Annotated in this window: 38 protein-coding genes, 1 tRNA gene and 2 pseudogenes; 22 read left to right on the top strand and 19 right to left on the bottom strand. The window is 36.5% G+C overall.

Annotated elements, in window-relative coordinates; translation table 11 throughout:
- Window positions 1-131 precede the first annotated feature (131 nt).
- The 3 genes and pseudogenes from HX005_RS14000 to HX005_RS13990 all read left to right on the top strand — a co-directional run bounded on the left by HX005_RS14000 (window position 132) and on the right by HX005_RS13990 (window position 1,767).
- Window positions 132-1,063 (top strand): annotated as a pseudogene (locus HX005_RS14000) (IS5 family transposase).
- A gap of 37 nt (window positions 1,064-1,100) precedes the next feature.
- Window positions 1,101-1,361 carry a hypothetical protein gene (locus tag HX005_RS13995; RefSeq protein ID WP_286377809.1) on the top strand — a complete coding sequence of 87 codons (261 nt, stop codon included), beginning with the start codon at window positions 1,101-1,103 and terminating at the stop codon, window positions 1,359-1,361.
- Window positions 1,362-1,473: 112 nt separating this feature from the next.
- Complete coding sequence (locus HX005_RS13990; RefSeq protein ID WP_286377808.1) at window positions 1,474-1,767, top strand: hypothetical protein; 294 nt, start codon at window positions 1,474-1,476, stop codon at window positions 1,765-1,767.
- Window positions 1,768-1,785: 18 nt separating this feature from the next.
- Here HX005_RS13990 and HX005_RS13985 read toward each other — a convergent pair whose 3' ends face one another.
- The 6 genes and pseudogenes from HX005_RS13985 to HX005_RS13960 form a co-directional block, all read right to left on the bottom strand.
- Window positions 1,786-2,457 (bottom strand): hypothetical protein, encoded by a 672-nt coding sequence (locus tag HX005_RS13985; protein ID WP_286377807.1) that lies wholly within the window; start codon window positions 2,455-2,457, stop codon window positions 1,786-1,788.
- A gap of 28 nt (window positions 2,458-2,485) precedes the next feature.
- Window positions 2,486-3,502, bottom strand: a pseudogene (locus HX005_RS13980) (tyrosine-type recombinase/integrase).
- Window positions 3,503-3,722: 220 nt separating this feature from the next.
- A tRNA-Val gene (locus tag HX005_RS13975) sits at window positions 3,723-3,799 on the bottom strand.
- A gap of 44 nt (window positions 3,800-3,843) precedes the next feature.
- A complete protein-coding gene (locus HX005_RS13970; protein ID WP_286377806.1) occupies window positions 3,844-5,859 on the bottom strand; it encodes a transglutaminase TgpA family protein in 2,016 nt (671 codons plus the stop codon).
- Window positions 5,860-5,870: 11 nt separating this feature from the next.
- Complete coding sequence (locus HX005_RS13965; RefSeq protein WP_286377805.1) at window positions 5,871-6,842, bottom strand: DUF58 domain-containing protein; 972 nt, start codon at window positions 6,840-6,842, stop codon at window positions 5,871-5,873.
- Between the two features lie 13 nt (window positions 6,843-6,855).
- Window positions 6,856-7,815, bottom strand: a complete 960-nt coding sequence (locus HX005_RS13960) for an AAA family ATPase (RefSeq protein WP_502872748.1) — start codon at window positions 7,813-7,815, stop codon at window positions 6,856-6,858.
- Between the two features lie 341 nt (window positions 7,816-8,156).
- On the opposite strand from HX005_RS13960, the gene HX005_RS13955 reads away from it, so the two are divergent.
- From HX005_RS13955 to yiaA, 3 genes are all read left to right on the top strand, one after another.
- Entirely contained in the window at window positions 8,157-8,669 is a 513-nt protein-coding gene (locus HX005_RS13955; protein WP_286377804.1) for a YMGG-like glycine zipper-containing protein, read from the top strand.
- A gap of 183 nt (window positions 8,670-8,852) precedes the next feature.
- Window positions 8,853-9,851 carry an LLM class flavin-dependent oxidoreductase gene (locus tag HX005_RS13950; protein WP_286377803.1) on the top strand — a complete coding sequence of 333 codons (999 nt, stop codon included), beginning with the start codon at window positions 8,853-8,855 and terminating at the stop codon, window positions 9,849-9,851.
- A gap of 154 nt (window positions 9,852-10,005) precedes the next feature.
- On the top strand, window positions 10,006-10,491 hold the full coding sequence (yiaA, locus tag HX005_RS13945) for an inner membrane protein YiaA (protein ID WP_286377802.1): 486 nt from the start codon (window positions 10,006-10,008) through the stop codon (window positions 10,489-10,491).
- 98 nt (window positions 10,492-10,589) lie between these two features.
- Here the strand turns inward: yiaA and pgaD are convergent, their stop codons facing one another.
- The 5 genes from pgaD to ppsR all read right to left on the bottom strand — a co-directional run bounded on the left by pgaD (window position 10,590) and on the right by ppsR (window position 18,319).
- Complete coding sequence (pgaD, locus tag HX005_RS13940; protein WP_286377801.1) at window positions 10,590-11,069, bottom strand: poly-beta-1,6-N-acetyl-D-glucosamine biosynthesis protein PgaD; 480 nt, start codon at window positions 11,067-11,069, stop codon at window positions 10,590-10,592.
- Window positions 11,066-12,310, bottom strand: coding sequence for a poly-beta-1,6-N-acetyl-D-glucosamine synthase (pgaC, locus tag HX005_RS13935; protein ID WP_286377800.1), 1,245 nt, complete (start codon window positions 12,308-12,310; stop codon window positions 11,066-11,068). Before pgaC ends, pgaD begins: the two co-directional genes overlap by 4 nt.
- Window positions 12,307-14,163: a poly-beta-1,6-N-acetyl-D-glucosamine N-deacetylase PgaB gene (gene pgaB / locus HX005_RS13930; RefSeq protein ID WP_286377799.1), complete on the bottom strand. Its 1,857-nt coding sequence runs from the start codon at window positions 14,161-14,163 to the stop codon at window positions 12,307-12,309. Before pgaB ends, pgaC begins: the two co-directional genes overlap by 4 nt.
- Window positions 14,163-16,628, bottom strand: a complete 2,466-nt coding sequence (gene pgaA, locus HX005_RS13925; protein WP_286377798.1) for a poly-beta-1,6 N-acetyl-D-glucosamine export porin PgaA — start codon at window positions 16,626-16,628, stop codon at window positions 14,163-14,165. The genes pgaB and pgaA overlap by 1 nt, the downstream gene beginning before the upstream one ends.
- A gap of 854 nt (window positions 16,629-17,482) precedes the next feature.
- The gene (gene ppsR / locus HX005_RS13920) at window positions 17,483-18,319 is read right to left on the bottom strand and encodes a posphoenolpyruvate synthetase regulatory kinase/phosphorylase PpsR (protein WP_107007373.1); all 837 of its coding nucleotides are present in this window, start codon (window positions 18,317-18,319) and stop codon (window positions 17,483-17,485) included.
- 154 nt (window positions 18,320-18,473) lie between these two features.
- Here ppsR and ppsA point away from each other — a divergent pair, with 154 nt between their 5' ends.
- From ppsA to dnaB, 13 genes are all read left to right on the top strand, one after another.
- Window positions 18,474-20,852: a phosphoenolpyruvate synthase gene (gene ppsA, locus HX005_RS13915; protein WP_286377797.1), complete on the top strand. Its 2,379-nt coding sequence runs from the start codon at window positions 18,474-18,476 to the stop codon at window positions 20,850-20,852.
- Window positions 20,853-20,938: 86 nt separating this feature from the next.
- Entirely contained in the window at window positions 20,939-21,712 is a 774-nt protein-coding gene (locus HX005_RS13910; RefSeq protein ID WP_286377796.1) for an RDD family protein, read from the top strand.
- A gap of 305 nt (window positions 21,713-22,017) precedes the next feature.
- On the top strand, window positions 22,018-23,073 hold the full coding sequence (cyoA, locus tag HX005_RS13905; protein ID WP_107007376.1) for a ubiquinol oxidase subunit II: 1,056 nt from the start codon (window positions 22,018-22,020) through the stop codon (window positions 23,071-23,073).
- Window positions 23,074-23,076: 3 nt separating this feature from the next.
- Window positions 23,077-25,071, top strand: a complete 1,995-nt coding sequence (gene cyoB, locus HX005_RS13900) for a cytochrome o ubiquinol oxidase subunit I (protein WP_107007377.1) — start codon at window positions 23,077-23,079, stop codon at window positions 25,069-25,071.
- 4 nt (window positions 25,072-25,075) lie between these two features.
- Window positions 25,076-25,693, top strand: a complete 618-nt coding sequence (gene cyoC / locus HX005_RS13895) for a cytochrome o ubiquinol oxidase subunit III (protein ID WP_286377795.1) — start codon at window positions 25,076-25,078, stop codon at window positions 25,691-25,693.
- Window positions 25,693-26,022 (top strand): cytochrome o ubiquinol oxidase subunit IV, encoded by a 330-nt coding sequence (cyoD, locus tag HX005_RS13890; RefSeq protein ID WP_286377794.1) that lies wholly within the window; start codon window positions 25,693-25,695, stop codon window positions 26,020-26,022. The genes cyoC and cyoD overlap by 1 nt, the downstream gene beginning before the upstream one ends.
- A gap of 6 nt (window positions 26,023-26,028) precedes the next feature.
- Entirely contained in the window at window positions 26,029-26,907 is an 879-nt protein-coding gene (gene cyoE, locus HX005_RS13885; RefSeq protein ID WP_107007380.1) for a heme o synthase, read from the top strand.
- Window positions 26,908-27,184: 277 nt separating this feature from the next.
- The gene (locus HX005_RS13880; RefSeq protein ID WP_286377793.1) at window positions 27,185-28,108 is read left to right on the top strand and encodes a hypothetical protein; all 924 of its coding nucleotides are present in this window, start codon (window positions 27,185-27,187) and stop codon (window positions 28,106-28,108) included.
- A 120-nt stretch (window positions 28,109-28,228) separates the two neighbouring features.
- A complete protein-coding gene (locus tag HX005_RS13875; RefSeq protein WP_286377792.1) occupies window positions 28,229-28,831 on the top strand; it encodes an HAD family hydrolase in 603 nt (200 codons plus the stop codon).
- Between the two features lie 239 nt (window positions 28,832-29,070).
- The gene (rpsF, locus tag HX005_RS13870; protein ID WP_035267614.1) at window positions 29,071-29,457 is read left to right on the top strand and encodes a 30S ribosomal protein S6; all 387 of its coding nucleotides are present in this window, start codon (window positions 29,071-29,073) and stop codon (window positions 29,455-29,457) included.
- A gap of 11 nt (window positions 29,458-29,468) precedes the next feature.
- The gene (gene rpsR, locus HX005_RS13865) at window positions 29,469-29,696 is read left to right on the top strand and encodes a 30S ribosomal protein S18 (RefSeq protein WP_004719336.1); all 228 of its coding nucleotides are present in this window, start codon (window positions 29,469-29,471) and stop codon (window positions 29,694-29,696) included.
- A gap of 9 nt (window positions 29,697-29,705) precedes the next feature.
- The gene (gene rplI / locus HX005_RS13860) at window positions 29,706-30,152 is read left to right on the top strand and encodes a 50S ribosomal protein L9 (protein WP_107007383.1); all 447 of its coding nucleotides are present in this window, start codon (window positions 29,706-29,708) and stop codon (window positions 30,150-30,152) included.
- Between the two features lie 181 nt (window positions 30,153-30,333).
- A complete protein-coding gene (gene dnaB / locus HX005_RS13855) occupies window positions 30,334-31,782 on the top strand; it encodes a replicative DNA helicase (RefSeq protein ID WP_286377791.1) in 1,449 nt (482 codons plus the stop codon).
- A 35-nt stretch (window positions 31,783-31,817) separates the two neighbouring features.
- On the opposite strand, the gene HX005_RS13850 is transcribed toward dnaB, so the two are convergent.
- Window positions 31,818-32,414 carry a hypothetical protein gene (locus HX005_RS13850; protein ID WP_353621998.1) on the bottom strand — a complete coding sequence of 199 codons (597 nt, stop codon included), beginning with the start codon at window positions 32,412-32,414 and terminating at the stop codon, window positions 31,818-31,820.
- Between the two features lie 198 nt (window positions 32,415-32,612).
- Window positions 32,613-33,026, bottom strand: a complete 414-nt coding sequence (locus HX005_RS13845; protein ID WP_286377790.1) for a DUF4259 domain-containing protein — start codon at window positions 33,024-33,026, stop codon at window positions 32,613-32,615.
- 394 nt (window positions 33,027-33,420) lie between these two features.
- Between HX005_RS13845 and alr the strand changes: the two genes are divergently transcribed.
- A complete protein-coding gene (alr, locus tag HX005_RS13840; RefSeq protein ID WP_286377789.1) occupies window positions 33,421-34,494 on the top strand; it encodes an alanine racemase in 1,074 nt (357 codons plus the stop codon).
- Between the two features lie 53 nt (window positions 34,495-34,547).
- Here alr and HX005_RS13835 read toward each other — a convergent pair whose 3' ends face one another.
- From HX005_RS13835 to HX005_RS13815, 5 genes are all read right to left on the bottom strand, one after another.
- Complete coding sequence (locus HX005_RS13835) at window positions 34,548-34,967, bottom strand: BLUF domain-containing protein (RefSeq protein ID WP_286377788.1); 420 nt, start codon at window positions 34,965-34,967, stop codon at window positions 34,548-34,550.
- A 207-nt stretch (window positions 34,968-35,174) separates the two neighbouring features.
- Window positions 35,175-35,909, bottom strand: a complete 735-nt coding sequence (locus HX005_RS13830; protein ID WP_107007389.1) for a proteasome-type protease — start codon at window positions 35,907-35,909, stop codon at window positions 35,175-35,177.
- A 73-nt stretch (window positions 35,910-35,982) separates the two neighbouring features.
- Complete coding sequence (locus HX005_RS13825; protein WP_286377787.1) at window positions 35,983-36,762, bottom strand: transglutaminase family protein; 780 nt, start codon at window positions 36,760-36,762, stop codon at window positions 35,983-35,985.
- Entirely contained in the window at window positions 36,759-37,367 is a 609-nt protein-coding gene (locus tag HX005_RS13820; RefSeq protein WP_286377786.1) for an alpha-E domain-containing protein, read from the bottom strand. Before HX005_RS13820 ends, HX005_RS13825 begins: the two co-directional genes overlap by 4 nt.
- A gap of 34 nt (window positions 37,368-37,401) precedes the next feature.
- Window positions 37,402-38,973, bottom strand: coding sequence for a circularly permuted type 2 ATP-grasp protein (locus HX005_RS13815; protein ID WP_286377785.1), 1,572 nt, complete (start codon window positions 38,971-38,973; stop codon window positions 37,402-37,404).
- Window positions 38,974-39,248: 275 nt separating this feature from the next.
- On the opposite strand from HX005_RS13815, the gene HX005_RS13810 reads away from it, so the two are divergent.
- Window positions 39,249-40,244, top strand: coding sequence for a helix-turn-helix transcriptional regulator (locus HX005_RS13810; RefSeq protein ID WP_286377784.1), 996 nt, complete (start codon window positions 39,249-39,251; stop codon window positions 40,242-40,244).
- Window positions 40,245-40,667: 423 nt separating this feature from the next.
- Here HX005_RS13810 and HX005_RS13805 read toward each other — a convergent pair whose 3' ends face one another.
- Window positions 40,668-41,585 (bottom strand): ADP-ribosylglycohydrolase family protein, encoded by a 918-nt coding sequence (locus HX005_RS13805; protein ID WP_286377783.1) that lies wholly within the window; start codon window positions 41,583-41,585, stop codon window positions 40,668-40,670.
- A 192-nt stretch (window positions 41,586-41,777) separates the two neighbouring features.
- Between HX005_RS13805 and HX005_RS13800 the strand changes: the two genes are divergently transcribed.
- On the top strand, window positions 41,778-42,314 hold the full coding sequence (locus tag HX005_RS13800) for a hypothetical protein (protein ID WP_286377782.1): 537 nt from the start codon (window positions 41,778-41,780) through the stop codon (window positions 42,312-42,314).
- Window positions 42,315-42,591: the final 277 nt, after the last annotated feature.

The raw sequence follows: 42,591 nt of genomic DNA, 5'->3' as shown, positions 1-42,591 counted from the left end.
GCCCCACCCATTGCGCATGCATGACGATGCGCATAAGCGTAATCAACATAAATATCTAAATCTTGGCAGTTTGAAGCGGCTTTGTTGCACAAACCTACTGTTAAAGGCTTATTCAACATTATAATTCTCAAATGAATAAGCTCACACCTAAAATCTATCGTACAACCAATTGGTCTTCTTATAACAGAGCATTAATAAATCGAGGAAATATTTCTATTTGGTTTGATCCCAAAACTCAATGGTACGCTCAACCAAAAGGCAAACATGGTCGAAATCAAACCTATTCTGATATTGCTATCCAATGCTGTCTGATGATTAAATCTCTATTCCGTCTGTCTTTACGTATGGTCACAGGCTTTGTTCAAAGTCTCATTCATCTTTATAGATTAGATTGGACAGCCCCAGATTATTCCACTATTTGTAGAAGACAAAAGCATATTGATATTGCTATTAACTATCAAAAAAGCAGTAATGGTCTCCATCTACTCGTTGATTCTACTGGCTTAAAGTTTTTAGGGGAAGGCGAATGGAAACGTAAAAAAATCAGCCTGAATATCGTCGCCAATGGCGTAAATTACATATTGGTATCGATGCTGAAACCCTTAAAATACGAGCTATTCAGCTCACAACCAACAATGTGAGTGATTCACAGGTGCTTGGCGATTTACTGAATCAGATTCCACAAGAAGAACAGATTGACTCCGTCTATACTGATGGGGCTTATGACACCAAGCAATGCCGTCAGGTCATCGCAGAGCGACAAGCGCATGCGGTGATTCCACCAAGAAAAAATGCGAAACCTTGGAAAGATACAAAGACCAGCTCGCTAGAGCGAAATAAATTACTTCGAACAGTTAAACGTTTAGGTAGGACACTATGGAAAAAATGGTCAGGCTATCATCAGCGAAGTTTGGTTGAAACCAAGATGCATTGCATCAAATTATTAGGGGATAAACTCAGTTCGATAAACTTCCAAAGCCAAGTCAATGAGATGCATGCACGTGTAGCAGTATTAAATAAATTTACGGAGTTGGGGCGACCTCACACCCTAGTTGTCACTTAAATTTGGATAACTTGGGGAAAGTTTAGCTTTTGAATGTTTGTGCAACAAAGCCGTTTTAACCTCTTATGCACAACGCAAAGAGATCCTAAGCCAAGCTGATATTTTTGGTGAGGCGCAGTCGGCACCAGACACAGCGGTAGATCGTGCAATTACACGAATTGAAAAATGCACGACTCAAGATGAAATAAATCAGGTTTGGGCCGAACTCGAAAGCAATCCTTATAACAAATTTAGACCTGAAGAGAAATTGTTAATTGAGCAAGCTGCCGAACGTCGTGAAGCAGAAATCACAGCTTAAAGCAGTTTGGCCACATTAAAAATATATTAATGGAGGAATCGCCAGTCAAAGAAAAATCGGATCGTATAGCTGACCCTCTGTGATCCAATCTGATTGGGATTAAGATTATATGATGAATAAATATATTGTTGTCATTGAAGCAAGTAAACCACCACAGTTGTTTCTAGGTGATGATTTCGCTGGTGGAACAATCGTTGCATTAAAAGCTGAAGAATCACCTCACCGTGTAACAGCAGCTTGGCTTGCAAAACGTTTTAATTATTCTCGCAAAACAATTATTGAAAAAGTTGGTGCGTTTAATAAAGGTGATGAGAATAAACACCTTTATGATCCAAAAGAAGTTTTACCTATTTTAGAGAATTTAAATATTATCGCTGCCAAACGTGGTGCTAGACGTAAGAATTAAAAAGGGCTTATTGCCCTTTTATTTATTTTCATTTAAGACCTTATTAAGATAACTTACACATGAGTATGCACAAAGTTCTTTATAATCCTGAATTGCTTTTGAGACCATCGGATCATTAGTTAAAGAGGCAAAGCATATTACTTCATCAATTAATATCTGATGAATATTCAATATTTTCGCAAAAGATTGATGGACTTTTAATAACTGATTTTTAAATTCCTCAATTTCTTTAAAATGATCTTCATTTATCACATTCTCATTTAAACTTTTTAAACAGATTTGATATTCATGCAGTAAAGTAGAAGAATTAAAAATGTTATTAAGTAAATCCTGAACATTAGTATCAAAATCTGGATTATTACTTGTTATCTTTTCTAGTTCTTTTACATCAGATTGATTTAGGATAATTTGATTTCTTAAATTCCTAATATATACGTGAAATTTAGAATAATTTAAAAAAAGTATATTCCCCGAGTCTCTAATTAATACTTGGTATTTTTCCACAAGTGAATACTTTTGCTGCTCCCTCCAATCATTAAAAAGATATAATGCAATAAATGCAGCGAAAAAAGTCGCTGTAGCTGTTAAATAGTCCGAACTTATATCAAAGTAAAAATTAGCTAATTTCGACAAACCCAAACAACTCAAAAATATACCTATAAATATCACAACTATAAATTTTATATTCATAAAAAAGCCCCATTGAATGGGGCATAGTTTAAGCAGCATTCAACATTTTTGCTATCTCGGAAGCTGTTGGATTGTAATAAGTATTCACCAATACACTGAGGGTTTTATGCCCTGTTACTTTTGCCAATATCTCAACAGGCAGTTTTTGATTATTTACCATCCGTGTGATTGCTTCATGCCGTGTATCATGAAACGTCAACTCACCATCTAAGCCAATACGTTTTAAATTTCTCTGCTATAAAAGTCTAAATGAATTAGAACTGTGAGGAATTAAACCACCTTTTCGATTTGGCAATAAATCTAAAAGCTTTCTAGCCTTATGTGAAAGTGGTACATCACGTGAAGTGCCATACTTGGTATCAGGCAAATGTACATAATCACCATGATCATGCTCTTTATGAATACCTAAAATTTCACCTTTACGCATTGCTGTTTCAAGTGCGAATAAAAACGACCAAGCAACAAAATGTCCTGGTGTATTGGGTACCATATTTTCATGATAATTATCCAAACCTTTTAGGATCTGCTCAATCTGTGTTTGGCTAATACGGTTTTGTCGTGATTGCGGTTTAATAGGCTTCTTAACTAAGTTAAATGGATTCGATGGAATTAGAAATGCTTCACGTACAGCAAAGGTAAATACGACGGATCCTAAACTCATTTCTCTATGTACAGTTGCAGGTTGTACCATCTTCAAACGTCTATCACGATTTTCTGTAATAAGTTTTGGTGTGATTTCATGAATAGATTTATCAACCAGATCGCCATAGTAACGATCAAGCCACTTTAGATGATTACGTGTATATTCTTTGCTTTTTTTAAATTGACCGCACTTTTCATAATAGAGGTGGAAAAGCTCACGTAAGGTACATTTAGGTTTATTTAAATTTTCTAGCTCTTTTTCGTACTCAAGTTGCAATTCCATTAGGCGTTTATATGCCCATTGAGTGCATTCTTCTGGAGTATCACGAGTAGCTGCATCACGGAGATGTTTGTATTTGACTTGGATGCGCCAAGCATTGCCACGTTTGACAGGTTTTTGCATAATTACTAACTCTAAATATTTGGGGCCGTAATTTGGGCACCAAAATCTTTAAAGACACATACGTTCTTCAAATTTGGCGCCAAAAAGCGAAATATAAAGCAGTTTTTAATGCAAGTTTTGAGTATTTTGATTACTCAAAGCTGACCTATTTGACATAAAAAACAGGGCAAAATCACTACAATTTTGCCCTTATATTATTGATATATATCAATAAAATATTTGGTAGGTTTAACCAGATTCGAACTGGTGACCTCTACGATGTCAACGTAGCGCTCTAACCAACTGAGCTATAAACCTAATGTGGTGAGAATATTATTCATTTTTCTGTCATCTGACAAGCTTTAATTGTTCTTCTTTAACTCATTCGTACACTCTTTAAGCAAAGCTTTGAAAGTTTTTATATCATGCTGATTTTCATCACCTAAATAAACCATTTTTTGGAAAATTTGATTTAACTGCTCAAAATGGTGGTGTTGTGCTGAATGTTCTGACAGACGCATCATCCATTGCTGAAAGGTTTCAGACTCGGCTTTTTGTAAGGCAGGATTTAATTGGCGATTAAACTGAACAATACTACGTTCAAGTGCAGTCAACTGCCGAGAGGCACAGAATTTGGTCACGGTCCAATACAACAATAACAAAGCTAAAATGCCAAAGACCAATACCAAGCCATAACTATAACTTGATGTTAAACCAAGCTTTTGCATCCAGCCATTTTGCTTTTCAGCATCATAGCCCACGATCTTACTTTGCCATTGATAACTTGCATAATCACTCCACACGCGTAAAGTCCGCAAAACTGAAGAATGTTGAAAACGTAAATTGGAATAATTGCCATCTCCAAAAATACTGCGGTCATCTGTCATGAGATTTTGCATCCCACTGTCAATTCGCATCGGTGCAATCATCGCTGTTGGGTCTATACGTTGCCACTGTCCATGTACATACACCTCTGCCCATGCATGTGCATCCAATTGGCGTACCTCCCAACTTTGTCGATCAGGCGCCAACTCACCGCCCTGATAACCAGTCACCACTCGTGCAGGAATTCCGACATAACGCATTAACAAGACAAAACTTGATGCATAATGTTCACAAAAACCTTGTCGGGATTGAAATAAAAATTCATCAACACGGTTATTACCGAGTCTGCCAGGTGCAAGCGTATAAACAAATTTTTCCTGTTTATACCAATTCAAAATATTCTGAATATATTGTTCAGGTTGCGCATGGCTTTGCTGATACATTTTCTGTGCGAAAAGCTGTGCTTTAGGATCACTTGTCCTTGGGTAGCTTAGGCTATTTTTCAGGATTTGTGCGTTAAACTGCCCCGCTTGCATCTCTGTAGCCTGTGTACCCACCCATTGCAGTTGAATCGGCTGGGTACGTTGCAACAAGCGTTTTGGAGTAATGGAATCGTCCTGATTCAACTGAAAACGTGGTTCCAAAGGAATAGATTTTTCCAGTCCCGTGATCCATTGTTGCGCAGGATCATTTGCCAAATATTGATAATGAAAACTTTTTTGTTGTGCTGACGGCTGTGGCGCATTTTTAGTTTGTTTATTAATAAAACCACTCGTCCACCGTGTTCCATCATACTGATCCAAAACCAAAGCCCGCCAATATAAATCACTACGTTTTGGCAACTGTTGCATATCGCCAATAATTCGAAATGCCAAAGCGCCAGATTGTGATAATTCGGCAATATCGCCCGGTGACATACTGTCACTCAGTCCTGTAGTGGCTTGGTTATTGGGAATGGGGATTTGCCATAACGGTGGTAGGCGTGGAAAAAACATGAATAATAGAATAAAAAATGGCAAAGCCAAGCCAATAAACTTGAGAATGTGCCATGAATCTGTTTTCAACGACTGTAATATCGGCTGTGTACTGATAAAACTTGCCGTCTGTACCCGATACAAGCCCACCAAGCAACTGATTAAACAGCATAAAACCAATAACGCCATCCAAAAAGCCTGTGTGTGCAAAAATAAACTCGCACTGACAAATAAGGCAAAGTTAAACAGGATGATAAAGTCACGTTTGCTTTGCGTTTCCAAAGCCTTGGCAAATAAAAATGTCGATAAAACGGCTGTGCCTGCTTCTACGCCCAAAAAAGTCCTTGAATTGACATAAATGATCAGCATTGCCAGCAAGGCAAATAAAATTTTCGGCGCTTTGGACAGTATTTTAGGAAGATGAATGACTTGGTGTCGATTAAACTTGTAATAATAAAATGCCAGACCCAAAATATTCAGCAAGAATAAAATCGCTAGTGGTATGGGCATATACGCCATTTGTGCGATTAAAATTAAACTTAAGACCAATAAAATCGAAATTTGAATGGATTTATTCATGATCAATCCTCCTAAGCCTGCGCCAATAAGGTTTTGATATGAATATAATGCTGTTCACCCACGCCATTTTCAGTTTGTGCATGCGGTAAAATAAGACTATACGGCGTTTGACTGTGTTCGCACTGATCCACCAATTCCATCATTAAACTGAGTTTTTCTTCATGGTCTGCGCTTGGCATTTTGCTATATTCAATTTGCATGACGTGTGTATCCACCAAGTCTTCAAATTGCTTGACAAAAAGCCCCTGTCCTCGTGCTGCCTGTTTCCATGAAATACTTTGTAATGAATCACCTGTTTTAAAGTTTCGCAGCTCTTTAAATTCGTCCAAATCAGGTTCACCTGTATTGGAATAGTGCTGTAAATTTTGTGTAAACGCTTTGGCTTCAGGCGCAATCCAATAGGGCTCGGTCAAATAGATATAAGTCCATGCTCGTACCAGACCGAGTGGATAAGTTGAATAAATCTGAATTGGTGGAATTTCAAATTTTCCACGGTGTTTGGGAATAAAAACCAGATCAAAACTTTGTTGTTTTTCCTCAAATAAAAAACTTTGAACGGATTCATCTTTTTTGGATGGAGCTGTTTCATCCTGTTTATTTTTTTGAGATATATGATGTTGTAGATTACTGATTTTAATATTTAAATATTTTGCAGTTGCATGTTGTTGCTGCATAATAATTTTGACAGTAAAAGCTTCATTGACCTTGCCCACTTCATCGACAATCACTTGTAAGGTGACGCCATGTAATTGCTTAAAACTTAAATAAAAACTGATACATAAAATCGCACTGATTAAGAAACAAAAACCTAAAATCAAGTTATTGGCATAATTAATGCCCGCAATGAAGGTGATCAGAATCAGTACCAAATACAAAAAACCTTGTTGATACAGAAAGACCAAGACTTCATTTTGTTTCAGCGTACGAATACCTGTATAGCGAAAACGCAGATGCAACCAACGGACAAATCTTTTTCCTAACATCGTCAGATTTCCATTAGCCTTTCACAGATACTTTTTGCAGCAATGCCTGTGTTTCGGTTTCTCCTAAACCAATTCGATGCGATGCCACTGCTACAAAAACCGCCTGTACATCATCCACAATCACAAATTGACGCTTTTCAATCAATGCATAGGCTTGTGCGGCTTTTTTCAGTGCCAATAATCCTCGTGTAGATAATCCATGCCGACCTTTTCGGGTTTCTTCAGCCAAATCAAGCATATAATCAAAGACCAAATCATTTACTGTCATTTGATTGACTATACTTTGTAATTGCAAAATCTCTTGCTGTTGAAAAATAGACTGTAATTCTCCAATCAAATCATGGCGTGACGCTTGTTGTAATAATTGTTTTTCCGCCATCCGTGATGGATAACCGAGTGACAATCGCATCATAAAACGATCTAGCTGTGACTCAGGTAAACTGTATGTACCACTTTGAAAGAGCGGGTTTTGTGTCGCAATCACCCAAAATGGTTTGGGCAATTCATAACGTATACCATCGACCGTGACATTGCCCTCTTCCATTGCTTCCAACAACGCACTTTGGGTTTTGGGACTGCAACGGTTAATTTCATCAGCCAACAGGATTTGAGTGAAAATTGGACCAAATTTAAACTCAAACTGGTGTTCTTTTTGATTAAACATATTGATCCCAATGACGTCACTGGCAAGCATGTCATTGGTAAATTGAATACGTTGAAAGTTCAGACCTGCAAGTCGTGACAGACTACTTGCCAAAGTCGTTTTTCCCAGTCCAGGCAAATCTTCAAACAATAAGTGCCCACCCGCCAACAGACTGCATAAAGCAAGTTTGGTTTGTTGTGGTTTATCTAAAATAATTTGATTAATCTGGCTTAAAAATGCATCTATTTTTGGGTAGTAGTTTGTTGAATCATTGGATATGTGTACATGTTTTTGTTCTGTATGTTTTTGCTGCGTTGTTCCCCAAATCACCTTTTATTCCCCAATAAAAATTTTTAATTTGTATAAGTATAAACATACACGTTTTTATACAATACTCAAAGTTATAAAAAAATATTGAATAACAATATTATAGAGTAAGGCATTCCCAATTTTAGCTTATTTCCTGATGATAAAGATATGCTCACAAAATCAAATCATGATCATGACTCACCTTATTTCTAGGATAATTATGAAGAAATATCAGATAAAAATTACAAATGATTTACCAATAACAGCAACTTCAATACAACTAAATTCACAATCAAATCGTAGTTTTCTCGTAAATTAAGTCTAAGTTAAGAAATCAAGAAGCTTCGAGAAGGAGTTTGAACATGAAATTACAAGCAATAATCGGTGTAACAGTACTTGCAGCAACACTGATGACAACTGCACACGCAGATAATTCAACACGTGTTGCCCTTTCTTCTGGTTTAGGCAGTGTTGTTGGTGCTGCAATTGGTAATCAGATGGGAGGAAGCACAGGCGCAATGATCGGTTCTGCCTTAGGTGGTGCTGGTGGTGCTGCGGCTTCAAGTGACCGTCGTGATCGTACAGGTGCAGCAATTGGTGGTGCTTTAGGTGGCGCAGGTGGTTATACAGTGGGTCGAAATGTTGCAGGCTCAACAGGCGGCTATGTAGGAGCTGGCTTAGGTGCAGCAGGTGGTTCAGCACTTGGACGTAAAGTAAGTGAAGACCGCCGTTATGATGATCGTGATGACCGTCGCTACAATGACCGCTATGATCGTCGTTATGATGGTGGCTACCGAGGTAGTAACTATCGCTATAATGATCGCCATGACAATGGTCGTCACTTAGGTCATTATAAACGCAAACATCGTGACTAATTTTTCTCTATAAGCTCGTTAAGAACAAACTCTTTTTCACCTAGATCGTTAGAACGCAAGCTAACCTTCTAGGTTTTTTTGTATGCTCATTTTGTAATTTATTTTAGTATATCGAAATAACACGATATACAAATATCTGTTTATATCGTATTATTTCGATATAGACCAACTTGAGTTATAGTCATGCGATCACTGCAAAATACCAAATTTTCGATTTTAGAATTAGCGCCAGTTCGTGAAGATAAAGATGTTAAATTTTCACTGCAACACGCGCTAGAACTTGCTCAACATGCTGAAAAATTAGGATATGATCGTTTATGGCTCGCTGAACATCATAATATGGATGGTATTGCTAGCTCTGCAACTGCTGTCATGTTGGGTTATATTTTAGCAAATACAAACAATATAAAAGTGGGTTCAGGTGGCATTATGTTGCCAAACCATGCACCTTTGGTTGTTGCTGAACAATTTGGTACTTTAGCCACGCTTTATCCTGAACGTATTGAACTAGGTTTAGGACGTGCACCTGGTACAGACCAAATGACCATGCGTGCTTTACGTCGCGGTCGCCAAGAAACAGAAGATCAATTTCCAAATGATGTGGTTGAAATTTTACAATATTTTGATGATGTTCAACCAAACCAAAGAATTATTGCAACCCCAGGACAAGGGACTCATGTGCCTGTATGGTTGCTAGGCTCAAGTTTATTTAGCGCACAACTTGCTGCACGTTTAGGACTTCCCTATTCATTTGCCTCACATTTTGCACCTCGCATGTTAGGGCAAGCGATTCGTTTATATCGTGAAAATTTCCAACCTTCACAATATTTAGAACAACCTTACGTATCTATGGGTGTGCCAACCGTTGTTGCGCAAAGTGATGCTGAAGCTGAATATTTGGCAACCAGTGTGTATCAACGTATCCAAAATTTACTTACAGGTCGTAGTATGAAACTTAAAGCACCTGTCGATACAATGGAAGGTTGCTGGACAGCTGCTGAAAAAATGGCGGTACAAAATTTCTTAGCGATTGCACAAATTGGTTCACAAAGCACAGTTAAACAAGGTTTAGAGCAGCTTTTAGAACAATATGATGTCGATGAGTTTATTTTTACTTGTGATATCTATGACACACAAAAACGTTTAGAAAACTTTGACTTACTGATGCAATTAAAAAAATAATTTAAACCTAAAAGATGCCAAGAGATTTTTTCGTTTGGCATCTTTTTATTTAAAGAGCTCATATTTACTAAACTCCTATAATTTAACATCTATTGCCATCCCTTATTTATCTGTCATCATGCAGAATAGAAATAAAATGATAAGGAAAATAACAATGGATCAATACATCAACAAACCTACTCCTGCATTTATTGCAGCAAGTTGGGTTGCCTTATTGGCAGGTGCTTCTGCTTATGCAATTGGTTTATTTAATGCCAATATGTTATTGAATGAAAAAGGTTATTATTTAATTCTCATTTTATATGGTCTATTTTCTGCTGTCTCGTTACAAAAAATTATTCGTGACAAACTCGAAGGTATGCATGTTACCCCAATCTACTTTGCGTTATGTTGGGCATCCGTCATTATTTGTATTGCGCTACTTGCAGTGGGTTTATGGAATGCAAGTCTACAATTGAGTGAAAAAGGTTTTTATATTATGGCTTTTTTACTCAGTTTATTTGGTGCTGTTGCCGTACAGAAAAATATTCGAGACTTAGAATATATCCGCCTTAAATCTGCTCCAGAACTTACCACAAAAATTTTGGAAGAAAATCATAAGGCACTCGAATTACCACAAGAAACGTATAAAGGTGACTAAAAAAGATACCATTTTAAGGCAAAATATGCTGTTTCTTACGATATGTTCATCCATAAAAAGAGGTAAAAAATGCCTCTTTTTATATCAATATTGATGATTTATGCTTTTTTAAGTTCATAATTGTATAAAATACCCTCTTCATCATAGTGTAATACAATACTTTTTGACTTTTGAATACGTGACAATTCATCTGTAGTAATTAAAAAATCTTGAGCCAGTATAGATTGACTCACATTCAACACTTTTGGATTGTCTCGTTTACGATAACGTAGCCAGTTATAACTCGCCCATAACAACAATGAAGCACAACAGACCACAACAATTAAAGCTAACCATGCAAAGTTATACATTTGCACCTTGATTTGTTCAGCAAAAATATAGCTTTGGATCAATCTGCCCTGATACACCCACAAAATCAAACTCAGCAAAGGTAATATAAATAATGTCCACACGAGCCAACCTAATGCTTGAATCGTGTAATTTGTGGCTTTATTTTTGACATATTGAGGCTGATCAATATATTGAGGAATATCCAATTGAGCTGGATCAGTCACAATATTGGAATGGATTTTATTCATTCATTTTCTCCACGAAATCCACGATCTGGACTGACCCATCTCGCTCTTTTTTTCTGTGTAAATAATGCTTTAGGAACTGCCACAATGGTCGTTGCAGCACCTAAAATCCAAAAAAAAAATGGGTACCAAATCACCCAAAAATAATTTCTTAAAAATCGATAATCGTCATAACGTTTGTCTATATACAAACTGATGAAAAACTGGATTAGACATGTGATCGCTAAAATGACGCCATACCATTGTGGTAGTAATGATTTAACGTACCACCCTGATGGTAAAGCAACAAATAATCCTACAAAAAACAAAACAACGATCAACAAAATGACATACGCCCAAATCATACTGAGCATTGACTCTAGAGCTACAGGCCACATTTTAAGAGCGCTCACTTTAAAAAGTTGAGGCACATAAGTCCAAAGTACCTCTACGCCACCTTGTGCCCAACGTAAACGCTGCTTCCACAACCCTGTCAAGGTTTCAGGCATATAGATATAGCACAGTGCATTCGGTACATAATGGATATCCCACTTTGCAAGCTGAAGTTTCCATGAAATATCAATATCTTCGGTAATTTTATCATCTGACCAAAAACCAACTTGCTCTAAGGCTGTTTTACGAAAACCTGCAATTACCCCTGAAACTGTAAAAATACGTCCATACGTTCTTTGTGCACGTTTAATTAAACCAATAATAGAAGAAAACTCGCCAACCTGTAATTTTCCTAAAATACTTGAACGGTTTAAAATACGTGGATTGCCTGTTACCGCTCCAACCCGATTAAATCGCGTTAAGTGATGCATCATCCAAATTGCAGCATGTGGATGCAATAAAGCATCACCATCAATACAAATCAGATATTCAAACTGACTCACCATCATGCCTGAACGTAAGGCAAATGCTTTACCTTGGTTTTCAGCCAAATGCACGACACGCAACATTGGATATTGTTGTGCCAACTCATCTAAGATCTCGGCAGTACGGTCAGAACTGCCATCATTCACAGCAATAACTTCAAATTTTGAATATTGAGTTTGCAACGCATAACGAATCGTTTCTTTAACTTGTGCTTCTTCGTTAAAACACGGAATAATAATACTGCATCCTTGAGCAGAAACTTCAGGCAATTGCCCTTGTTTATATTCACGTTTAAAGAAAAACCAAAGTCCGCCTATCATCCATGTCCATGCCATCACCAACGGATATAAAAAGGCAAAGAGAAATAAAAACTCTACGCCTGTCATGGTGATTTCCCCTGTGTTTGATAAATAAATGGATTACGATAAGTCAATGGGCTTTGATTTAAACTCAATGGTGTGTATAAAAATTCTTGTACTTGTTCAGCATTATTGAAGTTGTATTGTTCAATCGCTAATTTTTGAATGCCAATTCGTTGCAAAGCAAGAAAATCAGCTTGTATTTTTTGCCAATCTGCTGCCGTTTTTGCAGATTTCACTGTTAAAGTGACTAAAATTTTAGCTTTCTCTGATGCAGTTAAAGCATCAAGCTGTTGAAGCATTTTTTTAAAATCTTGAGCATGATCTAAACTGTTCATTTCAAAATTAAATATATTTGCAGTCGATTGAAATTGATTTAAAAACTGCTGAATTGTTCCATCTGCAAGCTCATCTAACTGAACTTGTAGTGTCAAATTAAACGGATTACTGATATTGCTATAGGTTAAGGCGTATTGAGAAATATCCATCAAAGTTTGTGCAACACGTTTTTGCTGAATGACACAATCTTGTTGAATATTCATCTGAAAAGCACAGTGCAACTTTTGCTCTGTAGTTAAAATAATACCATCCAAGTTACTATTATTTTTAAATAATTGCTCTGAAAGCTGAACAGCCAATTGTGGTTTTTGCTCTTGTAAAGCGTAGGGTAAACGTGCATAAACACGATTAAAAATTCGTGTTTTTGCCTGCCATAAGGTTCGATTCATGACATCTTTAGACATGCTTAATGCTGTATTTGGGAAATAGGCATGGTCGTAAATTCCATCCTGATTTTGATCGCCTACGACATTTAAAATCAATGCATTACTCTTTAACGCACTCGTTAAATCTAAAATTTTTCCGAGTTGCTGATCTGCCAATTGATAATTTGATGAAAATTCAGCTAAATCAAAGGACAAAGCACGGATGGGTTCATAACGAATAAAATCTCGATATTGTATTGCATCCATCATTTGCTCAAAAAGATCTTCTGCACTTGGATTATTAACAGCTAAACCACGTTGAAATGTGCCATCTTTGACTTGGTTTACGGCATCTGCACCTAAACTAAAAGACAGTGCAAAACCCGCCTTTTGTGCTAAATGCTCAGTTTCGACATTCGTTGCACCATAAGGCCAAACCATTGCAATTGGGACTTCACCGACCTCTTTAGTTAAAATAGCTTTCGATTGTTTTAGATCTTGAATAATACGTTGCTCATACTCATCTTGCGTTTCATAACGTTTTAATGCCGCCAGATATTGTCGTGTAATTGCAGCAGGCTGTTGATTTTTCTGTGGGTTTGCTAAAACACCTTGATGCAGATTATGTGAATGACTCGCAAACTCAGCCCATCCTGATTGATGCATTTCTCGAACTTGCGCCCAAGTCATCTGATTGCCTTGCCCATATGCTTCATAAATCGCTTTGGTATTACCATTCATCCAACTCGTGACCAAAGCAAATACAACTGGAATTTTATATTGCTTAGCCAAAGGAAAAACACGACTATAATGACTCAATGCCCCATCATCGAAACTGATTAAGATTGCATTTTTCGGCAAAGGCTGCCCTTGTTGTCGAGCCTGTAAAATTTGTTTTAAACTGACAGGATGCCAATCTGAGCGTTTTAACCATTCAAAAAATTGAACTAAATTTTGGGTACTGATAGCATACGGATCACGATCACCATTTTTTAACACATCATCCCGCACATCATGAAAAGTTAAACTCACAAAATGCTGCTGATCAAAAAAAATATTTTGCTGGGTGACTTGAGCAGATTTTACGTGTTGATCATTTGCAAATGCAGGACTAATCACACCAATCAAAACAAAATTGATAAAAACGCGTTTTGAAAACTGTTTAAAACTCATCATTAGAAACGTCCCTCAAAACTTAAGTTTCCATATAATTGTTTTTCATATTCACCGTCATAGGCATGAATGCCGTAACCTAGCCCATAACCCAAAGACCATGTTCTTGATAATTTCCACATGTGTTGATATTGCACATCCATTACAGGTTTAGGGTCAAAACTTTGTTGTTGATACATGCCCATGGTAAAATTAAAACGCTGTGTCAAAGCTTGCTCATAGTTACGCCATGTCAACCAGTCGTGGTTCAAACTGACAGCTAAACTTGAACTTTGTTTGGGGCTAAAATAGGACACCTGATTGGTTTGATTTTTTCCATAGTAGCCACTCACACCCGCTGTGGTGGTGTGGTGAGGGCTTAAAAAAACACGTTGTGAGTAATCTGCTGTCAATTCTTGTCTTAAATTACCATCATTAATATCTGTCAACTGATAAGCAGCACCTGCTTGACGAGACTCATTTTCCTTCCATCGAATTCCTACGCCATAAGACTGACCTTCGTGATTTAAGTCTATCGCTTGTAATGGAATATCAGCCTGACTATTGGCTGAAAGTGAATATTGCCAATGATCATTCAATTGATGCATCCATGCAGCTTCAATACCTTGACGATCACCTTGATGGTTTTGTGAAGCAATGACAGTCAATGACTTTCTCTGATCTTGCCATTCTAGACCAAGCCCATAGCGTTGTTGTTCTAAAGTACCTTGACGAAACTTGCCCCAAATATCCCGATGTTCAGCCAAAACACGATAGTTATCGGCAAACCAAGGAGAATATAAGCTTGTGGTCATTTCACGATCTTGAGAACCTTTTAAACCTTGTATAAGCTCATTTTGATCTGAACGACTGCGAGAAAAACGACTAGTGTGCTGAATCGTGGCATGGTCACGATCTTCTAGCTCTTTACGACTTTTAATAACACTACTGTCTTCAGCATAGTCTTGCATGAGCTGATTGGTTTGCTGACGCCATGTTTGTACATCACCTAAAGCTTGTGCATTTTGCATGGTATTAATTTTTGTTTGCTTAGAAACAGGCTGTAATCCATTTAAACGCGCTAAAGTTTGCGCTGCTTGTTCAGGTTTATCACGCCAACGTTGAATTCTAGCAAGCTGATTTAGCCCGTCTTCTGTATTCGAAGTTTTTTCCACCAAACCTTCAAAATAAGGTTCAGCAATATCTAAACGATTACTATATGCCCAGTTTAAACCACGCAAACCAATATATTGTGTACGATCAGCATGAACCGATTTATCTACACCTTTAGCTTGACTGTATTGAAATGTAGGCAATAAATGATCTATGTCTTTAATAAGTTGATTTGCCTGATCATATTTTTCTTGTTCAAGCAATGAATAATAAAATGCACTATAGACATTCATATCCGAATAGTTTTTTTCAGTCATTAATGTGCGATATAACTGTTCGGCTTGTGCTGCTTGACGTTCAGCTAAATAAGCATCAGCGATTGCTTGTCGAACATATGCAGGCATGGTCGTTATCGCAGGCAATGGCACACGCTGTAAGAGATCAAGTACAGTTTTTGATTTACCTCTGACACTTAAAGCATATATATAGTCATAATAAAAACGATTAAAAAAAGGTGCTGTAAATGTATATTCATTGGCAAGATGCTCAGCATCTAATAACACTGCATCCAACATCTCATAACTTTTTGTATCAGACTCGCCACGACGTGATAAATACTGTGAACGCTTAATCGCATTTTCAATCTGCTGAGCAAAATTTCCCAATATAATCTGCTGATTTAAGTTTGGATCCCAGTCCGTTTTGGGATATTTTTCAATCACTTCTATGGCTTGCTGATAACTCCCCAAAGCCATTAATGTATTGACATATTCTTTTTGAATATTTTTATCTTTAGGTTGTTTTTCATAAGCATATTGCACCGCATGTAAAGCTTCAGCCGTTTGTCCAAGTATTCGATAACTATATGAAACCTGCATGAGTTGCTCAGCAGATAGCTGTTTTAAACTCATTTTTTGCAAAACTGCCAATGCTTGTTTTTTCTGTTGATTTTCACTCAATAAAATGGCTTTTAAAATATTGACGTGTAGCTGATTTTTCTGTTGAAACGGTTCAAATTGTTGCAGTAAAAGCAATGCTTGGTTAAATAACTTTTGATCGCGTAAAAGTTTGACCACACTCAATTGTGCATACTCTGGAAATTGATTCACCTGAATCCGCTGCGTCAGCTTTAATAAAGTCGCAGCATCCAATGGATGTACTGTATTTACTGACAATAAATAATCAGCTAAAACCTTTTGATCCTGTGGATATTTTTGCAACAATTGTTCAAGTGCAATGATGCCTTTCTGAGTCTGACCATTTTTAATATACAACACCGCCTGTTCTCTTAAAGTATCAGGTGTTGCTGCATATGACGTTTGTAATCCTAAATATAAAAATAAGCCCGCTGGCAAAAAATAATATGAATATTGCATAACTCATTCTTAAATTAAAGTGTGATATAAATCTCATTCCAATGATTTTAATCAATAGAAAATCACACACTGTTAACTTATGTGCATACATTAATCTTGTTATTTTCAAATTATTTTATTAGATATCAAAAAATTAATTTTATCCAAAATACCTATTTTTCAATCAAGTTAATTTTTTTTGTAAAATTAGCACACTTTTTTGTATAGTAAATTTTAAAAAACAATCAATAAATATTTCATAATATAGCGAATAATGAGGCATTTATTTACATTTAAATCATATCAAAAACTACAAAAATGATCATAAGATTTTAATTGTATGATAATAAAATTCACAGAAATTTTACAATAAAAACAAAATATTAATATATCCAATCAAAAAAAATACGATATTTTTCTCACTTTTTAGAAACTTTGTTAAACCATACATTTTAAATAATTTTTAAGTTTGAACGGCTATTACAAAAAATAATAACCAAGTAAAATCATAAGATTAATTTACTTTCAATGTTATTTGTTCAGAAAAAAACACAATTTTCCTGAGGGAATTGCATTATTTTCAATCACTTCGTTTATATATTTTTTTAAAAAAAGTACTTTAGATTTATATCTTTTTCTGCAAAGACATCTAAAAATAGGATGTATTTGAATCTAATCGACTTATAATTTGCTTATTATTAATACAATATTCATATGAATAAATGAGGTATTTTTTATAACTCAATGACAAATTTAATCAACAAAAAACTTGCCATTGAGCTTCATTCAAACCGCTTATTGATTTAAATATCTATTTAAAACTTGGTTTCAATAAGCAACTTTCAGTACTCTTTTTATTCAAAATTTTAAACTGATTATCCAATTCGACGCTTCAATCCTGTCATTTGTAAAACACGTGTTGAGATTTCTTCAATTGACATCTCAGACACATTGAGATACTTGATCCCTTCTGAAATATAAATCCCTTCAACTGCACGTAGCTCCATCTGACACTGAGAAAAACTGGCATAGCGACTATTTGCCTTACGTTCAGTACGAATTGCCACTAAACGATCCGCATCAATCATTAAACCAAAGAGCTTATGCTTATGCTCTCTAAGCACCGCAGGCAAACGATTATCGTCTAAATCTTCTTCTGTTAAAGGATAGTTTGCAACGCGAATTCCAAACTGTAATGACAGGTAAATAGATGTCGGTGTTTTGCCAGAACGTGATACCCCAATCAGGATCAAATCTGCTTTGTCATAGTGTCTTGTACGTGCACCATCATCATTGTCTAAAGCAAAATGAACCGCATCAATACGTGCCTTATATGACTCAGAATCAGTCACTGCATGGGTCTGTCCGACTAAAGTTGTAGGCTGAGTGCCTAAAACATCTGACAACTTACTAATAAGCCCTTCAAAAACATCAAGATTTACAGCATTTGCTGTATTAATAATATCACGAACATAAGGATCAACTAAGGTATCAAATACCAATGGCTGCTGACCATCTTTTTCAGCACTTTTATTAATCTCCTCCACCACACTCATTGCGGCTTCTTCAGAGGTAATATAGGGAATGATATGGATATCAAACTTTACATGCGGAAATTGCGCTAATAACGAGTGCCCAAGGGTTTCAGCAGTAATGGCAGTACCATCCGAAATAAAAAATACGCTACGCTTTATTTGGTTACTTTCTGACATTAAAATTCTCCTCAAACATTTGTCTTAGCGATGTATAATCTTTATAGTAAACCCATCTTACATGACTATCACTTAGTTGAATCAAAATGCTAAGTTTTTTGTTATAATTTGATGCCAAGATAGTGATTAATACTGCATAAGTGGAGCAACAACTTTGGAAGCACGCGTAATCGGTCTAGAAAAACTAGGGAAACACGACGTTGAGATCGTGGGTGGTAAAAACTCTTCTCTTGGAGAAATGATTAGCCATTTAGCAAATGCTGGCGTATCAGTTCCAGGTGGATTTGCAACAACTGCTGCTGCATATCGCGAATTCCTTGAACAAAGTGGTTTAAATGCCAAAATTTCTGCAGAATTGAAGCAACTCAATGTTGATGATGTCAACGCACTTGCTGAAACAGGTGCAAAAATCCGTCAATGGATCGTAGATACTCCACTTACTCCTAGCCTTGAGCAAGAAGTTCGCACTGCTTTTGCTGAACTTTCTAAAGGCAATCCAGATATTGCTGTTGCTGTTCGTTCATCTGCAACTGCTGAAGATTTACCAGATGCTTCATTTGCAGGACAACAAGAAACTTTCTTAAATATTCGCGGTATCGACAATATTCTTATTGCGATTAAAGAAGTATTCGCATCACTTTATAATGACCGTGCGATTGCTTACCGTGTACACCAAAACTTTGACCATGACATCGTTGCCCTTTCTGCGGGTATTCAACGTATGGTTCGCTCTGAAACTGGTGCTGCGGGTGTTATGTTTACACTTGATACAGAATCTGGTTTCCGTGAAGCAGTATTTATTACAGCTTCTTATGGTTTGGGTGAAATGGTCGTTCAAGGTGCTGTAAACCCTGACGAATTCTATGTTTCTAAACCATTACTTCGCAATGGCAAACATGCTGTGATTCGTCGTAATCTTGGTTCTAAACACCAAAAAATGATTTATGGTGAAGAAGGTTCAGCGGGTAAATCTGTTGTTGTGGTTGATGTTGAAAAAGCTGATCGCCAACAATTTGCATTGAATGACTTAGAACTTCAAGAACTTGCTAAACAAGCACTCATCATTGAAGAACATTATCAAGCACCGATGGATATCGAGTGGGCGAAAGATGGTGATGATGGTCAAATTTATATCGTTCAGGCTCGCCCTGAAACAGTAAAAAGCCGTGAAAATGTCGGCACAATGGAACGCTACCTGCTTAAGCAAAAAGGCACAGTTCTTTGTGAAGGTCGTTCAATTGGTCAACGTATCGGTTCTGGTAAAGTTCGTATTGTTACGTCGATTAAAGAAATGGACAAAGTACAAGACGGTGATGTACTTGTATCTGACATGACTGACCCAGATTGGGAACCAGTCATGAAACGTGCTGCTGCAATTGTCACGAATCGTGGTGGTCGTACTTGTCACGCAGCGATTATTGCACGTGAATTAGGCGTACCTGCGATTGTAGGTTGTGGTAATGCAACTGAAGTACTGACCGATGGTCAAGAAGTTACAGTTTCTTGTGCTGAAGGTGATACAGGTTTCATCTATGAAGGTGCGTTAGATTTCGAAATCCAACGTAATTCTATCGAATCAATGCCAGCACTTCCGTTCAAAATCATGATGAACGTAGGTAACCCTGACCGTGCATTTGACTTTGCTCAAATTCCAAATGAAGGTATTGGTCTTGCACGTTTAGAATTCATCATCAACCGTATGATTGGTGTGCATCCTAAAGCATTATTGAATATTGATAGCTTACCACGTGAAACTCGTGCTGCTGTGATGACGCGTACTGCAGGTTATTCTTCTCCTATCGAATTCTATGTCGAAAAATTGGTTGAAGGTATCTCTACACTTGCTTCTGCATTTGCGGATAAACCCGTTATTGTTCGTATGTCTGATTTCAAATCAAACGAATATGCAAACTTAATTGGCGGTAAACTTTACGAGCCAGAAGAAGAAAACCCAATGCTGGGTTTCCGTGGCGCAAGTCGTTATGTTTCTGACAACTTCCGTGACTGTTTCGAGCTTGAATGCCGCGCTTTGAAAAAAGCACGTGATGAAATGGGCTTAACCAATATTCAAATCATGATTCCTTTTGTACGTACAGTATCTGAAGCGAAACGTGTAATTGAATTACTTGCTGCAAATGGTTTAAAACGTGGTGAAAATGGTCTTAAAGTGATCATGATGTGTGAATTACCAACCAATGCATTATTAGCTGAACAATTCCTTGAGCACTTTGATGGTTTCTCTATCGGTTCAAATGACTTAACTCAGTTAACGCTTGGTTTAGACCGTGACTCTGGTATTGTTTCTCACCTATTTGACGAACGTGATGCTGCGGTTAAAACATTGTTAGCTATGGCAATCCATGCTTGTCGTAAAGCAGGTAAATATGTAGGTATCTGTGGTCAAGGTCCTTCAGATCATCCTGATCTTGCACAATGGTTAATGGATCAAGGCATTGAGTCTGTTTCTTTAAACCCAGACTCTGTTTTAGATACTTGGTTCTTCCTTGCTGAAGAAAAGACTAAACAAGTTTAATAAAACATGTTAAAAAAGACCCTTTCGTAGGGTCTTTTTTTCATCTACGATTTTTATATTTAGATTTATTTTGAGAATTGAGCTTTATGCAAATTTACTTGGCGAGAAATAACCAACAAGCTGGTCCATATACTGTCGAACAACTCAATCAAATGCTTGCAAGCCAACAAGTACTCTTGACTGATTTGGCTTGGCACCAAGGTATGACTGAATGGAAAGCACTTGGTGAATTAACACAAGGTAAACTTGTCTATGAACCTACGGGCTATGTCAGCTCTACCCCAACATACAACCCAAATCCTTTTCAAGAAAACTCAAAAGTTTCGCTCAACAAACAACAACAAAGCCAGACTGAGCTTGCGCCAATTTCATCACGTGTGTTAGCAAAAATCATTGATATGCTGTTGTGGCTTCCTGCTGCCTATATTCCAATGACCTATTTAAAACCAGAGCAACTTCAACAACTGGTTGACATCCAAGCAAAAATGCAATCTAAAGTTTCTGCTGCTGAAGCAACCAAACTACAAGAGCAATTTATCATGATGTTTCCTATGGAAGCATGGCAAATGATGGGGCTATATATTGTCATCATGCTCGCAATACAGGGATTTCTTGTTTTCAAATCTGGGCAAAGTATAGGCAAAAAATTAGCAAAAATTAAAATTGTAGATATGAATAATGGGCAACAAGTCTCAGGAAATCGCTCATTTTTAATTCGCTCAGTGCTTTTTACACTCTTTACAATTATTTCACTTCCTTTATTCCCTCTGTTTTCACTGATTGATTACATTTTTGCAATTAACCAAAACCGTCAAACATTACATGATAAGTTGGCTAAGACCAAAGTCATCAAGCAATAATTTTTATGTTTTTTACAAAGGGTGCTTTCGCATCCTTTTTTTACAATATAACTTTGATTTATAAACATAAAGTTGAAAATTCACATATAAATCCGAGTAAAAAAATTGGTTTTTATTACAGTTATTTAAAGCCTGTTTACATATAGCTAAGTTTGCCGATATGAGGCATAATGCCCTACAACGTCTGGGTGTCAGATCATTGAGAATGTTTACTATTTGTAATTAATAGTCATTTTCAATCATGCGACACTTTAATCGCTATCCCATATTTAATAGGGAATGGGACTCTTCACCGAGGTTGTAAAATGAGACAAACGATTTTAGCTGTATTGTCTTTATCTACGCTAGCTGCACTCTTAACTGGGTGTGGTGGTGATATGGTACTTCTAAACTCTAAAGGTCCAGTTGCACAAGGTCAGTCAGACCTCATGATGACTGCGATTTACTTAATGCTTTTGGTCGTAATTCCTTCGATCATCATGGCATTATGGTTTGGTTGGAAATATCGCGCGTCGAATAAAGATGCAGACTATAAACCTACATGGGCACACTCAACTGCAATTGAAATTGTAGTATGGGGCGTTCCTGTCATTATTATTGGTATTCTTGCGTATTTAACATGGTGGGGCTCACATAAATATGACCCATACCGTCCGCTTGAATCAGAGAAAGCACATTTAGATATTCAGGTTATTGCTGAACAGTTTAAATGGGTATTTATCTATCCTGAGCAACAAATTGCAACTGTTAACGAAGTTCGTTTTCCTGAAAAAACACCTGTTAGCTTTAAAATTACTTCTAACTTTACAATGAACTCTTTCTTCATTCCTAAGTTAGCGGGTCAAATTTACGCAATGGCGGGTATGCAAACTCAACTCCATGTATTAGCAGATGAAACTGGTGAATACCGTGGCTTCTCTTCTAACTATAGTGGTTATGGCTTTACACAAATGCGCTTTAAAGCACATAGTGTGACTGAAGCGGATTTCAACAATTGGGTTGCAGCAGTTAAAGCAGGTAACGGAACTTCAGTAAACCCTGAAGCTCAACAAAAAACTGTTTTAGATGCAGCAGAATTTGCAACGCTTAAAGATGGTGACCGTTCTAAGCACCAAATTGAAGCAATGCTTAAAAATGCGCATACTCCAGAAGAAAAAGCAAAAGCAGAAGAAGCTGAACGTAAAGGTCCATTCCCTACTAAGCCTCATCCTGTAACTTACTATTCTTCAGTTGAGCCTAATTTGTTCGAAAGCATTATCAACAAATACATGAGTAACTATCATGGTGCAGATCACTCTTCACCTGCTAGTCATGCTGAAACTGTTGGTGCTGAACATGCAACTGCTTCAGTAGAGGAATAAGACATGTCGGTATTATTCGGTAAACTCAACTGGGACTCGATCCCATATCAAGAGCCTATCGTTCTAATTACCATGATTATCATGGCAATTGGTGCTGCTGCGCTTCTTGGTGGTATTACCTATTTTAAAAAATGGGGCTACCTGTGGAATGTATGGTTTACATCTGTAGACCATAAAAAAATTGGTATCATGTATATCATTGTATCTGTTGTCATGTTAATTCGTGGTTTCGCAGATGCAATCATGATGCGTCTTCAACTGTTCCTTGCAAAAGGTGGCGGTGAAGGTTACTTACATCCTGACCATTACGATCAAATCTTCACCGCACACGGCGTGATCATGATTTTCTTCGTAGCAATGGGTCTGGTTGTTGGTATGATGAACATCGCTGTACCACTTCAAATTGGTGCACGTGACGTTGCTTTCCCATTATTAAACTCTCTTAGCTTCTGGTTATTTGCTGGTGCTGCTGGTTTGATGATGGCATCACTTGTATTAGGTGAATTTGCTGCAACAGGTTGGATGGCTTACCCTCCTCTTTCTGGTATTCAGTATTCTCCTGGTGTTGGTGTTGACTACTATATTTGGGCACTACAGATTTCAGGTCTAGGTACACTTTTAACTGGTGTTAACTTCTTTGTTACCATTATTAAAATGCGTGCGCCTGGCATGGGTCTTATGGATATGCCGATCTTTACATGGACTGCACTTTGTACAGCCGTATTGATCATTGCATCATTCCCTGTGTTAACTGCAACAATTGCAATGTTGACACTTGACCGTTACTTCGATTTCCACTTCTTCACAAATGAGCTAGGCGGTAGCCCAATGCTTTACGTGAACTTGATTTGGACTTGGGGTCACCCAGAAGTATATATTCTGATTTTACCTGCTTTTGGTTTATATTCAGAAATCGTTTCAACTTTCTCTCGCAAAACATTGTTTGGTTACAAATCAATGGTATATGCGACTATCGCGATCACAGTACTTGCGTTCGTGGTATGGTTACACCACTTCTTTACAATGGGTGCTGGTGCCAACGTTAACGCGTTCTTCGGTATCATGACCATGATTATTGCGATCCCTACAGGTGTGAAAATCTTCTCTTGGTTATTCACCATGTATAAAGGTCGTATTACATTTACATCACCAATGTACTGGACACTTGGCTTCCTTGTGACTTTCGGTATCGGTGGTTTAACTGGTGTATTAATGGCTGTTCCACCAGCTGACTTCTTAGTACACAACTCATTATTCTTGATTGCTCACTTCCATAACGTAATTATTGGTGGTGTGGTATTCGGTATGTTCGCAGGGATCACTTTCTACTGGCCAAAAATGTTTGGTTGGAAGTTAAATGAAACTTGGGGCAAAGCTTCTTTCTGGTTCTGGTTCTTCGGTTTCTATTTTGCATTCATGCCACTTTATATCCTTGGTTTCATGGGTATGACTCGTCGTTTGAACACATATGACAACCCTGAATGGGACCCATACCTTGCAATTGCGTTCTTCGGTTCAGTACTTGTTGCTATTGGTATCTTCTGTTTCGTTATGCAAGTTGTTGTAGGATTCTTACAACGCGAAAACAACATGGATCATACAGGTGACCCATGGGATGGTCGTGTTCTTGAATGGTCTACTTCATCTCCTGCGCCATTCTATAACTTTGCTCACCTTCCAAAAATCAATGGTATTGATACTTTCTGGAGCGACAAAGAAAATGGTGTAGCATATGCGCGTCCAACGAAATATGAAGACATTCATATGCCTACAGACCGTGCGGCTGGTTTCGTTATTGCAATGCTATTAACTGTTATGGGCTTAGCGCTTGTATGGCATGTTTGGTGGCTTGTAATTGTAACTTTCGTTGGTGCGATCATCAGCTTCATCGTAAGTTCATTTACGAAGAAAGTAGATTACTATGTACCTGCTGCGGAAGTAGAACGTATCGAAAACGAGCGTTATGCTTTACTTGAAAAACACTTGAAGAAGGACTAAGGATATGGCTGAAGTACTTCATCACGACAACCACGGACATGATGAACATCATCACGATGATACTGACATCACCGTCTTTGGTTTTTGGACATACTTGATGAGTGACTTGATTTTATTCGGTACACTCTTCATCGCGTTCGCTGTATTAAGCAGTCATATTCCACCTGGAACACCAAGCGCAAAAGATCTTTTTGGTGAGTCTTTAGGTTTCGTTTTAACTGAAACTTTTGCTCTCTTAATTTCTTCTGTAACTTTTGGTTTTGCAGTACTTGCTTCTTACAAAAAGAATGTTAGCCAAGTTTTACTTTGGTTAGCAATCACTTGGATCTTTGGTGCATCATTCATTGGTATGGAACTTTATGAGTTTAATCATTTAGTTCATGCTGGTCACGGACCAAGCACAAGTGCGTTTTTATCTTCGTTCTTTACTCTAGTTGGTACGCATGGTATTCACGTAACTTCTGGTTTAGTTTGGATGATCGTGTTAATGATTCAAATCAAGAAAAATGGTTTGACAACTATTAACACTCGTCGTCTTGCTTGCCTAAGCTTGTTCTGGCACTTCCTTGACATCGTTTGGATCTGTGTATTCAGCGTCGTTTACTTAATGGGAGTTATCTAATGAGTCATGATCATAATTCTGCAGGTGCTTCGCATGGTAATGTGAAACAATATACAATTGGTTTTATTGTTTCTGTATTACTAACCATCGTTCCATTTTATATGGCTATGCACCCTGCTGACTTTGGTCGCGGTGCAATTGTTGCAACAATTGCCATTACTGCGATTGCTCAGGTTCTTGTTCAATTAGTCTTCTTCTTGCACATGAACTCTTCATCAGAGCAACGCTGGAACGTGATTGCATTTGTATATACGATTCTATGTATTGCAGTTCTTCTTATCGGTTCTGTATGGGTCATGAACTACTTACATTCAAACATGATGCTCTAGGGTGTCATGTTGAAGAAATATTTATTCCTGACTAAGCCAGGAATTCTCTTCGGTAACTTCGTTACCACTTTGGGCGGCTTCTTCCTAGCCGCTCAAGGTTCTGTAGATTTCCTCTTACTTCTCATCACACTATTAGGTACAACTCTAGTTGTTGCCTCTGGCTGTGTTGTGAATAATGTCATTGACCAAGACATTGACCAAAAAATGCAACGTACGATGAATCGTGCATTAGTCAAAAAAACGATTAGCCCAACAGTTGCTCTGATCTTTTCAGCAGTACTGGGTCTATTGGGTTTTGGCTTGTTGTGGTTTTTTGTCAACGCCTATGCATTTGGCTTTGCTCTATTAGGCTTTGTCGTTTATGTCGTGTTCTATAGTCTTTGGACAAAACGTACCACCATTCAACAAACAGTGATTGGTAGTATCTCAGGTGCAAGTCCTCCTGTGATCGGTTATACGGCTGTTGCTCATGAATTTGATGTTGCTGCGTTATTAATTTTTTTAGCGTATGCATTTTGGCAAATGCCACATTCATGGGGAATTGCAATTTATCGCTTCGACGACTATAAGAATGCAGGTATACCCATCCTACCCGTAGCACGTTCCATCTATCGCACAAAAGTTGAAAGTTTGATTTATGTGATCTTATTTGCAGCAGTGTTAAATGGTTTGTATTGCTTTGGCTATACCAATATTTTCTTCTTAATTACTTTTAATGCGCTCTGTGCGTATTGGGTATATTTATCAATTATTGGCTTTAAAGCAGAAAATGACCAAGCTTGGGCAAAACGCTATTTCTTATATTCTGTCATTTTAATTACAGCATTAAGTTTTAGTTTCAGCTTTAGTTACGTGTCCCCTGCGCCACATTTACCCCTTTTTTAAAAGATAGAGTTCTCTCTATCTTTTCTTAATCGTGGTATAGCATCATACTTTTCACTCTACCCATACACTTGCTATGATATTTGTCATCATTACAAATCTATAACTTGTGTATGAATCTTAAATTATCTTTTCAATCTATTATCTTCTTTCAAATCTTGGTATTAAATGTTTGACTCATATATTCATGGGGTGATCATTGAAAGTATCCAAAAAATTTAAAATATCTATTATTTTTGATTAAAATAAAAATCTCATTTTCAGCACTTATAGGCTATTTATGTACGATAAAAAAATTATTAAAATTCTCAATAAAATATACAGTTATAGCAATAATTATAACTACGATCATAACAATAAAACTTATACTTTTCATATTCCAGAAAAATTATCAGAAAATGAAAAAATGTTACTCAATCAATCAGGTTTGGAATTCAATAAAATTGAATACTTTGAACATGACAGCACGATTAAAAAACTAAAAATGCTCAGTCAACTTCCTGAGATGGAAGATAAAGTAAATGCTTTGTTCATCAAAGCCATAGGGCAAGGTTTTCATCGTGGCTTACAACCTATAATCAGCTATGCTTTCGCTAAAAATGTGCCTGAACATGATTTTACGCCAATCGAAAAAGGAGACCGTGAACTGTCAGAAGCAACATGGCCTTGTAAAGTTTGCGGTTTACCTCGTTCTTCATGGGAAAATTCGTCTTGCAATCTTTTTCATTTTTATATTGGTTACTGTCGTTTAGGTGCTTATCATGAAATCCTCACCGACTTAGAAGAAATTCAACATTTTCCTAAAGAAAACATTCAACCAGAAGATCTCAGCGTATTTAAACAACTCATAGAAATTATTCAACTTGCTGAGCCAAAAGAAACGCCTTCTGAACTCATTAATCGCATTTCCAAAGCAAAAATTTTGCAAGGAAGTAATTTGACTACACGAACATGGTTGATTCGAATTTTGGCAGAACTTGGAATTTTAAAAAATGAGTTAGCACCTGAATATAGTGTCTATTTTAATTTTTTAGGTCATGATGAATTTTTAAAACTTGAAAAAATTGTATATGCTCAAGCACCTAATCATCGCAGCGAAGTAAGTTTTCCCATTTCACTCTGGCGTGGAAGTTCAGGTATCAACATAGCTCGACTTCATCAGTTTTTAGAAAAATTTGAGCAGTTAATTGAACCATCAACCTAAAATGTATACAAAGGAAAAAATTATATATGTGTAGATTTGGTCAATGTCTATTGTTGTTAAAAAAGCTATGTTCAAATTTATTTCAAAGATCAATCATTTTACCATTTGAGGATGAAACTGATGTCAAACTCTCCCATTAAAGTGATCGCTTTTGATGTCTTTGGTACATTAGCAAAAATTACAGAAAAAACCTCACCTTATAAAAAATTAATCCATTGGCTGCATCAACAAGGACATACAGCTCATGTCAATGACGCTATAACTGTCATGTCAATTCATGGTGATTTTGAGGATATCGCGGCACATTTTGGTTATCATATCCCTGCGCCATTACTCACTGAGTTAAATGCTGATCTTGAATTTGAACTCAAGCAAATCCAACTTTTTGATGACACACTTTCAACATTGCAACAACTTAAAACTCAAGGCTATACAATTGTGCTCTGCTCTAACTCAGCACACCCTTATGGCATACATATTTCAACATTAATTCCAATGGTTGACCTATATGCATGGAGTTATGAAGTCCATGCATGTAAACCTGATCCTAAAATATATCAATATGTTATAGATCAAATCCACTGTAAACCTGAAGAAGTTTTATTTATTGGGGATACTCCTCTTGCAGATGTTGAAGGTCCTCGCCATTTTGGTATGACAGCAAGACTGATCAACCGTAAAAAAGGACAACAACTCACTGAAATATTAGCTGATTTGCTATAATTAGGCTAAAAAATAAAAAAATATTCTTTCTATTCTATTGAGTTTTTTGCTCATCGTCATAGCACTCTTTTTTCCAAAAAGATGAATATTAAATTGTGTTTAGCCACAAACTTACCTATAATGAGCGCTCGCAATTTTTGCGACACAATTTGTTAACTTAATTCAAGTTAACGCTGATTGTGACTCCTTGCTTCAATTTTTAATTAAATTGGGGCTGCATAAACCGTAAGGAGCTGACAATGCGTCACTACGAAATCGTAATTCTGGTACACCCAGACCAAAGCGATCAAGTGGTAGGTATGGTAGAACGCTATATCTCTCACATTAAAGATGCTGAAGGTCAAATTCACCGTCTTGAAGATTGGGGCCGTCGCCAATTGGCTTACCCAATTAACAAAATTCACAAAGCGCACTACATTTTAATGAACGTTGAATGTAATCAAACTACGCTTAACGAATTAGAAGAATTATTCCGTTACAACGATGCTATCCTTCGTAACGTAATTATTCGTCGTGAAAACGCTATCACTGAAGAGTCTTTATTGGCTAAGAGTGCTGAAGAAAAACGTGCGCGTAAAGCTCAACGTGAAGAAGCACAACAAGCTCAAGACTCTGCTGAAGCATAAGGAGAACCTCAATGGCACGTTTTTACCGTCGTCGCAAGTTCTGCCGCTTTACAGCTGAGAACGTTACGTACATCGACTACAAAGATATCGACACTTTAAAACAGTACATCACTGAAAACGGCAAGATTGTTCCTAGCCGTATTACAGGTACTAAAGCTCGTTACCAACGTCAATTAGCGCTTGCTATTAAACAAGCTCGCTATTTAGCGTTGATTCCTTACACTGACAATCATAAGTGAGGTTGAGCTGTGGATATTATCTTATTACAACGCATTAAAAACCTTGGTAAATTAGGCGATAAAGTTTCAGTTAAAGCTGGTTACGGCCGTAACTTCCTTATCCCTCAAGGTAAAGCAGTTGCTGCGACTGAAGCAAATACTGCTGCTTTCGAAGCTCGTCGTGCAGAACTTGAAAAAGCTGAAGCTGAAATTTTAGCTGCTGCTCAAGCACGTGCTGATCAATTGAACGAAGTAAACATCGTTATCACTGCGAAAGCTGGTGATGAAGGTAAATTATTCGGTTCAATCGGTACTCGTGACATCGCTGACGCGTTAACGAATGCTGGTCTTGAAGTAGACCGTGCAGAAGTTCGTTTACCTAACGGTGCGCTTCGTAACACTGGTGAATTCAACATCGCAATCCAATTGCATCATGATGTTGTTGCAGAAGTTCTCGTTACTATCGTATCTGAGTAATTTCGTACCAAAAAAAAGAGCATACTTTTGTATGCTCTTTTTTTATCTGCTATTTCTATCTAGTTATCATTTTTTATTTAGCATTATTTAGCTTTCACCCCATGATTTAGGTTATCCTCTTAACCTATTTTAAATAAATTGAGTCATCCTTGACTGGTTTAAATTAAAGGTTTTTTATTTTATGTCTCAGGCAACTGCCGCAGCTTCTGCAAATACTTTTAACAAAGATGCCAAGTCAACTGACGCCTCGCAACAATTAAAAGAATTTCGTACACCACCCCACAACTTGTCAATTGAACAAGCGGTGTTGGCTGCCTTAATGACTGTGGCTGAATCTTTTGAGCAAGTCAGTGATGTGCTGAATGAAAATGATTTCTATGCGACCCGTCACAAATATATTTTTCGTGCCATTGAACAACTCAATAAAGAAAGTTCGCCTTATGATGCAGTTTTAGTCAATGACTGGCTCATTAAACAAAATCTTTTAGAGGCAATTGGGGGTGAAGAATATTTAATGCAACTTATGGCAGATTCGCCTGCAAGTTTTTACAACCTTGAAACCTACGCCACTAAAATTCGTGAATTTGCGACTTTAAGAAATATGATTAAAGTCGGTAATGAAATTTTACAGAATGCTTATGACACCAAAGGTCGTGAGGTGAGTGAAATTTTAGATTTAGCAGAAACTAATATTTTCTCGATCGCTGAGCAACATAATAATAATGCCAAAGCACAAGGTCCAAAGCCGATTACCTCTGTGGTCGCTGATGTCTTTGATAAGCTCAATGAGCTTTCTCAACTCGAAGGTAATATTACAGGTTTGACCACAGGTTTTGTTGAACTTGATAATAAAACTTCGGGCATGCAAGCGGGTGATATGATCATTGTAGCGGCACGCCCATCTATGGGTAAAACGACTTTTGCCATGAATCTTGTCGAAAGTGTGCTGTTTAATTGCGACTTACCTGCTTTGGTTTTTTCGATGGAAATGCCTGCTGACTCGATTGCTATGCGTTTGATTTCCTCTTATGGCAAAGTACACCAAGGGCATTTACGTTCAGGTAAACTCGATGGCGATGAATGGTCTAAAGTTACAGGGACTATTTTACAGCTTCAAGAGAAACATCTGTATATTGATGACTCCTCTGCCCTTCCTCCAACTGAAATGCGCGCACGTGCAAGACGTATTGCCAAACAACATGGTGGCAAACTCGGCTGTATCATGGTCGATTATCTACAATTAATGAAAGTACCTGGTATGGGCGATAACCGTGTTGGCGAGATTGGTGAGATTTCACGAAGCTTAAAAGCACTTGCCAAAGAAATGAATTGTCCTGTGATTGCTCTATCACAGCTCAACCGCTCTTTAGAGAATCGCCCAAATAAACGTCCTGTCATGTCAGATTTACGTGAATCAGGTGCGATCGAGCAGGATGCCGATTTGATTATGTTTATTTACCGTGATGAGGTTTATAACAAAGAATCAAAAGAAGCTGGAACAGCCGAAATTATTATCGGTAAACAGCGTAATGGTCCTATTGGTTCTGTTCGTTTAGCCTTTGAAGGTCAATATACCCGTTTTAGTAATTTATCACCTGAATATTACGCACAATATGACGATGGAGAGTAATGCATTATTACTCTTCTTTGCTCAAATTTTTATCATTAAAACCATGATTTAAAGCTATTGAATAATTTATTCCACCAATGTAGAAACCCCGAAAGCTGTTGAATATTTTGCTGTGCATCATTCATAACAACTTTTGGAAATGCTGCATTTAGTTGCTGACAATTTGGATATTTTTGCTGTAGTTTTTTCAAATAATCGTTTTGGTCATATTGAATAAAACCATCTAAGATTCTAACTGTTTTACCATCTGTATATTCACAACTTGAACGATTACGATCCCATGCAAAAAAAGATGTCACGGGCTTAGAAATACTTAAACGATAATTTTGGCAACTTAACATTGCAAATGAAGCTATTTGATATTGCTCAGGTTTAGCGCCATCAGGTGTATAGGCTAAACCAATGATTAAACTATCTTTTGCAATATTTTGACTGGAAAATTCACTTTGCCATTGGTTAGGTTTTGCATACTTAAATTGATCAATCCAAGAACGAAAAATAAATTGATCTGCATTCAGTCGAACTGAAAAACTTGTACGATCATCCTGCATGGCTTGAGAGCTTTGGAAACGCGCAATAAAAACATCATCAGGCGTATGTGGCATACAGGCTAAAGCTTGCTTGATAGTCAACGCTCCAAGTAGCAGCATGTACAATAAATTTTTAAGTTGTACAGCATAAAACTGAGTCAAAAATAATTTAAAAATTAAGTATTTCCTCTTCTTTAATAGCTTTGAATAACGGTTTTCTGTTTTATTTTTGGAAAATTTTCATCATGATCAATAGGAAAACAAATGTTCTCCTATTTTTAAAACATCTAATGATTAGCTTTATGCTACAACTAAAGCAGTTTTTAAACTTTCAATGTTACCACGCCAATCATCATAGTCTTCTGTTTCCTTCCAAAGCTCATTCAGTTCAGAGTCTTCTCCCAAAACCAAATCTAATGCAGTTTGTGCATTTTTTAATAAAGCTGCTGAAGGTTGTAGATTGACTGATTGCACCCATTCATCAACTTTTTTTGTATATCCATCATTTTGTGTGCCTTTACCCAATAGTTTTGCTAAAACTTCGGCTGCTGCAACAATCACAGAACCATCATCAGCTTCAAGATATTCATCTGCATTTTCAATCGCTCTGGAAAATGTGTTCGACAATAGACTTTCATCTTTTGTTTCTTCTAAACGATAAATCCAATCTAAGGCATCATCATTACCAAAAGGCTCATGTGACCAAGCACCCATTTTTATTCCTCTTTTATTTATAATCGTCAATCATGCAAAAAATGATAATGCATGACCTAGAAACTACAATAGCAGTAATTTTTTGCTTTTATTTTGTAAAATGTAAATATACGTTTAGAACTTTAATATGTTTTTTAAATGTATAACTATTTTTCTTTTACTTGCTGCTTTTATTGTTTAATAAAAAATCTAAAAATGAAAGGAAAAGATAAAAATTTGCGTTTTTTCGATATAAATACGTGAAATCATTTAAAAGATAAATGTCGATGTCTATTTAACTTTGATCGGCTTACAATAGTACCGTTTTAGAAATTCAATGATCAATTTCATTTTCCCCTTATAAAATATCTTTTTAACTATATTTTATATTTACCTTCTTACAGGAGTCTTTCGGGTGCGCCAAGCAACAGTTTATATTGACAGTAAAGCTCTGCAATATAATTTAAATCGTGTTAAACAACTTGCCCCAACTGCTAAAATTGTGAGTATGGTCAAAGCCAATGCTTATGGACATGGAGTCAAAGATTGCTTAGCCGCCTTAAGTTCAACTGATGCCTTTGGTGTTGCTTGCCTTGAAGAAGCTTTAGAAATTCGTGAATTGGGCTACCAACAACCTATTACACTAATTGAAGGTATTTTCAGTGCCGATGAAATGGCGGTAGTGCTTGAAAATGAGATTGAAATTGTTGTTCATCATCAAGCTCAACTGGATTGGTTACGCGCACACAAAGATGCTTATATTGAAAAAAATCTCAAAGTTTGGGTCAAACTTAATAGTGGGATGAACCGTCTTGGTTTTAAAGTTCCTGAAATTATTGACATCATCCACTCACTTAAAGCTGATGGTTTTACTTGTGTTTTAGCCATGCATTTTGCCAATGCTGACGCTGAAAATCACCCCCTCAATGAACAACAAAAAAATCAATTCTTACATGTCAAAGAAGCATGTGAGCCGATTATGGCATCTTGCTGCAATTCAGCAGCAATTTTCAAATGGTCAGAACTCAATTTTGATTTTGTACGTCCAGGCATCATGCTCTATGGTGCCTCACCTTTTGCAGATCAATCGGTACATGATTTAGATATCAAACCTGTGATGACCTTTACAGCAGAAATTATTGCTTTAAATCATATTGAAGCGGGTGAATCTGTTGGCTATGGTTCCACTTTTGTCGCTGACCAAGCAATGGATATTGCTATTGTTTCAATTGGTTATGGTGATGGTTATCCACGCGCATTTTTAAAACAAAATTATGTTTCTATTCAAGGGCAAGCAAGAGCTGTGATTGGGCGTGTTGCAATGGATATGATTGCAATCGATGTTACAGGGTTAAATTTACCCTTAGGTACGGTTGTTGAGCTGTGGGGCAAAGATCGCTTGGTTGATGATGTTGCAGAAGCCAATGGTACAATTGGTTATGAATTATTATGCCGTATGAGCGCAAGACCTGTGCGTAAGAAAATCTAAATCTAGCGATTTTTGCGATAAAAAATCCAAGTTTAGACTTGGATTTTTATTTTCTATAACTCAGTTTCTTCAATTTCATACAATAAATGTAATAGTTTAGGTAGATCTTGTTGACTTAAGCACAAAGGAGCAAATTTTTCATACCCCTGATCTAAAAAAAATTGCTGAATCTGGCTACTTCTTTTGACATATTTCATTGACCATTGCGAAAAATGGCGCTGTTTAATTTCAGTATGCTGATATAACTTAATTTGATGATGTCTTGGGTCTTTAAATAATTTATCTAATAACATTTCAATCGTATGTTGATCGCCTTCTAGACATTGAAAGAAGTATTCATCAGCAAAATATAAGACTCCACAGATATCATGTTTAACATTGAAATGACGAGCTTCATCTAAAATATCACGTAAATCATTTAAAATTTTTAGATCATTTGATGTTGTTTTACTGGCATAACAAATTTGAAACATAAATTAATATTCTCATGAAATTTCTTATTAATTTACTGTATTCAATATTACTGCACTAAAACAGCCCTAAGTGTTGAATAATCAGGCAAAATTTTGATGGATATGTAAATAATTATTTTTCCACCACACAAAAAAACTGCTCTATTTAACACAATATTTTAAAAACTTGTGATAGCTAAAATATTTCTACTATTGCTTAAAATGAAACTACTTAAAATAATCTTCAGTAGGTTCAGGTAAATCTTGTAAACCATTTTTTAATGTTTCTGACCATTGTCGGCTAATCTGCTGAAAATATGGATCTGCCTCTGTGATACGTTTACCTTGCGGTGTCAACAAGCAGTCTTTATGGTAAATCATGGCATCTAAAGGCATCCCTACTGAAACATTTGAACGCAAAGTTGAATCAAAAGAGATCAAACAACAACGTAAGGCTTTATCTAAAGGCATATCATAAGTCAACGCCCTGTCTAAAATAGGCTTACCATATTTACTTTCGCCAATTTGAAAATACGGTGTATCACTGGTTGCACAAATAAAATTACCTTGCGGATAAATATTATAAAGTTGCATTTCCTCACCTTTAATTTGCCCACCAACCAGCAAACTACAAAAATAGTTACTTTGCTCCAAGGTATCTGAAGTAACTTCTGCAATCACTTGTCGGAGAAGCTGCCCTACTAGCCCAGCAAGTTCAAACATCGTATTTACACTATACAAATGCGGCTCTCTGCCGAGTGCTAAATGATTTTCTAAATGCCCAATGACAGCTTGTGTTGTTGCTAAATTACCTGATGTCTGAATACAAATAAAACGCTCACCAGCAACACCATATGTATACAGTTTACGAAAAACTGAAATATGGTCTACGCCTGCATTGGTTCGTGTATCGCTGATAAAAACTAGACCTTCTTTGAGTCTTAAAGCACAACAATATGTCATACAAACCTCTCTTTATTTTTTGAATATTCATGTTAAATATCTATTTTTTATACTCATTTTTTAAAACAAATATTTAACAAGCAAGCACCTGAACAATTGAATACATACTTTCAATTCCTCCCTGCTCACGTACACCTCTGACTGGGGCTACATCCCAGTAATCACGACCAATTGCAACATAAACATGTGCTTCTGGCTGAAATAATTGATTACTGACATCAATCATATGCCAGTTTCCATCTAAATAAATTTCTGCCCATGCATGACTGGCTAAATGTGATTGATTATTCGCATACAAATAACCCGAAATATAACGCGCTGGTACACCCAATGCTTTTGCCATCGCAATAAAGACATGGCTATGATCTTGGCATACACCATGCCCTGCAAAAAATGATTCTACAGCAGTATGACAAACCGTTGTAGATGCCGTTTCATAAGGCATTTTTAACAATAAAGCTGCTGCTAAACGATGAAAATGCGACAAATTAACTTGAGGAACATAGTGTTGAGCAAATGCCAACATTTCTGTATTACACAAAGTTGTTGTGGTAGGTTGCAAAAATAACCATGGAGATAAATGATCTTGAACACCATATTGATGCTTTAAATCAATCTCAACAATACCTTGTGCCATAATCAGCATCGTTTGAAATGGATCAACTTGGTTACTGGTCAACCAAAGATTTGCAAATGCATCTTTTTTCATTTTTTGAGCACCAGGCACACTAATTTCCCAAGTATGTACTTGTTGATGCGAATTAGACTGAGGCATCATTTTAATATATTGAATACTATTTTTTGCCCAGTCTGTATATTGGTAATGGGTTTGGTGATTAATCATCAATTTCATAAGCGAACCAACTCAAAAAGAGAGTCAATATGATCACTAAAATGATAATAATGTTGACTATCGGGTTGTCTTTTTAAGTCTTGCCATGCCTCTGTAACACTTACGACTCCACAACGATCTAAATGCTGGCTTAATTGATCCAAATCATGCAAAGTTTGTTCAGATGTTTGTTTAAGGCGAATTTGACGATCTAGTTGCTCCATTTTCTGCCCTAAACTAAAAAATAAAAATAGAAATTCATCTTCTTCGGCTTCTAATACATCATGACACTCGGCACAAACATCACAAATAAAACCTGCATTTCGCTCAGCTTGTTGTAATAGCTGATTGAGTTCAGCAAAAGATTTTTGTGAGATCACACCACGTAAATCATGAATATTATTCTTAGCATTTTGAAACTGTTGATGAAATGAAGCGGGTTGCTCAGGATCTAACACCAATTCATTTAAAGAACTTGCATCAAAAGCAGGTAAACAAAATGCGTGTGTATAATCTAAAGCAGCCTCATTGCTATGAAATGGAAACTGGCTACATAAATATTGTATACGATTTAAAGAACGCCCTAACCAAAATATATTTTGTGCGTTGCTACTTAATAAAATCATTTTTATCTCCTTATTTGAATACTCATCAAGCAAACTAAATGGAATATTCATCAATCACCCAAGTGTCTTTAATTCCTCCACCTTGAGAAGAATTGACCACTAAGGAACCTTGTTGCATAGCGACACGAGTTAAGCCTCCTGAAACGATTTCAACTCTTTCTGGCGATGTCAAAATAAAAGGGCGTAAATCAATATGTCGTTCAGCGATTCCTTGTTGAGTTAAAGTCGGTGCAACCGATAAATCTAAAGTAGGTTGAGCGATATATGCAGATGGTGTTGCGATGAGTTTCATTCGAAACAGATCAATTTCTTGTTCTGTTGCTTGAGGTCCAATTAACATACCATAGCCACCCGAACCTTGCGCTTCTTTCACAACAAGTTGATCAAGATGATGCAGTACATAATCTAAAGCTTCAGCTTCACGGCATTGATATGTAGGTACATTTGATAAAATTGGCTTTTCGTTGAGATAATAAGCAATCATCTGATCAACATAAGGATAGACCGACTTATCATCTGCGACCCCTGTGCCAGGTGCATTTGCAATGACGACATTTTGGCTTAAATAAGCAGACATTAAGCCTGCTACACCTAAAGTACTGTCCGCTCTAAAGCTTAAAGGGTCTAAAAAGCTATCATCTAAGCGCCTATAAATTACATCAACTTGTTGCTTACCACGGATCGTTTTCACATAAACCTTGTCGTTCTCTACAAAAAGATCACGTGATGTCACTAAAGGTACACCCATTTCCCTTGCTAAAAAGGCATGTTCATAATAAGCACTGTTATAGCGTCCAGGGGTTAATACAACGATTGTTGCCTGATCAACATAAGCATTTTCAGCTAAAATTTCTTTTAATAATTTTGGATAATGCTCAATCCCTGCAACTTGCTGATTACAGAGTTCTGGCATAAATTTTTGGCTCATTTTTCGGCTTTCAAGCATATAAGATACACCTGATGGGGTACGTAAATTATCTTCTAAAACGAAAAATTCGCCCTGCCGATCACGAACAATATCTATGCCACTGATTTGGCTATATACATTACCATTCAAATGATTGTTCATCATTAATGGTTGATAAGCCTCATGAGCAAGTATTTGTGACTCAGGAATGATTCCTTCTTTTAAAATATTTTTCTCATGATAAATATCGGCTAAAAATAAATTCAATGCTTTGATTCTTTGCGTACAACCCGCAGAAACTTTGTTCCACTGTTGCTTCGCGATCACTCTCGGAATTAAATCAAATGGAATGGTACGCTCAATGCCAGTCTTGTCGCCATATACTGCAAAAGTAATCCCTTGATAGATAAAATGTGCTCTCGCTGTTTCATTGAGCTGTTCAAGTTGGTAAAGACTGTGCTGTGACAACCAATGTTGCATTTTTTCGGCTGTCGCAGCAGATAACACCTGATCATCTGTCATTTCATTGAAAAATACTGAATCCAGTTGTTTTAAAAGATGCGATGTATTTTCTTGCTGTTCAAATTTGTGTTGAACACTAGTTTGCTCTAAATCTTGAGAAAACTCTGTTTTGAGCGTCTGTGTTGGTAATGAAAATTGTTCAGGATCCAAATTTGTACTTATATTTTCTCGTAACATACAAACCCCTTGTTATTTAATCATTGATGTCTTTCATCATGATAAAAGCAAGATCAATGCCAAGCTAAAATGTAAAATGCGCAAATATTATTAATTCACTGATCAAAATATGACTCAATATCAGTTTTACTAAAAGTTGTTTCAAAATTTTTCTTTATAATAATCATAGATTAATATATCTATTTTAGGATATAACTTGCAGAAAGGGTTTTAATTTCCTATTGTGTATGACATTCTCATTCACTTAAACTTTCACGATTTTACTGATATCCCATATGTCGACACAAGAAAAAGAAACTTCCAATAGTCTCTACCGCCAATGGCAAATCCTTTCCCGTTTATCTACAGGAAAATGGATGGGCACACGTGAGTTACAAGAAACCTTGGAACGTGAAGGTATTGACATCAGTTTGAGAACCATCCAACGCGACCTCAATCAGATCGCGCAACGTTTTCCAATTGAAAGTAATAAAACTGTGCCGCAAGGTTGGCGTTGGCGCTCAGATGCACCGATTCAAAGCTTACCGCATATGACGAGTTCACAAGCAGTTACCTTTATGATGGTAGAAGAACATTTAAAACATCTCCTTCCACCTAGTTTAATTGCTGAAATGCATCCATGGTTTGACTTGGCAAAACGTAGCTTATCGACACAAAATAATGTACGTCAATGGGTGAATCGTGTTCGTATTGTCCCTGCAAATCAACCTGTTATTCCACCAATTGTTGAACGTCAAGCACAACAAGCAATTTACGAAGGTTTATTACAAGACAAACAAATAGAATGTGTTTATCGTGCACGTGGACATTTGGGTGAAGAAAAATCTTATATTCTTAATCCTCTCGGCTTGGTACAAAAAGGCGCAATTATTTATTTAATTTGTACTCGACATGACAAATCTGATGTACAAACCTTTGCTCTACATCGTTTTAAATCCGCAAATTTATTAGATCTTCGTGCTTTACATCCTGTTGATTTTGATATTGATACTTATATTGACTCAGGCGCGTTGGGTTTCCGTGTTGACTTTTCTAAAGCAACGGAAAATGTTGAATTAAAACTCATCATGCACGAAGATGATGCACAATATTTCACCGAAAGCCAACTCAGTAAAAATCAAAAAGTAAAAGCGTTAAGCAATCAACTTTATCAAGTAAGTGCGGTTGTACCGTTTACATCTCAGCTTGTTTGGTGGCTACGCAGTTTTGGTAAAAAATTAGTGCGTATTGAACCTGTAGAAGTCTTTAATGCTGTACATGAAATCGAATAAAGATAGAAGTCTTATTTTAAAATGATCATTTAGCAACAAAAAAAGAGCCTTTACGGCTCTGATCATTTTTTATTTTATTTAAGTTTCTCTTTATTTTGCGCTATCTTTTTATCTGTATTTTCATATTTTAATGATCTTTTTCATTTTTTATTTTGCACTGATTTAAAAACTCATATTGCACACATGCCTATATACAACATGAGTTATTGGAGAAAATTATCAGTTCATACAGCACGCTAACTCACCTGCATTGTATCTAATTGACTTCATCGTCATGGTGTTCCACCTCTTGTTTTGAATGTAAGTCCACTATAACAAGCGCAATCTTTTTTGAAAAATAATTAAAACAGCTTTTATTTTCACTAATTTTGTTTAGAAAATAATCCGATAATCTTATTTATTTCCATTTTATGAAATTGCATATCATCGTGCTAACAGTAGTTCAACCATTTCTTTACCCCTCAGTTGCTCAACCCAAGCTTGAGGAATTGCATCAAACCCATAGTATAAACCTGCTATTCCACCTGCAACACAAGCTGTCGTATCTGTATCATGACCTAAAGCAATTGCTGTTTTAACAACATCTTGATAAGTCGGTTGTTGTAGGGCATAGCGTGCAGATTTTAGACAGTCCACCACATAACCACTGCCTGTGCCCTTTTCTAATTTATCAGGACGAATATAAAATTCGAGTTGTGCTAAATCTTCTGGTTTATCCTGAAAATAATTGCGTAATTTAGCAACTGCATCATGCCAAGCATTTTCAATATTTAAGCCATTTAAGATAGATCTTGCCCATAAACAATATAAAGCACAGCACACTTTGGCACGTAGATGTGCATGCGTCACATGTGATTGTGCATAAGCATCTTGAATGAGTTGCGCATCTGTACCTGTATGCCAAATCGCTAAAGGTAAAACTCGCATCAGTGAACCATTGCCATTGGCTTGTTCATCGTTTTTAGCAACGTTTGCCAATGGCACACCATTTAAATACAGTTGAATTGTAGAACGTGTTTGGATGCCGACATCAAAGACTTGAAAATCCACTGCCATATAACCATGTTGATACCAATTACACATACGGTTCATAAAATCTTCGGGATCAAGTTTGTTTTTATATAGCAATGAATCTAATAGGCATAAAGCTTGTGCACCATCATCTGACCATGTTCCAAACGGTATGTTTGGATAAGTTTTTTGAAAGTTTGATGGTGAAATCATATCGATTTGATCGTAACTCGGTAATTGTTCAGGCAAGTTAAATTCGTAAGGTACACCAACAGCATCACCGATGAGTAGTCCGTAAATTGCGCCTTTAATTTGGTTTTGTTTGGTCATTGTTCATCAATAATTTATTTAAATTTTATTTATAGTGTCACAAAGACACTAATAAAGCAATCCTATCTTATTAAAATGCTTTAACAAGAATAAAGTTCAAAAAATTAATACTTAAAAGAAAAATTAGCCATTAAAATATCCGTAAATTTAAGAAAAAATTTACATGTATTTACATCTGGTAATGATTAAACAATGAAAATTAATATTCATGCTCTACCCAATAATTTTACAATTCATCCCGATAAAGCAAAGGAAATATTTGAGTATATTTCAAATGATATGCAAGAAGATCCCTATAGTGATGAAGCAACTTATTATTTTTTATTAAATTTTTATGTGAAAGAACTATTAGTTGAAAAAACCGAATTTGATTTTGTTTTAGACATTTGTAATTTAGGAACCACTTCATATAAGTATATTTTTGATCAATTTCTAAATATTTTTCCTGAAGTTTTAACATCTTTAAATACTGGTACTGACTTTACATTAGATCTCATTGAGCAAGGTTGGGACAATTATTATCACTTTACAGTAAAGGATTATTTGTATTCGATAAAGGCTGTAAATATATTCGGTTCAGATGTTGGTGAAATTGAATTTGTTAAAGTTGATGAAGTTAAGCATATATCTAACATGATAAAAAATACATTTCTCGATTTAATTAAGTGTCATTTTAACGACGATTTCTATCACATATATGAAAAATATCTTGATGTAAATTCAGATTAAATGCCTTGTAATACTCATTTACCATATCAACACCCATTATTCACTATTTCAATCCCATGCTCACAATAAATTTTAAAACACCTTTGTAACCACTTAGACCTCTTTTCGACTGAATACACAAATTATTGTATTAAGATCATCTTTGATAAGTTCTTTATCTCGTCCAATCATAATTTCAGAGTGAATTTCATAATCTATATAGGATTCAGTATCATCAATTAACATTTCAAAAATTGATAAAATTTCAAAATAAATTTGTTCTATCTCCTCATCGTCT

The organism is Acinetobacter sp. R933-2, from assembly GCF_030325485.1.
In the GTDB taxonomy this organism is placed as follows: Bacteria; Pseudomonadota; Gammaproteobacteria; order Pseudomonadales; family Moraxellaceae; genus Acinetobacter; species Acinetobacter sichuanensis.
This window is presented reverse-complemented; position numbering and strand designations above follow the sequence as displayed.

What these genes read in the sequence shown, in the direction of transcription:
- HX005_RS13990 (WP_286377808.1), top strand. Translation starts at nt 1,474, where the DNA reads ATGAATAAATATATTGTTGTCATTGAAGCAAGTAAACCACCACAGTTG.
- HX005_RS13985 (WP_286377807.1), bottom strand. Translation starts at nt 2,457, where the DNA reads ATGAATATAAAATTTATAGTTGTGATATTTATAGGTATATTTTTGAGT.
- HX005_RS13970 (WP_286377806.1), bottom strand. Translation starts at nt 5,859, where the DNA reads ATGAATAAATCCATTCAAATTTCGATTTTATTGGTCTTAAGTTTAATT.
- HX005_RS13965 (WP_286377805.1), bottom strand. Translation starts at nt 6,842, where the DNA reads ATGTTAGGAAAAAGATTTGTCCGTTGGTTGCATCTGCGTTTTCGCTAT.
- HX005_RS13955 (WP_286377804.1), top strand. Translation starts at nt 8,157, where the DNA reads ATGAAATTACAAGCAATAATCGGTGTAACAGTACTTGCAGCAACACTG.
- HX005_RS13950 (WP_286377803.1), top strand. Translation starts at nt 8,853, where the DNA reads ATGCGATCACTGCAAAATACCAAATTTTCGATTTTAGAATTAGCGCCA.
- yiaA (WP_286377802.1), top strand. Translation starts at nt 10,006, where the DNA reads ATGGATCAATACATCAACAAACCTACTCCTGCATTTATTGCAGCAAGT.
- pgaD (WP_286377801.1), bottom strand. Translation starts at nt 11,069, where the DNA reads ATGAATAAAATCCATTCCAATATTGTGACTGATCCAGCTCAATTGGAT.
- pgaC (WP_286377800.1), bottom strand. Translation starts at nt 12,310, where the DNA reads ATGACAGGCGTAGAGTTTTTATTTCTCTTTGCCTTTTTATATCCGTTG.
- pgaB (WP_286377799.1), bottom strand. Translation starts at nt 14,163, where the DNA reads ATGATGAGTTTTAAACAGTTTTCAAAACGCGTTTTTATCAATTTTGTT.
- pgaA (WP_286377798.1), bottom strand. Translation starts at nt 16,628, where the DNA reads ATGCAATATTCATATTATTTTTTGCCAGCGGGCTTATTTTTATATTTA.
- ppsR (WP_107007373.1), bottom strand. Translation starts at nt 18,319, where the DNA reads ATGTCAGAAAGTAACCAAATAAAGCGTAGCGTATTTTTTATTTCGGAT.
- HX005_RS13910 (WP_286377796.1), top strand. Translation starts at nt 20,939, where the DNA reads ATGCAAATTTACTTGGCGAGAAATAACCAACAAGCTGGTCCATATACT.
- cyoA (WP_107007376.1), top strand. Translation starts at nt 22,018, where the DNA reads ATGAGACAAACGATTTTAGCTGTATTGTCTTTATCTACGCTAGCTGCA.
- cyoB (WP_107007377.1), top strand. Translation starts at nt 23,077, where the DNA reads ATGTCGGTATTATTCGGTAAACTCAACTGGGACTCGATCCCATATCAA.
- cyoC (WP_286377795.1), top strand. Translation starts at nt 25,076, where the DNA reads ATGGCTGAAGTACTTCATCACGACAACCACGGACATGATGAACATCAT.
- cyoD (WP_286377794.1), top strand. Translation starts at nt 25,693, where the DNA reads ATGAGTCATGATCATAATTCTGCAGGTGCTTCGCATGGTAATGTGAAA.
- cyoE (WP_107007380.1), top strand. Translation starts at nt 26,029, where the DNA reads ATGTTGAAGAAATATTTATTCCTGACTAAGCCAGGAATTCTCTTCGGT.
- HX005_RS13880 (WP_286377793.1), top strand. Translation starts at nt 27,185, where the DNA reads ATGTACGATAAAAAAATTATTAAAATTCTCAATAAAATATACAGTTAT.
- HX005_RS13875 (WP_286377792.1), top strand. Translation starts at nt 28,229, where the DNA reads ATGTCAAACTCTCCCATTAAAGTGATCGCTTTTGATGTCTTTGGTACA.
- rpsF (WP_035267614.1), top strand. Translation starts at nt 29,071, where the DNA reads ATGCGTCACTACGAAATCGTAATTCTGGTACACCCAGACCAAAGCGAT.
- rpsR (WP_004719336.1), top strand. Translation starts at nt 29,469, where the DNA reads ATGGCACGTTTTTACCGTCGTCGCAAGTTCTGCCGCTTTACAGCTGAG.
- dnaB (WP_286377791.1), top strand. Translation starts at nt 30,334, where the DNA reads ATGTCTCAGGCAACTGCCGCAGCTTCTGCAAATACTTTTAACAAAGAT.
- HX005_RS13845 (WP_286377790.1), bottom strand. Translation starts at nt 33,026, where the DNA reads ATGGGTGCTTGGTCACATGAGCCTTTTGGTAATGATGATGCCTTAGAT.
- HX005_RS13835 (WP_286377788.1), bottom strand. Translation starts at nt 34,967, where the DNA reads ATGTTTCAAATTTGTTATGCCAGTAAAACAACATCAAATGATCTAAAA.
- HX005_RS13830 (WP_107007389.1), bottom strand. Translation starts at nt 35,909, where the DNA reads ATGACATATTGTTGTGCTTTAAGACTCAAAGAAGGTCTAGTTTTTATC.
- HX005_RS13825 (WP_286377787.1), bottom strand. Translation starts at nt 36,762, where the DNA reads ATGAAATTGATGATTAATCACCAAACCCATTACCAATATACAGACTGG.
- HX005_RS13820 (WP_286377786.1), bottom strand. Translation starts at nt 37,367, where the DNA reads ATGATTTTATTAAGTAGCAACGCACAAAATATATTTTGGTTAGGGCGT.
- HX005_RS13815 (WP_286377785.1), bottom strand. Translation starts at nt 38,973, where the DNA reads ATGTTACGAGAAAATATAAGTACAAATTTGGATCCTGAACAATTTTCA.
- HX005_RS13810 (WP_286377784.1), top strand. Translation starts at nt 39,249, where the DNA reads ATGTCGACACAAGAAAAAGAAACTTCCAATAGTCTCTACCGCCAATGG.
- HX005_RS13805 (WP_286377783.1), bottom strand. Translation starts at nt 41,585, where the DNA reads ATGACCAAACAAAACCAAATTAAAGGCGCAATTTACGGACTACTCATC.
- HX005_RS13800 (WP_286377782.1), top strand. Translation starts at nt 41,778, where the DNA reads ATGAAAATTAATATTCATGCTCTACCCAATAATTTTACAATTCATCCC.